Genomic DNA, 57,671 nt, shown 5'->3' with positions numbered 1-57,671 from the left:
CTACTATATCCAGGCTGTTGAAGACACGGAAGTTATCAGCATCAGCAAAAACAAACAGGAGGAGCTATTTGAAGCCGTACCTAAACTGGAGCGTTATTTTAGGATAGTACAACAACGGGCTTTTAGCGCAACCCAAACACGTATCAAATACATTTACGGCATGAGTGACGAAGAACGTTACCGCCACTTCAGCAGCCTGTTCCCGGCATTTATGCAGCGGGTACCACAATACATGCTGGCATCGTACCTGGGTTTTACGCCGCAGTTTATGAGTAAAATAAGGGCAAAAAAAGTTTAGCTATCCCTCATTTTCTTAATCTTGATTCATTTTTTCAAGCCTGTTTTGTCGCCACCTTTGGGGTATTAAAACAATACACAAAATGAAAACAAGAGTAAGTATCGGTAAAACCGACCCGGAAGCCTACAAAATATTATTAAACCTTGATCAATACGTTGCCAAAGGCATTGTAAGCAAAACCCACCGCGAACTGATCAAAATCCGCGCGTCGCAAATCAATGGCTGTGCCTTTTGTATAGATATGCACACCAAAGACGCCCGCAAAGCCGGCGAAACCGAGCAACGTATTTACGCCCTGAACGCCTGGCGCGAAACGCCATTTTTTACTGAAGAAGAACGGGCTATCCTGGCTTTAACCGAAGAGGTAACCCTGATACAACACCATGTATCTGATGCTACCTACGAAGCTGTTGCAAAGGTTTTGGATGAAGCTTATATAGCACAGGTAATCCTGGCTATCATCGCCATTAACGCATGGAACAGGTTTGCTATATCTACGGGGATGGAGCCGAGCCCCCTCTAAATCTCCCCCGGTAGGGGAGACTTGAAAACAAAACGGCGAGATTTCATAAGAAAGTCCCGCCGTTTTGTTTTGTCTTAAAAAGCCGCCTGCTAATAAAAGTCTCCCCTACCGGGGGAGATTTAGAGGGGGCTGGCTTACGCCAAATTCCTCCCCGCGTTCACTATACCGTAAACCGTGCGGATCACCAGCTTGCGGTAAATTTCTATCAGCTCTTCGTCCTTGCAGTTATTTAAGCACTGCAAGGCGTAATGCTGCATAATAACCAGCGGCAATACAATTTTTTCGCGGATGGCGATTGATTTACGTTCAACCGGGTATTCCTCCATCAGCACCGCGCTGCCGGTTAGCTCCAATAACATGGCACGGGTAAGCACAAACTCCTCCTTCAGCATTTTCCAGAACTCGCCAAACTTTTCGTCTTTTTCCAGGTAAGCGGTAACCCTGAAATCAGATTTCGACATCGACATCATACAGTTGTCAAGCATGGTTTTAAAGAAACCCGATGTTTGGTATAGTTCCTGCACTTCCAACCAGTTGCCCTCGTCCTTCATCTTTTTTAATGATGTACCTACGCCGTAAAAACCCGGAATGCTTTGTTTAAGCTGGCTCCAGGAGGTTACAAAGCTGATGGCACGCAGGTCTTCCAGTTTCATTGGGCCACCGCCGCCACGCTTGGTTGGCCTGCTGCTGATGTTTATTTTTGATAGTAATTTGAGCGGACTAAACTTTTCAAGGTATTCTAAAAACAACGGATGCTCTCGCAATGCCATAAAAAGCGAGTAACTCTCATCGGCCATTTCCGATATCAGGGTTTTGTGCCTGGTATCCAACAAATCTTTACGGTTAGGATGCAGGGCCGAGATGATACCCGCGTTAAGCAATTGCTCCATATTAAACCTCGCCGTTTCAACAGAGCCATATTGCGAACTTACCGTTTGGCCCTGAATGGTAAGCTGGATGTGCTCGTTAGCAATCTCGTTACCCATTGAGGCGTAAAACCGGTGTGTTTTGCCGCCACCACGTGCCGGTGGACCACCCCTGCCGTCAAAAAAAGCCAGGCTAATGCCGTACTTGCGGGCAATGGCCGTCATTTCAACTTTGGCTTTATAAATACTCCAGTTGGCCATCAGGTAGCCGCCATCTTTAGTTCCGTCGGAGAAGCCGAGCATTATGGTTTGCCTTTGGCCGCGTAATTTTAAATGTTCGGCGTAATATGGGTGGGTATACAGCTGCTCCATGATCTCGCCGGCATTGGCCAGGTCGTTCACGGTTTCAAACAGCGGCATAAAATCAACCTTTAACTCGTCCTTTTTCCATCCGCTCCACAAAAACAGGTCAATCAGCTGTAAAATATCAGATGCGCGCTGGCAGTTACTGATAATAAAACGCTGGCAGGCCTTTTCGCCATTGCTGTGCTGAATTTGTTTTATCAGCCTGATGGTGTCCAGCGTATCGCAGGTCATGGCATCGGCATCTTCGGCGCGATGATAATCAAGCTCATTAAACGGAAGCGCTTCAAGCTTTTCCTTTTCTTCAAAATCATGGTAACCGGCAACAACACCGGTTTCGGTTTGCGACGTTACATAGTCAAACACATTACGCAGTACGCGGCTGTCCTGCCTGATATCAAGGGTAGCAAAATAACAACCAAACAGGCGGATCTTTTGAATCAGGTTTTCTACAACATCTTTAAACAGGCCATCATGGTCTGTTATCAGGGTGTGTTTAATGGTTTGCAGCAAATCCAATAGTTCGGCCTGCAGGTCTTTGGGGTCTGCATGGTTTTCATTCGCGTTCCGGTAAATCAGTTTTTCCAGCTTGGCCATTGGTTTTTCTACCCCGCGGAAAGTGATGCGGCGCTTAAGCACCCTGTAATCCCGGTAGTAGCACCTGAACAGGCGCTGCCTTAAATACCTGGCTACCTCTTTGGTGCTTTCGGTAGTTACGTTGGGGTTGCCGTCCCTGTCGCCGCCTGGCCAAAAGCCCATTTCAAGCAATTGGTTGGTGGTGTCAATATCAAACTCCTCTTCCAGTTTTGACTGGATGCCCGATACGGCATAATAAAATATATTTTCTAAAAACCAGGTAAGGCTAATGGCCTCATCAACCGGCGTTGGCGATGTTTTGTTAAAGAAGGGGGTTTTGCCCAACTGCTGCAACAACACATCAATAGTAGGGATATCGTTAACTTTTACGGCCTCGATAAGATCTGTCATAATACCCAGCACCGTGCCCGGATAAAATTGGGTTGGGTGGGCAGTGAGTACCAGCCTTAACGAAAAATCTTTCAGTTTTTCGCTAATGTTTTTGCGGGTATCATCGCTTATGGCGGCCTGCTGCAACAGGCTTTGCAGGGTACCTGTATCGTCAAATTTACCTATTTTGTTAAATGACGAATCTTCAATGGCATCAAACAAAACCACCTGCCGTTCTATATATTGTATAAAACGGAACATGCGGTTAATTTGCTCGCGATGATCAATATCCGGTACGTACTTTTTGAAAAAACTTTCAATAATATCTGTAGGCGATGCGTTCATTGCGGCGCCCTTTTCGCAATGCGAGCTGAAAAAGGGCAGCAAAATTCCGGTATCCTTTACCTGGTAAAACGGCAGGGTTTGGAATAAACTATTATACAACTCAAAACGGGTTACAACTTCGCTGTTAAAAGTTGTTTCCCTTTGACTGAGTTTTAAATTTAACGACATAGCACAAATAAATTGAGGGTTAAAATTGATGGGTAAAGGGCGGGCCACAATACCGGGGGTGAATTTAATTCATTTTTGGCAAAAAATAGATAATTACTAACAAAAAACTGGTATTAATGCCATATTTACTAAAACCAGGTCGAAATATTTAATTATTGTAAATTTGCAGTACATTTTGAGTGTAAAAAAAGCGTAAATGAAAACATAATATCTGTTTCAACAAAAAATCAATCATAAAAGTATTCATCGTAGCTTTATTGCCGATAAAAACGGACAAAAATAATGAAAGTTAACACCCGCGAAATCAACAGCTTCTTTTACAGTCAGTACTTTTCTGATGGTTTACGCATTTCGGCGGGCATCCTGCTGCCCTCGCTGGTGTTATTGGAGTTTGGCAAATTTGATCTTGGGCTTACCTTATCATTAGGGGCGCTTTGTATTTGTGTTATTGATAACCCCGGCCCCGCAACCCATAAGCGCAACGCCATGGCTATTGGCAATTTGTGCTTATTTATTGTAGCAGTTACTACCGGTTTTGCACGCCTCAATATTTATACCCTGGGCATCGAGATTACTTTATTCTCTTTCCTGTTTAGCATGTTTACGGTTTATGGCAACAGGGCAGCATCTGTAGGTACCTGCAGTTTGCTTATTATGATATTTATGATGGATAAGGCCCTGCCCCCATCAGCTATATTGCTGTACAGCCTGCAGATACTGGCCGGCGGTGTATGGTATATGTTGTTCAGCCTCATTTTTTTCGGCATCCGCCCCTACCGGGCAGCCCAGCAAACCCTTGGCGAAAATGTGGCCGATATTGCCAAATTTTTGCGTATTAAAGCCGAATTTTACAATCCCGACAGCGACATTGACGAGAATTACCGCAAGCTGGTATCGCAACAGATACAGGTAAGCCAGCACCAGGATGCCGTACGCGAAATGCTGTTTAAAAGCAGGCTGGTGGTAAGGGAATCAACCCCATCAAGCCGCATCCTGGTTTTAACCTTTGTTGACCTGGTAGACATGTTTGAGCAAATAATGGCAACGCATTATGACTATTACCAGATGCGCGAAAGGTTTAAGAATACCGGGGTACTGAACGAGATAGCCCGCATTATTCACCACATGGCCGATGAACTGGACGATGTGGCCTACATTGTGCTATCAAACACCCGCCATCGCCATGTGATGGATTTTAACCTGGAGCTGGAAAAGCTGAAGTTGAAAATAGATGCCATAGGGAAAGACCAGCAGGAAACCAGCACCCTGGTGTTAAAAAAAGTGCTCATCAACCTGCGCAACCTTACCGAGAGTATCAACAATATTTACAACTACTACAATTCAAAAACGCTGCTAAAATCTACCGAGATAAAAGGCGAAGTGGAGTACTCGCAGTTTGTAACCCACCAGGATTACGCCCCGCATATTTTCTTTGATAACTTTACTTTGGGGTCGGGCGCGTTTAAACACGCCTTACGGGTATCATTAGTTTGTTTGGTTGGCTTTATAACTGCCAAAACCGTAGCACAGGGCCACCACAGCTATTGGGTATTGCTAACTATCATCGTGATATTAAAGCCGGGTTTCAGCCTATCCAAACAACGTAACTACCAAAGGCTTATAGGTACCATAGGCGGTGGGGCAATTGGTATACTCATCCTGAATTTTATACCCGATAGCACCGTTCAGTTTATCCTGCTAACTATATTCATGATAGGCACATACAGCTTTCAGCGGCTAAACTATGTGGTGAGCGTTATATTCATGACACCCTACGTGCTCATCTTGTTTAAATTTTTAGGCGTGGGCCTGTTAAATGTGGCCCAGGAGCGCATCCTGGATACTGTGATAGGTTCATCCATAGCTTTTATTGCCAGCTACCTCATATTCCCTACCTGGGAGTTTGAAATAATTGAAGAAACCCTGCGCGATGTTGTAACAGCCAATATTAAGTACCTGATTACCATTGCCGAAAGTTTATCTGGCAAAACTATAGGTACCACGGCCTACAAGCTGGCCCGTAAAGATATCTACGTAAAATCGGCCAACTTATCGGCCGCTTTTGAGCGTATGACATCCGAGCCCAAAAGCAAGCAGCGTAACGTTAAGGAGGTGCACAAATTTGTAGTACTTAACCATATTTTATCATCATATATTGCCGTTATACAGGCCGGCCTGGTAAAAAACGCGCAACGACCACACCCCGAAGCACTGCGCTTGCTCAAAAAAAACATATCGGTACTTAACGAAAGTAATAAAAAACTGCATGGCCAAAATATTGAGTATACTGTTGGCAAAACCCCATCACCCGAAGTTGAAAAGCCCGAGCTCACCGCCGACGAAAACCTGCTGAAAGAACAGCTGGGCTTCATCAACAAAATAAGCTATGATATTTTGAAGGTGACGGATAGCATTTTGAAGTAGTATCAAGTAGTCAGTATCAAGTAGCAAGATTTTTTTCCGCTGCTTGTGTCCTCACAAGCAGCTACTCGTAATGTCGAATTTAACAATGCAAACTCACAACTCCAGTCTTGTCTTGCTACTTGATACTTACTACTTGATACTAAAATGGGCGTTGCCTGCGGCCGGGCTCTATGCTCATACTACACAGGCCTTAGCCACATTGGCCGGTATCCGCGACGATCCCTAACGCAAAATTGTCTGAACCGGGATTCGTCGGATTAAGGGATGATCGGATTCTTAATTTAACATAATGCCCACTCACAACTCACAACTCACAACTCACAACTCACAACTCACAACTCACAACTCACAACTCACAACTCACAACTCACAACTCACAACTCACAACTCACAACTCACAACTCACAACTCACAACTCACAACTCACAACTCACAACTCACAACTCACAACTCACAACTCACTCCACCCACAAAACAGAATTTCCTGTATTATATTCGTTTTTCTCGTATAATTTATTGGCGGGGTCAAGAATCCAGTTGCCGTCAATCAAAAACTTGTACCGGTATTTGCCGGGTTTAAGGTACAGGCTTATTACCCACTCGTCGGCATTGTGCGCCATGGTGAAGCCTGATGGGTCCCAATCATTAAAATTGCCTGCCAGGTGCACGCTTCCGGCGTTGGCGTGCCCCTTGAGCCTGAACGTATAATTAGGTTTAACGGCAATAAAGGAATTGTTTACGCCGCCCTCAATGGCGTAAAGGCGATTTTTAGGGTCGGTTATCCAGTTTCCGTCAACAATAAATTTGTAGCCGTAGTTACCCGCGGGAATCATTAAAGGTGTGGCCCAGCCGGCAGCTGTTTTCCGAAGGCTTATTTCATCAGGTTTCCAGTTATTAAAGCTGCCGGCAATGTAAACGGCTTTAGCGTCTTTATATCCATCCAGTTTAAAGCTAACCGGCTCGCCCTGGTTTAACACCGAATTAATATGCCCTTCGTTATCTTTCACTTTCGCCGGGTTTGCCGGGTCGGCGTACCATTGGCCATCTACCCAAAACCGATAAGTATGGGTGCCATCGCGCAGGTAAAGTTTGGTTTCCCAGCCGCCGTCCTTTTTTTGTAGCGGGATATTATCGGTATTCCAGTTATTAAAACTACCGGCTACCATAACTTTATGGGCACCTGTAAAGCCATTAAGCCTGAAGATATGATTAACGTGGTAGTAAACCGAGTTTACATCACTAAAACCATCCGGGTGTTGCTGCAGGTTGTTTTTATCGTGCTGCCAACGGCCATTTATGATGTATTTATATTCATACACCCCGGGTGCCAGTTTTACGTCGCTTACCCAGCCGCTATCGGTTTTTGCCATTACGCCTTTTAGCGTACTCCAATTGTTAAAGTTACCAGATAATAAAACACGTTTTGCGTTTAAGTAGCCGGGCAGGTAAAAGCGTGTTAAGCCCGACGGTAATTCATATACCGTAACCTGCATAAACTTGTTTACGCCGTATAATTCATCGGCAGGATAGCCCGGTATACCTGCCGGAGCATCAATATCGCCGTCGAGGCTGGTGGTTATCTGGTAGGGTGGGTTTTGTGGGTTCAGGTTTAAATCTGCAAGCGACCTGTCAAACCTAACCATATTTTTATCGCGCCTGCCAACGTTCCATCCGTCTTTGGCCAACGACGAGAAATCGCCCTTTAAAATGGCAGCGCCGTTTGGTTTTTTTATACCGGCGATTTTTAAAATACTATCCAGTTGTGTTTTTGACGAACGCAGATCAAGCAGCATAATCAAATGATCTTTACCTAACACAAGGGAATTGCGTGTTTGCGCCCTTGCTGCAATTGAGAAGCAGGTAAACAACAAAAAAATAATTAAAACCGATCTGCACTTTTTCATACTACTGGTTAGTGTAAATGTACATTTCAAATTCTCTTTTTACAAAGTTGATGCTAAAGATACCGCGGATAAAAAAATCAAAGCCAAGTATCCCATCAACAGTGTGCCCGTAGGCTTTGCCCATTTTATCAAGGCTGGTTAACAGCACGCGGTTTTTCACAAACCGCCGGCCGCCAACCGTAAGCGTATCAAACCTGGCGTAAATCACCTCAAATGACGAGCCGCCAATGCCGGTAGTTTTTGTACGGTTGAGTACCGCCATGCCGGGCAATAGTTTGCGTACCCTGTCATAATCCATCAGGTTGGTTTCGGCGCCGGTATCAAATGCAAACCACAAGGGCGTGTTATTGGCAACGCCTTTTATAAACATGACATCATTGGAGTAATTAAACGAGGTAAACATCCACGGATCATGAAATACCTTTTCATTTACAGGTATTTCACCATCGTCATTCAGTTTGTGGATGTATAGGGTATTCCTGAACAAATCAACAGTAATGGCAAACTTCTTGAACAGCCGGGTGCCCAACAGGCCCAGTATTTTAATATTCCGCCCGTTTTCGATGGCCGAAAGATCGGTTACATCGGCCGTAAGGCGCGGGTAATGCAAATCCAGAATGCTGAAATTGCGCACCTCGGTAGTAAAAGCACCAGGCGCGTTGCCATTTAAACCTGCCGATTCCTGGTCGGCTATAACGGGCATGTATCTGAAGTAGGTGGCGTTTAAAACAAGGTAAGGCGCGCCGGTATCCAGCACAAAATTGCCTGCAACAGAGTCAATCTGGGCTTCTACCAGGATAAGGTTACCTGCCCGTTTTATGGGCACTATAAGTGTATTAAAATCGCCCGAGGGGTCAGGGTCGGGTCCGCGCTTGGCGTTTTTGAAGGTGACGCCATTGATAGCGGTGTTTGTGCTGCACTCGCCTTTTTGCCAGCAAGCAACCAAGAACAAAACTATCAAATACATATAAGGCCGGAACATTGTGGTTGTTTAGGTAATAGACAGCGCCAGTTGCTTATATGTTACATGGCGTTGTGTTTTAGTTGACGCCTCGGGTAAGCTTTGATAAGCTGATTTATGAAGTTCAATATATTTATTTTTTCTTCATCAATTCACTTACTTTTTGCTGTAGTTGCTCTTTATCAGGTAAATAAAGTTGATACTTTGATACAAAAATATTGTTAGTAACGCCACCCATTGCGTATTCAACTAATATTTCATCTTTATCAGCAGAAAGAATGATTCCTATCGGCTCACTGTCCCCCTCAACGTTTTCTTCACTTTTGAAATAATTGAGATATAAATTCATCTGGCCAATGTCATTGTGTTGTACCTTCCTTATTTTTAGATCTATCAATACGAAACACTTTAGAATCCGATGGTAGAAAACTAAGTCAACATATAGATGTGTGTTGCGTATTGATATTTTGTATTGTCTCGCAACGAATGCAAAGCCTTTGCCTAATTCCAATAAAAATAACTGCAAGTTATCTATAATCTTTTGTTCAAGATGTTTTTCAGTTACCTTATGGGCTTGTGGGATTTGCAAAAAATCGAGTATATACGGATCCTTAGTAATGTCTTTCGGAGTAAGTAAAATATGGCCTTTATTGGCAAGTTCCAATATGCTGGCTTTGTCTTTACTTAATGCAAGTCGCTCAAATAATGCGGTGTTGACCTGTCTTTCCAATTCCCTCGTCCCCCAGTTTTCTTTTAAGGATTGGGCTTCATAAAATTTGCGTGCAGTAAGGTCGGATATACCTATTAAAATAACAATATGCGTCCAGCTTAATTTGGCAGGCACTGCCTGCCAAATTTGATAGGCCAAATAAAATCGTCTCATGTCCAATACGTTACGCCTGCCAAATCCTTTCCCGTATAGCAACCTTAAATCTTTGGAAAGTCTTGATAATAAGTCGCTTCCATATTCTGCGCGTTCTTGACCATGCTGCTCATATTCAACAATGTGCCTGCCAATTTCCCAGTTACTTTTTACCAATTCGGTGTTCACAGCCTTTACGGCAAGAAAACGTGCACTTTGTATTGTATTTCCAATAGTGTCGAGCAGTTTGCTATAATTGTTTTGTTCGGGTGTCATTATAATTTTTACGATTGCAAAAATCAATCAATTGATAAATATAATAAATCAGTTACGCCGAAGGCCAATAACATTGTGGCAAGATAATAATAAGAGTTAGGTGTTGAAATTGGTAACAAAAATTAAACTAACCAATATGGTTCACATAACCATAAGTAACCAATTCATCATTATTGCGGATTGGCCTTGTATAGCCATCGGTAATCAGGATAATCCGGTCGCTTACATCCAGTATATTGTAATACTGATGATCGGTTACTATGATGCCTTTTATTTTGGCGCATTTCCTGATAATTTCTTTAAAAGCCTCGGCCTGTATGGGCGAGATGTGGGTGAAAGGCTCGTCCAGCAAAATAAAGTCGGCTTTGCTGTAAATAACCATTAATGTTTCCAGTTGCCGCAGTTCGCCGCCCGATAAGTCGGCTATGGTTTTTTCGTGGTAGTTTTCATAGATGGGGTGGGCCGAAAAATCGTCCCAAAAGCGGTCGTCGATAATGGTTGCTGCCAGCTTTTTTATTTTAATGCCTTTGGGCAGGTAGTTATGCTGGGGCAGGTACGCCACGCGCATATTTTTATAACCCTTTTTGATGTATTCACCGTTAATACTTACGTGTTTGTAGGCAGGGCTGAGGGTGCCGAATATGATCCTTAATAAAGATGACTTGCCGCAGCCGTTTCGGCCCAGGATGCCTAATACTTCGCCTTGTTTGCACTCCAGGTAAACATCCTGTAATATTTTGCGCCCGCCGAACTCCAGTTGTACGCTATCGGTTTTTAAAGTGAGTGGCTCCAAACTTAACGGATGGTTGATAAGGATAAAACAATGATGAAAGCTGCAAAATCGCAGGCAAATACCGATAAGTATAGCAAGTTGATGTTATAGCCGGCATTGCGAAAATAGAAATAGGTTTGCACAGCATTAAAATTCAGATACTGTACGCCAAGTATGGCGGCGTAACTAACCAGTTTACATAGTACAACAAACGGAACATTCAACTGGCGCGAGGTAAGGTAATATAAACAAGCCAGCGAAGCCAGTATGCACCATACCATCAACGGTTTATAAAAGTACCACCCTATTTTTATTGATTTTACCATTGAGCTAACTATGACAGGTTAGCTATGTAACGGCAATTTGAGCATTAAATTTTACGGAGACTAAATTGTTGCAGGTTTGTAATTATGGGGTGCAATTGCTGAGGGATATATGTGATTCGTTTCTCCCAAAAAAAAGCCAGGATTTGAGTAGTTAACTCAATCCTGGCCTTTTATATCTTAATTCTTGGTTCTTATTTCTTGACTCTGCTCAACTACCCCAAATACGATTTCAAAATTTTGCTCCTTGACGTATGGCGCAAACGTTGCAGGGCTTTATCCTTTATTTGGCGAACGCGTTCGCGGGTGAGGTTAAATTTTTCGCCAATTTCCTCTAATGAAAGCGGGTGATTGGTGCCTAAACCAAAGAATAGAACAATGATTTCGCGCTCGCGCTCGGTTAGGGTTGAAAGGGAACGTTTGATCTCTTCGGATAACGACTCGTTGATCAGGATCGAATCTGTGTTGGGTTCCTGGTTTTCCAGTACGTCCAACAATGTATTTTCTTCGCCCTGTACAAAGGGGGCATCCATAGATACATGGCGGCCAGAATTGCTTAGGGTATCAGATATTTTATCTACAGTGGTTTCCAAAATGTCGGCAAGCTCTTCGGGCGATGGCTCACGCTCGTACTCCTGCTCCAGTTTGGAGAATGCTTTACTTATTTTACTTAATGAGCCTACCTGGTTTAACGGCAAACGTACAATACGAGATTGCTCGGCAATAGCCTGCAAAATGGATTGACGGATCCACCAAACGGCATAGGATATGAATTTGAAACCCTTGGTTTCATCAAAACGTTTGGCGGCCTTAATCAGGCCGAGGTTACCCTCGTTAATTAAATCGCCCAGTGTAAGGCCTTGGTTTTGGTATTGTTTGGCAACAGATACAACAAAGCGCAGGTTGGTTTTGGTTAAACGCTCCAATGCCGCCTGGTCGCCCTCACGGATCTTTTGGGCTAATATTACTTCTTCTTCGGCTGTTATCAGATCAACTTTACCAATCTCGTGAAGATACTTGTCAAGCGATTGCGACTCGCGATTGGTAATGGATTGCGTTATTTTGAGTTGTCTCATCTATTTATAAACCTCTCTGTACTTTTTTATTTACTACAGAACGACCAAAGTTATAAAATTGTTGTAAAAAATTACAATTGTACAGTGTATTTTCAAAAAAAATAAGCTATAGATAATTTTTTTAATATACTGATTTACAATTGATTAAAAATTCAACAATGATGAATTATTCTGTTTTTGTATAAAAACAAAGGAAACAGGCAAGCGGTATGGTTTTTGTGGTGTTCGTAAAACACTATCTATATTTAACAGTTTTAGCGCACGTGTTTTGTGCCGATATCCCAATTTGTTTACAACCGGATATTGCGTTGGTTTGGCCTAACTGTTCATATTTCCGAGAAGCTTCTTTCGACGAAAGGTTGTAGGTTGATCCAGTTTTTGTTTTAAACATTTTTGGGGTGCCTAAATTCTTTTGACCGCTTAATGTTATCTCTTTGCCAGCTTGTTATTCGGCAATATTTGTTTTTAGCATATTCCAGATCTAAACCGCAGGGTCAGCAAACACTGATGTTAACCTGCGGGACTTCAGCAGTATGAAACTACAGACTGGCACCGATTTGATTTACCAGGACGCTCCAGAACACATGGAAGTTTTGCAACTCAATTGTAATAGATATGTTACAAAGAATTTAAAATCTGAGGGCATTAACTATAAAATATCTCAATAAAACCTAATTTCTCTTGAAAATTGCGTAAAACTACGTATGCATTTTCAGTGAAAACACCGAGTGTTTTTTAATTGTCAAGCCGTATATTTGATGTAACATTTATTTAATACCTGGTCCTGATATTAATCGCCTATCGCTATGAAACTATTTTACCATTTTTTATTCTTCGTGATTGCATCACTCGTGCTATTAGCATGTGCCAGTGTGTTTGCATCCGATCCGCAGGTTCAATCGCAAACAGACGAATTTACATCGCCAGAGCCTGGTAGTGAAAACCCGGCTCATGATTCAACAATGGCTGCCAACCAAACAGGACCATATGTACTTACAAGCGTAAAAGAAAGTGCACCTTCATATGTTTATTATGCAGTTAACGGGAATATATCCCACGCCTATAAAAAATATTCGTACCTGAGTAATTTTCAAATGGCCCTTAATCAATTTAGTCTGCCCCAAAAATTCAAATAGTTCGATTCAGTTAATTTTAGTTTAATTTAGTTAGGGAAACAGTTGCAAGCAGCCGGTACAGCAATGTACCGGCTGCCTTGTTTTTATACACTGCCGGGCAGCATATTAATACTTAAAATGGCCGAGGGTGAAAAATACGGTTAGCAACGGAATTGCCAATAAAAAATACGCTTTGGCTAATTGTACGTTATCGGCATTACCTGTTACAAATACTTTGTACATATCGGTTTTTATGGTTTCTATTCTCGCTTTCATAACTCAAAAAATTAAAGTCACAGTAAATGTGAACTGTTATAATTTTGACAGAAAGCGCACCGCTTGGTTTAATGGTTTAAAAATTATCCTTACTCATTTCGGGATGATAATGCAAACCCGGAGTTAGCCAATGCATCAACACTACCCTTGAATACCTGAAATTAAAAGGCGACAATACCACAGCCACACTTAATATAATGCCACAATATAACCATGGATTGCTGCTGCCGGTTAAAATACTGATAGCAACCGCAAGGGTAACCATCTCTGCAACATTTAAGGCGTAACTAACAAACATGGCCACATAAAAATAGCCTGGCTCACGCTCATAAACAAGGCCGCAGTGCTGACAGGTTTTGTTCATTACCTGACCTTTAAAGCCATACATACTGTTGGCAAATAAGTCGCCGCGGCGGCAACGGGGGCATTTGGCATGCACTATGGCTGGCCAGGCCGCTAATTTATATTGGGTATTTTCCATGATGTTATCAATTTTAAGATTTTAATATTTGTTTGCGAAACTCTTCGGGAGTAACGCTTTCTGTTTTTTTGAAAAATTTGGTAAAATAAGAGTTGTCGCTAAAATTCAGCCTGAGCGAGATGTCGCTGATGCTTAGCTGCGGATTGGTAAGCAAGCGTTTAGCCTCCAGCAAAGTGCGGTTACGAATCAGCTCGCCTGCCGATAAATCTAACAAGTCCTTACAAACCGCGTTAAGATGATTTGGGGTAATATACAGCAGTTCGGCATAATCTTTTGGCAGCTTGATATCGGCATAATGCTGCTCAATTAATTTTTGATAGTTTTTGAGCAGTGTTTGGTTGTAGGTTAGTTTACCCGAACCAACCGGATTGGAATTAAGCCTGTTTACATGGATGAATATCTGTAGCATCAGCAGGCGCACCATATCGCTGCCCGATGGCACAGGTTTTATTATTTCGTGAATAATGTGTTCAAACAGTTCTTTTACCGTGGCAAAACTATCGGCAGGTAAATTAACTACCGCATCCTTTAAATTGCCATTAAAAAATGAAAAGCTATCCAGGTAACCCGGTTGTAATAAAAACGACTGGATGAAAGCCTCCGAAAAATTGATAATATACCCATCGGTAAAGCCCTCAAAATGCCAGGAGTGCACCTGCCCAGGCACCATAAAGTATATTTGACCTGGCTTTACATCAAAACGCTCAAAATCGATGCTATGCGTACCGGCACCGTGGGTAAACAGTACCAGGTGATAAAAGGAGTGCCTATGCGGAAAAAACAGATTTTTATGAGTATCAAGATACGGTGCAAAACGGCTTACCAGCAAATCGTCCTGCCTTACGTCAGACAGGGAACAAATATCATAAACGGGGATGCTTTGTATCATAAATCAAAGCTACACACAATACCATCGTTTTAATGGTACTGTACCTAGTTTGAATGGTATTATTTACTGATTTTCAAATTTGGGGCTATCAAACCTTAGTCCATTTCTGTATCACGTTCTCCAGGCGCTCAAAGGTAAAGGGTTTACTTACAAAATCCTTCATTCCAGCTGTAGTGCATTCGTTTTCGTCTTCGCTTAATACATTGGCCGTCATGGCTATAATAGGCGGTGCGTTTTTTCCCTGCTTTTTAATAATGGTACGGGTGGCTTGCAGCCCATCCATTTCGGGCATCTGCACATCCATAAATATCAGGTCGTAATGCTGCTTGTCGCTCATCAGGATGGCCTCAACGCCGTTTTCGGCAATGTCGATACTATAGCCAACCTTTTTAAAAATTTTACTGGCTATCAGCTGGTTCATCTTGTTATCCTCGGCCAAAAGTATTTTAAGCGGGCGGTACCTAAAAGTCTCTTTATTATCCGTTTTCGTTTCGGCTGGCAAATCGCCGCTGGTAATTTGCAAGGGTAAATTAAAAATAAACACCGATCCTTTGGCTTCTTTACTAATGGCCCATATTTTGCCCCCCATCAGCTCCACCAGTTTTTTACAGATAGATAGGCCAAGGCCAGTACCGCCATACTTGCGCAGGGCTGTAGTATTTACCTGCGTAAACGGTTTAAATAGTTGCGTTAATGATTCCTGGCTGATGCCTATGCCATCGTCCTTTACGTGGAAACTAATATCTTGTATGCCATCTTTTATCTCGGCCCCTTTAACCGTTACGGTAACCGCTCCTTCATCGGTAAATTTAATGGCGTTGCCTATCAGGTTTACCAAAATTTGCTGCAGGCGGCCCTCATCAACCTTAACAAATGGCGATACATTATCATCTACTTGATAACTCAGGTTGATGGGTTTACGCAAATTGGTGATACCTGGCTGGCTAATATCAATGATAGTTTTAACGCAATGCCTGATGTTGGTGGCAACCGGGGTAATGGTTAGTTTATCTGCTTCGATTTTGGAGATATCTAATATATCGCTGATGATATTGATGAGGATGTGCCCGCTTGATTGCAGGGTTTGCAAAAGTTCGTGCTGCTCTGGCGTAAGCGCCGATCTGGATAATAACTGCGAAGCCCCGATGATACCATTTAACGGTGTACGTATTTCGTGGCTCATATTGGCCAAAAAGTTCGATTTGGCAAATGTAGCAGCTTCGGCCTCTTCTTTTGATGATTGCAATTCGATTTGCGATTGTTGAAGTTGCTCGCTTTTTTTAATTAAATCCCGTTTATCGCTTTCGTGGCTTTTTTTAATAAAGCCTATCAATAAGCCTACTACTACTATATTAATAACGGCAGATGCTATCAGGTCAAATTCGGCAGATGCTTTGCTGGCAGCCCCCGTTACCCATTCGGGGTGTATTTTTTCTAACTTATAACAAGTAACAAATACAGCACACAATAAAGTGATGAAAATATAGTGGTAACGCTGTTTTACCAATAAGGTTATCAATACAATTAAAAAGATGCCTATCTGGGTAGTTGATCCGCTGATACCCCCGTTGTAAAACCATCCGGGAAATATGGCGGCAATACCAAAGCCAATAAAAATGTAAACTTTTTTTTCACTATAGTGTACAAAACGGCTTTGGTAATAGGCAAATGCAGAAAAGATTAGTAAAAAAAGATTAGCCAATATCAACCCCCAGCTAAACCCCAAAAAAACATTAATAATAATTGATATAACGTTATCAAGACAAATGAGTAAGGCTATGGCGTTAAAAAGTTTATTCTCGAGCGATAAAGCTGGATCGCCATAACCAATAATTCGTTTCAGCTTTTCCATTTTAAATAAATAATAATTAAAAGGCAGTTCTACGTGATAAAGCACTAAAAAGATAGGTTAAGTAAGCGATTTTTTTTGAACAAAAAACAATTTATTTATACAAAGAGTCAAATGGACACATTGAATTGTTTAATAATTAATTTTTTTCATGGCCCTAATTATTAAGCAAGCGGAGAGCTGGTGAATTACGAATCAAAACGGGATATTATCGGGAGTTTAGTGGTCGTTCAAAATGAATGATGCTTTTTTATTGATTGTTTACGCTTTATTCTTGATTCTCATCACTATATTAGCTACACCAGAACATTTGTTATGACTATCCCATTATACCAGGCCGATGCCTTTACTGATAGATTATTTGGCGGCAACCCTGCGGCTATTTGTCCGCTTGCCGACTGGCTGCCAGATGCTACCATGCAAATGATAGCCGTTGAAAACAATTTGGCCGAAACCGCCTTCTTTGTAAAAACAGATGGTGGTTACAAACTGCGCTGGTTTACCCCCGAATATGAGATTGACCTTTGCGGGCACGCCACCCTGGCAGCCGCTCATATATTGTTTACCGAGTTGGGCTTTGAGGGCGACGAAATACATTTTGACACCGTAAAAGCAGGCACTTTGCATATTAAACGCGCTGGCGATAAATACACTATGGATTTCCCGTCAAGGCCGCCCATACCCATTGAACCACCAAACGGGTTGGCCGAGGCTTTAGGCGAGAAACAGCCGCTGGCCTTTTTCCGTTCAAGAGATTACTTCCTGGTTTATGAAAACGAACAGGATATTAAAGACATTACGCCCGATTTTTTTGCCCTGTCAAAAATGGATACTGTGGGCGTGATAGTTACAGCTCCAGGCGATAACAGCGATTTTGTATCGCGCTTCTTCGCCCCCGGTGCGGGCATCCCCGAAGACCCGGTTACCGGATCGGCACATTGTAACCTGATCCCCTACTGGGCAAAAAAATTAGGTAAAAACACATTGCACGCTTACCAGATCTCGGCCCGCCGCGGCGAACTCTGGTGCGAACTTAAAGGCGACCGAGTACTTATGAGTGGCAAAGCGGTTACTTATTTAAGGGGCCAGATTTCCATTAGTCATTAATTTTAAGGCAGCGATAATGCAAATCGCTGCCTTCTTATAGGTTTTTCAACCTGTTTTATCCCCGATTTGGAACTCCAATTCACCAATTATACTGCGCGTTGTCGAAAATGTCGACAATTAACCTAAATGATAATTTAGTAATTAATACGATTTAGTTTTCTTAAGCCGCACGCTCCATAGCACCACTTTTTCACCTCAGGAAACACCCCTTTCTTTAGGTGAAAACTACAATAACTTTATCGCAATCACTTTTGCAACTTTTTTCACAAAAACGCAATTTCTTTATCGATTTACTACCCTAATAATGCGATTATTGAAATTTTTATTAGTTTTATGCGATTAAATTTCGTTAACATTGTTTTTATATACCCCTATTTTATTAATATTTATTTGAAAACACGTATACTTTTTGGAGTTATATTATTGTTCATTGTATTATTTAGTAAACCGGTTATCGCCGATTCATACTATTGGACCGGAAACGGAGGAAACACCAATTGGAACAATTCTGCTAATTGGTATGATCTCTCAAGCCTCGGTTTTACCTCAGGTTCCCCGTCAACAAACGATGATGCTTATATTGGTGTTTCGATAATAGGCATTAACGTATTTTCCGGATCGCAGCAACCCAATGTCAATACCAGTATTGGGTGTTCTAATTTATATTTATCAAACAGCGCCACAGTGGTGCTAACAATAAATAATAATTTAACCGTATCCAGCTCCATTAACGTTTCCGGACCAGCAACCATAACCGGATCGGCCACTTTAAAAGGTGCAACATTAAATGTAGGACTTACGGGCACGCTTACCGACAATGTAAACGTAAACATTACCGGCGCGTCGGCAATAAGTAACGGTTATGCCCCAATAATAAATATAGGCTCGGGCTATACCCTTACTATGACAGGGGGCTTAACCGTTGGTTCCTTCAGTACTACCACGCTTACGCTTTCCGGTTCGGGTACTACGTCTATCAGCGGATCTTCTACTTTTAATCAATTTGCAACGTTAACCAACAGCGCAATTCTAAAGTTTAATTCAAGCGCAACAGTAACGTTTAATAACAGTTGCTCATTTACCAATTCGGGCACTGTAACAGCAGCAACTACTACTTTTACATTACAGGGCTCCACTAACTTTATCAATAACACTGGCTCATTTACCAGCACCGGCGGCAGTATTAATTTTACATCGGGCGGCACAAACGCATATATCAAAAACACAAATATTTTCACCATATCGTCATGCACGCTTACATTTGGCAATAACACCGAATACTTACAAAACACTGGTTCAGGAGTGTTTACAGCAATCAGCAGCACAATAAACTTATCCGGCGCCGGCGCTTATACTGATAATTCGGCAACTTTTAAAGCAACTGCCTGTACATTTAATTTTAATAACGGTAACTATATTAAAAACTCGGGTACGTTCACTACGCAAACTGCTTGTATATTTAATTTATCAACAACCAGTGCGTACATTCTTAATACATCTAATTATTATGATCACGGCTCTACTTATAATTTGTCGGGGTATAGTTCAAGCTTTCAAAACACGGGTTCAAGCGCTGTCGTAACCGCCAGGGGGGCAACCTTTAACGGAACCGTTAATACCATGGCAATGACAAATAGTGGTACTTTTACGGCGGATTCAACATCATATATCAACCTGGGGGTGTACCAGTCAGGCCTAACCAATACGGGTGTTTTCAATGCCGGTACCTCGGGCTCACCGTGTAAAATTACATTAAGTGCACAGGCTTGTTTTATTACCAATACAGGCAGTTCATCACAATCAGCCTATTTCAATCTTGGTTCAACCTCTATCATCAGCCTTTCGGGCGGTTACCAACCAATGGTAACCAATACCAGCAACGCTTATTCATTTTTTACTTTAATGTCTGATGATTTGGGTTCTGCGGCCTTTGACCAGGTATTGTCTACCGGGTATGGCTCAGGTACAGTGGCAATTACCGGCACCTATAATATTCAGCGTTTTGTAAGCGGCGGAAACCTTGCAACCAACCGCGGATACAGAATCTTTTCATCGCCCACCAACATTACAAACCCTTACTCTACCAACACAACTTATACCAACTACATTACTTTAAATACTTTAAAAAACAGCTATACGGTTTACAGCAGTTTATCTGCAAGTTCAAGCTATCCCGGCGCATTTACTGCAGGGCCTTCAGGCGGGACAGGATTTAGTTACATAAACCCTAATAACAACTCAATTATATATTTTTATAACGAAACCAGGGCGGTAAGCAATTCAACATTCAATTCGGGCAAGCACGTTGGGGTTACCGCTATTGCCGCCAGCACCGTTTCATTAAATGGCGTTGGAGCTGTAAGCATGCCTGTAGGCAACGGCTATTTAATGTACTATGTTGGTCCCAATACCCGTACCGACGGCGTTACAGGCAACCCGTTGGACTGTTATATCACAAATGTAGGGTACGTAAATCAGGGCGATGTTACAGTAGCGTTATGGTATACCCCTAAAAACGGTTCATCAAATGGAAGTACAGGCCAGCTCTCTTATTCATTAACTACCTTAACCGGTGGCGCCGGTTATAACATGGTAGGTAATCCTTATCCCAGTACTATCAATATAGCCACCGTACTGGGCCACAACTCCAATATAAGCACCGCTTATTTACTAAACAGAACCAATAGCCCCGGCCAGGCGTATTATGCTTACACCGCAAACGGAACATCGGCACCTGGTATTGGTTACGCCTTAAGTGGCGAAGGTTTCCTGGTGCGTACAACAAGCGGGGGCAACTCATTAACATTTAAGGAGACCGATAAAGTTGCTACACAACAGCTTACCGGCAGCAACCTACTTATGTCGTCGCCAAAAGGCCAGGCGTTAACAATTGATGGCACCGGCAAATCTTTTAAAAGTATCGGTGCGGCATTTGCTCCTCAAACAGCATCTGTTAAAGAGTTAGACGCGCAAGGTAACCCGCTTACCGGTTTATATGTAAAAATTGAAAAAGACAGCGTTACCTATGATTATTGCGGCGTTTATTTTAGAAACGACTGGCAAAGTACCTATAATGAAAACTTAGACGCGTTAGAGTTAGATGCAAGCAGTTCAAGCGTGCTGGTATCAAGCCTTTCATCCGACGGGATGAATGCATCTGTAAAGCACTTTCCTGATTATAAAAAAGGTGTAAGCGTTAAGCTTTATGCCAATGGAAAAACTGATGGATTATACAACTTAAAAGTTGAAGGTATACGTAATATTGATACCAATAATTACAAAATAACCCTGCTTGATCACTTTAAAAAAGACTCGTTGGATATTGGACGCTATAAATCTTACGCCTTCAACATCTTAAAAAGCGATACCGGCACTTATGGCGCCAACCGGTTTGAGCTTTCCGTCCATCAATTACCGGCCGGTGCCAGGTATCAGCTGGCAAGTTTCACGGCCCAAAAGGCAACAGACGGCGTGCTGCTTACGTGGCGGGCTTACAACGAGGGAGATAATTACTTTTATACCCTTGAAAAACAACAGGCAAATGGTACCGATTACACCTCTTTATATCAAATACAAAGTAATGGTGGCACCATTTATAAGTACACCGATAAAACGCCTAATACAGGCAACAATATTTACCGCCTAAAACAGGTAGACCTGTTTGGTAACATCACCTACTCGGCGCTTGTTAATATTTACTATGATAACAGCGGCAATGCAAGTATGTTTACCTTATACCCCAACCCTACCACCGAGATCATTAATGTAAATGTTACTTACGGTAAAACATCATCGACAGCAACCGGAAGCTATAAACTAAACATTTATGATGCAACTGGTTCATTGGTAGCCCAAAAAACAGCCGACAAGAGTTCATTCAGTCAAAACGTTTCGGAATTTAAACCTGGCGTATACATTGTAGAGTTAAAAGACAACCAGGGCAGTTCATTAGGAAAAACTAAGTTTTTAAAGCAATAGTAAAATCATCTCCCATAATAAAAACTCGCCGGCACCGGCTGACAATTGCTTTAAAAATTGATAAGATGTATTGCGCACCAAAGACACTACGAAGCAAAGTGATTTACTTATTTTTTCTCGGCACCTTTGCGTTTTAGCGCTAAAAACCTGTAAACGCGATTTCTCTTATGCCGCAATCCGTATAAAAAACACTTCGTGGTGGCAATTTCCTTTTAGTTTTTTTTCCTTTCAAGTAATTCAGGCACGGCAAAAAAACTATAAGGAAACTTTACTTTTTTTTATTTCCGTAAACGTTTTGTTTACAATAAGTTTAGGTATTTTTATAGTAATAAAACGTACCCGCGTAACTATTGTAAACCTTAGTTAATTAATATCCGGTTGAAAACAAGATTGTTTTTTTGTCTTTTGCTTTTCGTAATGACATTAAAAATTACGGATGTGACCGCTACGACTTACACATGGGTTGGCGGACTCTCGGGCAGTTGGACTCAAAACTCAAACTGGTCGCCGAGTACCGGGTATCCGGGAAGCAGCGGAACAACGGATGTAGCGCAAATCCAATTATTGCTGGCAAATATTACGCTTTCAAGCAGTATTACAATTTCCTCGCTTCAAACACAAAATTATGGCACATACGGAGTAACAATTACCATGTCGGGATCTCCTACGGTAAATATTAATAGCTTAACAGTGGCTCAGCCAGTTACTTCGTTAATCGGGATTACGTTTACGGGCCCTGGTACGGTTAACATAGCTACCTCACCTTCCTTTGGTTATGCGGCAGGTCTTGGTGTTGGCGCTAATGCAACGGTAAATTTTGCTTCTGGAGCTGCGGTGTCTTTTAACAATCCTCCCTCATTTGTTTGTGATGGCACCCTTAATTTAAATAACGCGACATTTACCACTACAACATCGTCAACCGTAAGCGCCACAGGTACTATAAATATTAATGGGGCAAGCGCGTCTTTTTCAACAAGTGCCGCTACCACCAATAATGGAACTATCAATTGCACAAGCGGCACGTTTTATACCACAAACGACTTAACCAATAATAATAAAATAGCTTTAACAAGTAACGCTTTATTTGATTTTTTGGGAACACCATCTATTTTTACAAATACAAATACATTAACGTTAAACTCATCAACTATAAGGTTAAACAACAATAACTGCCGCTTAATAAACTCTGGCTCGGCAACAGTCACTGGCGTTAGCAGTACATTTAATATGGCAGGTGCGGGTACTTATATTACCAACTCGGCAACGTTTAAAGCTACTGCCTGTAGCTTCCCCTTTGGTAATGGCAACAATATCCAAAATTCCGGCACGTTTACAACACAGTCTGGCTGTACGTTTGGCTTAACAACAAGCAGTTCATATTTTAGCAACACGGGCACATTCAGAGATCACGGATCTACGTTCACCCTGAGCGGGCAAAGCTGTAACATTCAAAACACGGGTTCAGGAAATTTTTATGGCAGTGGCACCACTATAACATTTGGCCCCACCAATACCAGCCATGCTATAAATAATACAAATATATTTAAGGTTGATTCGGCATCTGTTATCACAATGGGCACTTTTTCCAGTGCAATAACCAATTCGGGAACATTCTATTGCGGCACATCAAATTCGGCATGTAATATAACTTTAACCGGACAATCTGCCAATATTGCAAATACCAATATTTTCTACGTTGGCTCAACTTCTGTTATAACCATGAGCGGAATCACCGAGAATGTTACCAATACAAACCCGGGCATTTTTACATTACAATCAGACCAATACGGATCGGCAGCCTTTGGTGTTATCAATTCCGGTTGCACCGTGGTAGGCCTGTTTAATGTGGAACGTTTTTTAACCGGCGGCGGGTTATCATCCAATCGGGGGTATCGTTTACTATCCTCTCCGGTTAACCAAACCAGTGCTACCTCAAGTACATCAAATACAGTGGGGCTAAATTATCTCAATAGCCACGTGTACCGTAATGCCACGTACGCCGGTGCTTTTACAGCCGGGCCGGGTGGTACCTCAAGCGGGTTTAGTTTTGCAAATACTAACCCAACCATATACGTTTACCGCGAAAACCTGGTCAATAATAATTCCCTTTTCACATCCGGCAAAAATATCGCAGTAACAAAAATCACCACAACCAATACAACAAGTGCATCGGGCACAACCAGCACTATCGACCTTACCAATACCCAAACCGGTTCTTCGCCGGGCCAGTCATTACCGGTTGCCAACGGGTTCCTGATGTATTTTGTAGGGCCAAGCAGCCGCACCGACGGATCAACCTCGACACCTCCTGCCGATGCCACATTAACTGCCGGAGGTTACATTAACCAGGGAGATGTTACTGTAAATTTGTGGTATAGCCCTAACGGCGGAGTAGGAAAGCTTGGCAATACGGCACCGTCATCCCCGGGCTATAACATGTTGGGTAACCCTTACCCCTGTACTATAAATCTGGCCACAGTTTTATCTGACAATAACAGCAGCACCGGAATTGATAACATTTACCTGTTATCGGCCAAAAATAGTCCAAATCAGGTTTATACCGCTTACACTGCGTCCGGCACGTCGGCACCACTCGGCACCGGGGGCCGCGGTTACGCCGCAAGCGGCGAGGGATTCATGGTGCACGTAAAGTCATCAGCGGGGACTGCCGGTTCGCTTACGTTTAAAGAAAGTGAAAAAGCACCACTCATTCAGCTCACAGGAACTTCGTCGGTTTTATCGGCACCCCAAAGGCCAATTCTTACTATAAATGATATTAATACGAGCAGAAGTCTTAATGAATTATTTCCGGCCGGCGGAAACCCAACTATCCAATCGATACAGGATGGACTAACCTGTTTTTTCATGAAAATGGAAAAAGACAGTTCAACTTATGATTATTGCGGCATCTATTTCAATGATCAATGGGATACCAAATTTCATGACGGTGATGCCCTTGATCTTGACGGGGCTGGCCCAAGGGTTTATATGTCGAGTTATTCATCAGATGGTATACGCTCGGCAGTTAAACACTTTCCCGATTATAAAAAGGGCACGCTTATCCGGCTTTATGCCGATAGCAAAGCGGATGGTTTATATAACTTGAAAATTGAAGGCATCCAAAATATTGATACCATCAATTACAAAATAACCCTGCTTGATCATTTTAAGAAAGACTCGTTAGATATTGGACGCTATAAATCTTACGCTTTCAACATCTTAAAAAGCGATACCAACACCTTTGGGGCCAATCGCTTTGAGCTATCTATCAGGCAATTGCCCACATCTGCCTATCAATTGGCAAGTTTTACCGCTCAAAAAGCTACAGACGGTATTTTACTTACCTGGCGTACTTATAATGAAGGCAATAATTATTCCTTCACTCTTGAAAAACAGCTGGCCAACCACACCAACTACTCGCCAATTTACCAGTTGCAGAGCAATGGCGGCACAATTTATAAGTACACCGATAAAACACCAAACTCGGGCAATAACATTTACCGCTTAAAACAGGTTGATTTATTTGGCAACATCACCTACTCGGCCCTTGTTAACATTTACTACGACAAAAGTGGCAACGCCAATATGTTTACGCTTTACCCCAACCCCACTGCCGAAACTATCAATGTAAACCTAACCTACGGCAAAGCATCATCGGCAACAACCCGAAGCTATAAATTAAACATTTATGATGCGGCAGGAACATTGGTGACACAAAGAACATCAGCTAACAGTAGTTGGTGCGAAAACGTTTCGCAGTTTAAACCAGGTGTTTATATTGTTGAATTAACAGAAAATGGTGGAAATTCGTTGGGAAAAGCTAAGTTTGTAAAAAAATAAGTAATAGAGATATTGATGAAGATTTGCAAGAGTGGATTAAAGTGCGTTTATAGTTTATTAGCTACATTTCTTTTCATAACAGCACCCGTAATAGGCCACGCGCAAGGTGAGTTGCCCTGTAACGACGCCGATCCTTTTAATTCAGCATGCCCGCTTGACACCTGGATAATGGCACTTGTAATTGTAGCTGGTGTATATGCTGCAGTATATTTGCACCGCAAACAAAAAGCATTTTAATCTTAAATATACTTTTTACAAACGTCAGTTCTTATATCTGGCTTTTGATAGCATAATTTCCGGTTGCCCAAAAAGATGCATCCGTACTTCCGCGCCCCTGTATATTCACCTGCCAGGGCATGCACTCCCAAAAAAAACTCCTGCTAAGGCGCCTGTCCCTGCGCATTCAATTTTACATCCGGGCAGCAAACAATCAATCATCATTTTGTTTTGACAAAGGAAGTTAAATTTCCTTTAAAGACTATCGGCAGGGATAATCATGTTTCATACTGGCCTTCAGCAGCTATCACCCAATCGCCCCCCAACGGGTACCAAGAAAACAACGGAAATAAATATTATTCTACTTTCTCGATATTTTCTTCAGGATTACAAAACAAAGCGGCCTTCATTATCGTAAAAAAACACAGATTTCTTTAAAGGAAAACCTTCGCAGAGATGTTCTAAGTTAATTTTATCCCTAATAAATTGAAACGTTTATACATCTTTTTAATAGTCCTGACGTTTTTGCCGGCAATACAACTCCTGGCCCAAACCGCGCCAAGCATCACTTATTCACCGTCAACAAATGTTTATTCAGTTGGCACCGCAATTACAACCCTTTCCCCCACAAATTCCGGTGGGGCAGTATCTCCTGCCAATTACGGAGCTGTTTCTACGTTCGTAGGTATGAATACCCCTTACAGCGTTTTCATTGATGGTTCAAACAATGTTTTTACTACAGATTACAACAATGGTTATGTATATAAATATAACTCGGCAGGTACAAATACGCTTTTTATTAATACACCGTACTTTAACGCATCAGAGGTAGCGGTAGATGGATCAGGTAATATATACGTTTCATGTTTTTTAAACAATGTTGTTCTAAAATACAGCTCAACAGGAACATTGTTGAATACAATAAGTGGCTTTAGCGGTCCTTATGGAATTGCATTTGATGCATCAAACAATGCATACGTGGCCAACAGCGGTTCGGGTAACATTACTAAAATAGCTGCAGGCACAGCCACAACAAGTACTTTTTTATCTGGCTTTACATCATTGTATGGAATAATTATCGACGCATCCGGCAACACATACGTTTCGCAGCAATCTCAAAACAATATAATTAAAGTCGCCAACGGCTCAACCACCAAAACAACATTTGCAACCGGGCTTAACAGCCCCAAGCATTTAAGCGAAGATGCCTACGGCAATATCTATGTAGCAGATTACGGCAACAACGCCATCAAACGCATTAGCAGTACCGGTACCGTTACCAGTATAATATCAACAGGGTTAAGCAGCCCCCGGCAGGCTGCATTCGACTCCAATGGTAACCTGTTTGAGGCTAATTATGGTACCAACACCATAAAAGAATCGTTGGCTACCACCTATTCTATCAGCGCTACATTGCCGGCAGGTTTAAGTTTCAGCACAACAACAGGACAAATTACCGGCACCCCTACAGCCACATCAGCTTCAACCAACTATACTATTACTGCCTACAATACAGGTGGTACTGGCAGTACAGTGATAAATATAACCGTAAACTCCGGACCGCCCTCAGTTACCAATGGTTCGGCTTGCGGCGCTGGTGCGGTCACTTTAACTGCATCAGGCGGGTTCCCATCAGGCGGAACTTATAACTGGTATGCGGCATCTTCTGGCGGCACAGCCTTACAGAGCACCACATCTGCCACCTACACGCCCACTATAGCAACCACAAAAACATTTTATGTTTCATATACTTCCGGCGGTATAGAAACCTCGCGCACAGCAGTCACAGCAACTATTTATCCCGAAGTTTCGTCGCCTTACAGCGGGGCTATGCTGTCATATCCGTTTGAAGCCAACGCCAATGATGTATCCGGCAACAGCAATAACGGGACTTTGCAGGCAAGCCCAACCCTCACAACAGACAGGTATGGCGTTGCCAATACGGCTTATAACTTTAATGGCAGTACGCAATATATTTCAACCGCAAAATCATACGTAAACCCATCTACATTCACTATCAGTTTATGGTTTAACACAACCGTTGCCGGTGGAAGGCTATTTGGCTTTGGTGCTAATGCAACAGGCTTAAACCTCCAATATGACCGCCATATTTACATGAGTAGTACAGGTCAGCTATACTTTGGCCTATGGGTAGGCAGTTATGCCACTATAAATACAACTACAAGTTATAGCGATGGAAACTGGCACCATGTTATTGTTACTGTTGGTTCAGGAGGATCATTTTTATATGTAGATGGCACCCTGCAAGATTCTGATGCTGCCATGACCACACCCGAAAACACAACCGGGTATTGGCGCATAGGCTATGATAACATGGGTATTTGGCCATCTTCATCGGCTAACCCGTATTTTACCGGCAAGCTTGACGATATAGCCGTTTACGATCATGTATTAACTGCCGCAGAAATCACAGCATCTAATGACATTAACCAAATAGGCGCCTATGCGCCAGTTTGCGCAGGTAGCCCGCTTACCATTTATGCCCCTACCATCACCGGGGCAACTTACACCTGGACAGATCCTTCCGGCGCTACAAAAACAGGCCAAAACCCAACATTTACCAGCGCCATAGCCGGCACCTATTCGCTCACCGTAACCGGCGGGCCTGGCGGGTGCAGTTCGACAGCCACATATACACCAACCCTGCTTACCGGGGCGTCATCGGCATTTACAGCTACTTCGCCGGTTTTTGGATCGGGAACATCTACAGTTACCTATACTGGTACTGATCCGGCAACGTCAACCTTTACCTGGGATTTTGGCGGCGGCACACCTGCAACCGGAACCGGAAGCGGGCCTTTTTCTGTTACCTGGAGTACTACCGGTACCAAAACTATTACGCTAACGGTTACCAATACCACCGGCTGCAGCACAACATCAACCCAAACTGTTGTTTACAGCGCCGCCCTGGCCGGGTACGGTTTCAGCAAGCCACTTGTGTTAAACACATCATCAATAACCGGTGGTATATCATCAACCCTTACAAACTTCCCTGCACTGGTTTATATACAGGATGATGCACTTAAAACAGGCAACGTCTGCGGCGATAAGGTACAATATCCTACAGGAAACGGCGGCGGTCTTGCGGCAGGCACAAACTACGATTTTGCTTTTACCCTTGCAGGCAGCACTACCGAATTGAATTACCAGGTTGATACCTATGATCAGGTTAACGGTATCTTATTGGCCTGGGTACAAATAAGTTCATTAACTTCAACCAATACCAGCCTTACTTTTTATTTCGGATCGGCAACCCCTACGCATACTGCGGCTTTTGCCACATCAACATGGTCAAGCGATTACCTGGCAGTTTATCATTTTAGCGAAGGATCTGCCACGGCAACCGTTTTGGATGCCACCAGCAACAACCGGAAACTCACCCAATCAAATACAACGGTAAGCAACGATGAGATACATGTGGCGGCTGGCATGCCGGTTGTTGGCGGTGGTTATAGTTTCAATGGTACCAGCAGTAAAATCATTCAAACTTCTGGTACAAACCCCGACATAACAGGCAAATTCACACTATCAGCCTGGGTATATTATAACGGTTCATCGTCAAGCGATAACAAGATCATATCCGACGAGTTAAATTATGGACATGGCTATAAAATAAGCGTTAAATCGGGCAAAATAGAAACAGAAACAAGAACAACCGCCAATCCGGTGCCAGGTAACCTTTTACAAACGGGCACGGTAGCGTCGGCAACCTGGACATATATACAAGGGGAATTTGACGGAACCAAATTTATAAATTTTGTAAATGGAACCGCTGCGGCTACTACGGTAACCGGATACGCCCCTGAAGCAGGCAATGTAATTTCCTTGGGTGTTGATTACCTTAGTTCATCCAGTTCGACCAATTTTTATAATGGCTTTATGGATGAAGTGCGCATTTCGAATGTTGCAAAATCGGCCGATTGGATAAGGGCAGAATACTACAATCAATCAAATCCTAAAACTTTTACAAATTACAGTGGCTCGGTTTACGCTTATCCAACTAATGCTTCGGCGTTAACAGGCGCCCTGGTATACACATGGACAGGCACCGCCAATACCAATCCAACCGTTGCAGATAACTGGGATATAGGCCAGGCACCTGTATTCAATAGCAAAACATCTTTTGTAGTTCCGGTTGTTGGTACAGGCAATTATCCGGCTTTAACTGCCGACGTAGGTATTTATGGCCTTACTATTGCTGATGGCGCATCGCTTAATTTAAATGGTCACATACTAAGTGTAGGATGTAATATTTACAATAATACAACCACAGGCGGCACCGGTATACTTAATGCGAACAGTATGGCATCAGCCATTAACTGGAACGGATCATTGGCGGCACAATCATATACCGGCACCAATAATACCAACACCGCCGTACTGGGAAACATGACGGTAAATAACACTGCATCCGGCACAATTACAATCAAAAGCGGGCCGGTAGATGTATACAATTTGCTTACAATGACACAGGGCAACCTGGCTATTGATAATGCCAGCAATGGGTTATTGACGCTGAAAAGCTCAGCCTCGCAATCGGCAGCTGTCGGTGTGCTTCCGGTTGCCTGCAAAATTACCGGCCAGGTTGCGGTAGAGCGCTTTTTAACGGGCGGTAACTCCTTATCAAACAGGGGCTACCGGGTATTATCATCACCAGTTAACCAAACAAGCGCCACCATTGCATCAACAAATACTTTTAACATGAATTATATGGGTAGCCATACTTACAATGGCGTTACCTATGCAGGCGCAATGACTGCCGGATTGAATGGTGCTACCAATGGCTTCACCATTTCAAACGCCAACCCAACCATCTATTTGTACAAAGAACCTATTAAAATTGATAATAAAACGTTTACATCGGGCAAGCATATTGGCGTTACCAATATTTACACATCCGGAGGTAACGGCGTGATTGACCTTACCGATGGTACAACTACAAAAGCTGTCCCTATCGGCAATGGCTTTATCATGTATTTTGTAGGCCCAAGCAGCCGTACAAGCGGTTCTACCGCCATAACACCGGCAGATGCAACCATGAGCGCGACGGGTTATCTGAATCAGCAAGGGTTTACCGTAAATTTATGGTATACCCCTGCCGGTGGCGCAAACAAACTATCAAATTCGGCAGCGGCGTTACCGGGCTATAACCTGGTAGGTAATCCATATGCCTCAACCATCGACCTGAGTAAAGTATTAACTGATAATAACTCGGCCAGCGGAATTGATAATATTTACATACTATCGGCAAAAAACAGCCCTAATCAAACCTATACGGTGTATACCGCGGCCGGTACGTCGGCGCCTACAGGAACAGGTGGCCAGGGTTATGCCTTAAGCGGTGAAGGCTTTATAGTGCATGTTAAAAGCACAGCGGGAAATAACGGAGTACTAACTTTCAGCGAATCGGAAAAGGCGCCTACAGTACAGCTTACAGGAACCGCCCTGATCATGACCGAACGTCAGCAACAGGTATCGGCAAATGGCGCCATAAACTCTAATTTAAGTTTTAATGCCCTGCCACCAACCAGCGGTGCTGTACGGGATAGCCTTACCGGATTGTACATGAAAATGGAAAAGGACAGCCTTATCTATGATTATTGCGGCATTTATTTTGGCCAAAACTGGGGCGCAAACTTCCATGATGGCGACGCGCGGGACCTTGACGGGGCCGGACCACAGGTTTACATGTCCAGTTTATCGGCAGATGGGATCCGATCAGCAGTGAAACACTTCCCCGACTACCGGAAAGGGCTAAAAATTAAGCTGTATGCCGATGGAAAAACCAATGGTATGTATACTTTAAGAATGGAGGGCATCCGCAATATTGATACCAATAACTATAAGATAACATTGCTTGATCACTTTAAAAAGGACTCTACGGATATTGGCCGCTACAAGGCATACGCATTTAACGTGTTAAAAAGTGATACCAATACCTTTGGTGCCAACCGTTTCGAGCTTTCCATTCAGCAGCTACCGGGAGTCAGGTACCACTTGGCAACATTTACCGCTCAAAAGGCTACAGATGGCGTACTGGTAACCTGGAGAACATACAACGAAGGCGCAAACTACTCCTTCACGCTGGAAAAGCAACAAAGCAACGGAACCGACTTTTCGCCGGTTTATCAAATCCAAAGTGATGGCGGTACTATTTATAAATACACCGATAAAATGCCAAACACAGGCAATAATGTGTACCGTTTAAAACAGGTTGACCTGTTTGGTAATATCACGTATTCGGCACCGGTTAGTATTTATTACGATAATAGTGGTAATGCAAGCCTGTTTAGTTTGTACCCCAACCCTACTGTCGAAAAGATTAATGTGAATGTTACCTACGGAAAAACAAACACTACGGCATCAACGTATAAGCTAACCATATATGATGTTACAGGTATGATGGTATTGCAAAAAACGGCCGATAGCAGCACATTTAGCGAGAATGTTTCGCAATTTAAACCAGGCGTTTACATAGTTGAGCTGAAAGATAACGGCGGCAGTTCCTTAGGAAAAGCTAAGTTCATGAAAAAATAATATAATTAAAGCAGATGAAGATTTGTGCGTACAGGCTGAATATCAAAACGATAACCACCCTCCTTTTATTAACAATGCCCCTTATTAGCAATGCCCAGGGCGAATTGCCATGCAATGATGCCGACCCATTTAACTCGGCCTGCCCGTTGGATACCTGGGTAGTTGCATTAGTTATTGCGGCCGGGATTTTTACTGTTATACATTTACGCCGTAAACAAAAATCCCTTCCGGCTTAAGGCCCAAAGGGATTTTTAAATTTATTGCTTGCAGGTGAAATAAATTTTGTGTCAGGCTTTTTTAGTATCTAAAACAACCGGTGCGTGGCCGGTGTAATTAAGGTTAAGTTGCTGTAAAATACCGCTAACCACCTTTGGTAATTCTTTTAAAGTAGTTTTGGGGTTGTGCAATTCGCCAACGCCAAAGCCGCGCCACACCAGTTGCCTTGTATTACGGTCAATAATATCAATAATCAGCGTACCCTCTTTGTATGGCACACGGGCTACAACGCCGCCGCCACCGTAGTAAGGATATCCCCAACCGTAGCCAAAGCCGCCGTATCCGTAAAACGGACGGTATCCCCAGCCAAAACCACCCCAGCCCCAGCCAGAGTAAAGCGTACCATAATAAGCAGGGTAAAATTCATTTTTTACGCCCCTACCTGTTACGGTTGAATAGCTTACCAGCAAATCCGGATCGGTTTCCTGTAGTTTTAGCCCTTTGGCTGTTAATGCCTCGATGGTAGTTTCTTTAACCTTCTCGTCGGCAATTTCCTTTTTCACTACGCCACCTGCCTTATTTGGCTGCGCATCGGGCGGCAACCAGGCAAAAGTACGGTAGGCAGTAAGATTGGTTTTGTTTTTTGCTGCGGTGAAATAGTTGTAACTGCTGCAAGCAGACAGGGCAGATACCAGCAACAGTACCAGTCCTGTGTTAATAATTGTTTTCATGACAAAATGCTCCCTTATATTTATTGTTAGACAATGGAGAAACGAAAGGTTTAATTTAAATATTATTTATTTAAACCAACTAACTGAGCGTACAATTTCTCGGTAGGTAAACCAACTACATTGGTGTAAGAGCCGCTTATCTTTTCGATACCGATAAGCCCAATCCGCTCCTGTATGCCGTATGAGCCGGCTTTATCAAGCGGGTTATATTGGGCAACATAACTGCTTATTTCGTCCAAAGTAAGCTTGCGGAAAAACACTTCAGATACATCAAAAAACACATTGTATTGGTGCTTATACAGCAGGCAAACCCCGGTAACCACCTGGTGAACTTTGCCCGATAGCATTTGCAGCATCTCCACAGCATGCGCGGGAGTTTCGGGCTTACCTAATATTAACCCGTCAACACAAACAATGGTATCGGCAGTAAGTACCACCTCGTCCCCTACGGTTTCGTCAAAAGCTTCGGCTTTTTTACGGGCTATATAAACGGCAACCTCCTGCGGTGTTAAGCCCTCGGGGTAACTTTCATCTACATCCTTCAGCACTACCTCAAATTCCATATCCATCAAACGCAAAAGCTCCTGCCTGCGCGGCGATTTTGATGCAAGAATGATTTTAGGAATGGGGTTGTTGTTCATGGTTAATGGTTCATTGTTCATGGTAGAAGATTAACGGGTTGAAGCAGCCATGAACCATGAACTATGATCCATGAACTAAAAACCTACCAGCTATACGCCTCTTCGCTCATCCACCTGTCCTGTACTTTAAGTACTTTCTCAATAATATCGCGAGCACAGCCTTTACCACCGCCGTAAGGCGAAACGTAGGCACTTACGGCTTTTATTTCTTCAACCGCATCGGCAGGGCAAACGGGCAGGCCCGCAAGCTTCATTACTTCTAAATCGGGGATATCGTCGCCCATGTATAATACATTGGTAGCTATAATAGCTTTCTCTTCCAGGTAAATTTTAAAGCGCTGCGATTTGGTATGCGTACCCATATAAACATCATTGATACCCAGGCTATTTAACCGGTAAATGGCGCTTTTTGAACGGCTACCCGATATAGCGCAAACATTATACCCGCATTTTACAGCAAGCTGCAAAGCATAACCATCTTTAATATTAAAGGCACGGCTTTGCTCGCCGCTATCCGTCACAAAAACAGAGCCATCGGTAAGCACACCATCCACATCAAAAATAAACGTGGTTATATCTTTTAATTTATTCAGGAACGACTCCATATTGTTTTTATGATTTCACCGATTGTATTGGTGATTGCACTGATTTTTTGGGGATTACACCGATTTTTCAGGGTGATTGCGCTGATTAGGGTTGATATAGCAAACTGTTCACCACTCTCTACTCACCAACTTATTGGTTATCCCGCCATTCATATACCCAGGCCGATTGAATTTGTTCCAGGTGGCCTTCGTTTGATTCTTCCCGTTTACCGGCAAAATTAGGCAGGCTTAATACCCACTCCAGCAACTCGGTAAAACGGATGCGGTATATTTTCGATTCGCCAAAATCATCGCCAAACTTTTCGTAAAGCTCCATGGCAATATCTTCGTAATCGTTCCAGTGAATGGGTAAGGCAAATTTATTATCGCTCATTTTTTATATGTTGTACGTAATATTTTGTACGTTTTACGTTTTTTAATCTCGTGTTAATTATCAGCGTGCGCAATTCACGTAAAACGTAAAACGTCATACGTAAAACCTCACCAACCTGCATGGCGCTTAGTGCCCCATAAATGACGACTGATCAGGAATGGTAACTTCTATATCACCATCAATGATCACACACTGGCAGCCCAGGCGCGATGTTATACGCGGGTTTACAGCCCTGTCTATAAAATCTTCTTCCTTGTCTGATATTTCCTGGATGTTATCCATCCCTTTGTTCACGTAAACATGGCAGGTGCTGCATCCGCAAACGCCGCCACAATTGTGCTGTAGCTCAATGCCGTTCTCCAGGCATACGTCCAAAACAGATTCTCCCTCGGCTATTGGCAGCTCAACGGTGTCGTGCCCCTTTTCCTCGAAATTTATCTTTACTTTAAAAATATTCATTTAGGCAAAAGTAACAAAATTACTTATCCTCATGCCCACCATTGTTGTTTTTGATAATACCCTGACTTAATAACGTGTAAATTGCCTGCAAATGCGGTTGCCCTTCAAGCATTTGCAGGTGGGCGGCCATAGTAGTTTGGTCGTTACGTACTGCGGGCCCGGTTTGTACATTGGCCGGGAGTTGCTGTTGTACCTTTTGGGCCGTCTCTAAAATCAAGGGCCGCAGTAAATTAAAGTCAATTTCATGGCCTGCAAGCAGTTGCTGGGCCACACCGTATAGATAATTGGGGAAATTACAGGCAAATACAGCTGCAACGTGCAATATTTTGCGCCCGGCCGAGTTAATGCTATAAATGCTATTACTAACAGTGGCCGCAAGTTCCTTAATATCAGCATATATACTATCATTTGCGGCTTCAATACACAAAGGGACAGTTAAAAAATCAACTTCGCGGGTTTTGCTAAAGGTTTGCAGGGGATAAAGCACACCAGCCTTATTAGTGTAGTTTAATAAAACATCAAGGCTGGTTGAGCCCGATGTATGTACTATTAATTTTTGATGCGGGGCCAATGCTTCGGCAATTTGGGCAATAGCATCGTCCTTTACCGAAATAATAAAAATATCGGTTTCGGAAGTAATTTCAGTAAGCTGGTTTGTGGCGTCAGCGCCAACATGGTAAGCCAACAGGGCCGCGTTGTGCATATTAGGACTATAAATCTGTACAATACGGTGCCCTGCATTTTTAAATGCCGCTGCCATGTGGGTTGCAACATTGCCCGATCCGATAAATGTTAAGCGCATATAAATTTTACATTTAATGTAAAAATCGGTTAACTACCGATTAAATATTTGTGTATTTTAGTAATCATCATCCTAATACCTCATGAAAATACTCAAAGCAAGCATAATAATTGTAATATTCCTGGTCGGTGCGGCTACTTTAATACTATATGGTTTTTATAAATATAATAATAAAGAGAAAAAGATACTTACCAATACCGAACGTAAAAACATTGCCGGCAGCTTTATCAAATTAAGTCAGGGCGTTACTCATTACGAATTAAAAGGCCCCGAAAACGGCGAAGTTATTGTGCTTGTACACGGCTTTAGCGTACCATATTATATATGGGATGGAACTTATGAATATCTTATTAGCAAAGGCTATAAAGTATTACGATATGATACCTACGGCAGGGGCTATTCTGACAGGCCCGACGTTACTTATAATAAAGAACTTTACACCAATCAACTGCTGGAACTGATAAGCCAGCTAAAGTTACAGGCCGGCAAAGTAGATCTTGCAGGCGTTTCATTCGGCGGCAAAATTGTAACCGATTTTACCTGCCAGCATCCTGATATAGTGAACAAAGTTATACTTATTGACCCGGTATACGAACAGCAGAGGCCAAAAGCACCTAAATATTTAGCCATGTACAACGAAGCCGTAAACTCCGACGAGCGGGCCGCAGGGCAGGTTACCGATTTTAAGTACCCTAAACAACATCCCGGATGGGAAAAACTATACCTGCCGCAAATGCAGTACAAAGGTTTCAGGAACGCCCTGATATCAACCCTTTACGATTATGAAAAACAAGGCCGCCAAAGTTACGTTTGCCTTAATGGCGCCAATAAGCCGGTATTGCTCATATGGGGCAAAGATGATAAAACCGTACCATTCATTTACAGCGACACCATCCGCAGCATTTTGAAAGTGAACTTTTTCCCGGTAACAGATGCGGCGCATTTGCCTTTTTTAGAAAAACCCGATTTGGTAAACCCCAAAATTGTTTCGTTTTTAAAACAGGGGTAATCTTGCGTCTTTAACATTTTGGGCGTTGCCTGCGGCCCGGCTGTGCGCTTATACGCCTATAGGCCTTACCCACAGGCTTGTATCCGCTGCCATCCCTAACACTTTATGGGATTTTTTGATCTTGGTTGGTGATGGAATTGCATCGTCGTAATGTCCCCGTTAGGTTAGCGTAACCTGAAACCATGCGGATCACGGGCTGAAAGTCCGCGATAGCTTATTGGCTATCCATCAAAATCTATCTTCTCTCCCCAGCACAATCCACCATCCAATTCTTCCCTGCTAAATTCAATATGTATCACCCTCCTCTTTTTACTATTGGTTGTACGGTTTGATGCATGGAGCAGCAGGGGGCGCATAATCATTACGCCGCCGGCGTTTATATTACAAGTGGTTTCAGTTTCCAGGTCCCAATTGATGGTTTCGGGGCGATACACGCCTTTTTGATGCGATCCGGGTACAGCCTTCAGCGCGCCGTTGTCGCCGTTGGTGTCGTCGAGATGAATGCGGATGGTGAAGTTATTTTGCAGGATGTTTAAAGGCGGCTGTACGCCAAACTGATTTTGTTTTACCGTCCAGGGGCCGTAGCCGGGAGCATCGGTCCTCTTATCAACCACAATGGTTAAATCCTGGTGCCAGGCTACAAACCAGTTGCTTAATTCGGGCTTATCAAAGTAGATGGATTTGGTAACAAAATATCCTTCGCCGAATAACGCCCTGATAAGTTCCCTTAGCTTTTCGTTAAAAATTAAAGGAACCACCAGCGGCAGTTCCTTTAAAAATTGCCTGATGGCAAACAGATCGTCGGTTTTACGGAAGGCAGGGTTTGACTGATCGGCCGCTTCAATCGCAGTTATAATGCTGTTAACCTCTGCCTGGGTGTAAATATCATTTACAATGGCAAAACCATCGTTTAAAATATTATCCTGTTGTGTTGTTACCACAGCCGGCCTGGTTTAAACCGTTTTTAATTCACTTTTACGGCGCAGTATCGACATAAAGAAACCAATCACCATAATGATAGTTCCTGCCCAAAAGAAATTGATAAAAGGAAACTGGATCGCTTTCATTACCACGAATTTCTTTTTGCTTTCGGGCTGCTGATAAACCACAATCTCTACCGTTTTATGCTCAGGTATCACCTTGCTGAAACGCAGTTTTAAACCGGCATCATCAACCTTGCGGGCAAAATCATATACGTTGCCGTTTCTAATCATGTAAACCGGGGTAGCGCTGTATTTATTACCGTTAGATACAATTTCCAGCTGTGCACCAATAGCTACGTCGCTATCGGTAAGCGGGATATTTTCTACTTTAGCTTCCTTATTTAATCCCGTTAATACAATATATCCATCGCGATACCTGATAGTGTCGCCGGTTTTTACTTCGTGGCTCACCGGTGCATCGTAATTTTTATCGTCGTTATCGGCTTCGTGGGCAGTCTCGGCGCTTTCGGTACCTGCTTCGGTAGGTGTTATAGCGTTAGTTAGGGTAATGTGTGTGTAGATATCGCTAAACAGGTAATGGCGCGTATCCGGCGAGGCCGACATGGTGCCCTTGCTTACCTGTACCTTAGGTTTCAATGTAAACTCCTCGGTAATTTTACCGCTGGCATCTATCTTTTTGTAGTTGATTTTAAACCAGTGATTTGGAGATGATATCGAGTCGCCGATGTAGGTAACCGTATAATCGCCCAGTTTTGTTGGCTGATTGCGGTATACAGTAACGTTTTCGCGTGGGTTTTCTTCTTTGGCAAATTCGGCGTTATATGCTTCGCCGGTGTTGTTTATAGATATTACTTTGCTGGTACCTGCCGAAATAAGCGCCCCAATCATCAACAAACCAAAACCAATATGCGCCACTGCCGAACCGGCCAGTTTAAACTTGCCTTTGAAAGCATCGGCCAAAACTTTACCGTTAACCAATACCGAATAAACCGAACCCCACATAGCCAGCACAAACACAAAATTGAGCTTGTACACACCCGATGTATAGGCAATAAGCGCCGTAAGCGCGGCGGCGATAAGCAGGTATGAAGCAGTTATTACAAAAAATTTGGTGACATCTGTTTTTTTGTATTTTAAAAACTGGCTGAAACCGGTTACTAAAACGATAACAAACACAAACGACGACTGGATAACGTTGTAATGCTTAATAATATCAGATGGCGGCGCCATTTTGGTATGGAAAATAGCATTCCAAACCGGTACCGAAGTAACCACCAGCAAATGGAAGCACGACAGGCCCATAAATACGGCCCCAACAAACATCCAAAATTCGCGGCTGTAAGTATCTTCGTCTTTTTTGGTGATAGGCAGCTCTTTCCAGCGGGATACCAATAACCATACAGATATCGCCAGGAATATAAAAATACTAATCACCAATTGCCAAAACATGCCCAGATCGGTAAAGGAGTGTACCGATGTATCGCCCAAAATACCGCTCCTGTTCAGGAACGATGAGTACCAGGTGAGCACATTGCTTAACAGCACCAAAAATGTTGCTGTAAAATACGAATGGCCGGTGTTTTTAAATACGATTAATACGTGCAGACCTGCTACAAGTACAATCCATGGGAAGATAGAGGCATTCTCTACCGGGTCCCAGGCCCAGAAGCCGCCAAAGTTAAGCGACTCATACGCCCAGAAAGATCCCATAACCACACCGGTGCCCAATATCATACAGGCAAACAGGGCGTAAGGAATTGCTGGGGCTACCCACTCTTTATATTTTTTTTGCCAAAGCCCGGCCACCGCATAAGCAAATGGCACTACCATTGATGCAAAGCCCAGGAACAAGGTTGGCGGGTGAATAATCATCCAGTAATTTTGCAGCGATGGCACCATGCCCTGCCCGTCTTTAATAAACTCCAGGTAATTGGGGTTGGAGAAGATGGGCGCTTCCATTGATTGTCTTAACAGCAAAAACGGCGAACTGCCTATCCGCTGACCAAAAACTTCGACACCTAAAACCATAGCTGCCAATACCACCTGCGACATGGCGACAACCGTCATCACCGGGCGTTCCCATGATTTGGAGCGGAAGATAAGGAAGGTACCTAAAACAGCCTGCCAGAATAACCAAAGCAAAAAGCCGCCCTCTTGTCCGTTCCAAAAGGCCGAAAGGATATAGTAAATAGGCAACGAGCGCGAGGTATAAGCCCAGGCATAATGATATTCGAAATAATGCTTATAAATGAGTGTAAACAGGCATACGCCTATACCGATGATAGAAGCTAAGTTTACCAGGAAGCCCGCGCGGCCCAGTTTTTGCCAAAGGCTGTTTTGCTTGCCGGCATCGTCGGTAGTGGCAAAATAATAACTGATAAACGATAAAAGCGCGGCACCGAACGAAAGGACGATAAAGAACTGGCCTATCTGGCCCGGTAAAAGGTGTTCACCTTTAAATTGAATATCCATTAAAACGGTTTTATATGCTGGCCGACGTGGCCTTAACTTCTTTGGTTTCTAACTTATCCTGCGTGTATTTGGATGGGCATTTCATCAGGATACTTGATGCGTGGAACTCGCTGCCAACCATTTTACCGGTAAGCACTAATTGCTCGCTGCGCTCAAAATCCTCAGGCTTGGGGCCTTTCAATATTACCTTGCACTCCTCGCCGTTATTGTCCTTCGCGTAAAAAGAAAAGTAGTTGGCATCCTTAGTGGCATCAAAATATAACTCTTTTGCTTTATTAAGGTGGCCAACAATATGCAGCTCGCTGTTGGTTTTTTCAGCATCGCCAAAAGAACCATATGTGCTTGTGTTAGCGTATACACTTATGATAACCGCTATAGCTATAGCTATAACAACAAGACCAAAAATTGAACTTTTTTTCATCTGCGGTTTATAAAATAAAAATCGTTTTGCAAAAATACAAAACCTACAGCTAATAATGTTTATTAAGGGTTGTTTGTGTTATTTAGAATTATTCTTAAGAAGAATCAAGAGTCTTCCCCGATGACGGTGTTCTCACAGGCATCTTCCCGATAAGCCATCGATTTGTCGCACTCGGAGGTACTGCATAAATAACTGCGATCTGCGAATACGCCGATACGATTAAATAATCTTGCTGTTTACAGCATAAGAAAGCGCCTCTATTACATTAGTTACATTCAAACGCTCAAAAATTCGCCTCCCGTGGTACTTAACTGTATCAGGAGCAACAAATATTTTTTCTGCAATTTGATTAATCGTTAACCCTTGTGCATACAGCTGTAGTATTTCTATTTCCCTTTCGGTGAGTTTTGGTTTATCTGATTTGCGCCAAACATTATTTTTCAGATCCAGTTTCCACATTTCATCAGTGCCTTGTTTGTATATAAAAACATTGCCGGCATTTTTATGATGCGAAATAGAAACAATACACATTGCTTTCCACATCTTTTTCTCGCTTGTTAAAAACAATGGTGTAAGTTTATGATTAATAAGAATATGCTTACCATCTTTATTTACCAAATGGAAATCATAACTTATGCTATACTTTTTTTTCTCATCACCTGGCAATTTATTAAAAAAATCAAATCCTGCTTCATTTATCAGGTTCAACATTTCCAAATCACTTTCAGGAACATTTTTAAAATAAAAATCATAGCCTAAATTAAGCACTTCCCCGGGTGAATATCCACACAGAAATAATGGATTTTCTGAAACGTACTCAAAAGACATATTTTCATAGTTAATTATGTACACGCTTTCGTACGTTAATCTTGCAAAGGATTTTACGGCTTCAAGGTAATCGTTTTGTTCAAAGCGGTCCTCTTCCGGTATTGTACCTAAGTTATTCTTGGTAAGCAGGCTCGAATTATTGTAATTTTTCATTTGCGCGACACTGGGAGTAAATTTACACTATAGTGTAGTTTTTAAAAATGTTTTTGTACTCACTTTTGGAGAAAACAATTTTTGTTTGATTTTCAAAAAAACGGTAATAGTAAATAACCCTCGTATCCTAATAATCTATAACCTTTATGCTTACCAATCTCATTAATTGCAGAAACTGCAATAATACAGTCGACAACAATTTTTGTGGCAATTGTGGCCAGGCTGTACAAATTAAAAGAGTTGACAAACATTATTTTTTTCACGAAATATGGCATGTTTTACATTTTGAAAAGGGCATCTTTTATACCATAAAAGAATTGCTGATCAGACCCGGGCAAAATGTACGGAAATTTATCACAGAGGACAGAAGCAGGCTTGTAAAACCGCTAATATTTGTCATAGTAACCTCATTAATATATACAGTAATAAATAGTTCATTTCACGTTGAAGAAGGATATGTTAATTTTCATGATACAGAACAGTCTGCGACAAAACTAATTTTCAATTGGGTTCAAAATCATTATGGCTATGCAAATATTATAATGGGGGTATTTATTGCCTTTTGGATCAAGGTTTTTTACAGAAAGTATGATTATAATTTTTTTGAAATATTAATTCTGCTATGCTTCGTGATGGGAATGGGAATGCTGATATTTTCTGTTTTTGCACTTTTTGAAGGATTAACAAAACTAAGCCTGATGGAAGTTTCCGGGATGATAGGTTTATCATATTGCACCTGGGCAATTGGACAATTTTTCAATCAAAACAAAGTGATGAATTACCTTAAAGCACTTGCTTCATATATATTAGGAATGCTTACATTTTTTATTTCGGCGAAGCTTTTAGGCGTTTTTATTGACATTTTTATAAAACACTAAATACAAACCAGGGAGTAAATTAAACACTGATATCCGAACAACAGAGCTGGCCAGGGGGCGAACCATTCCTGCGCAGGTTGTACGCGGACATCGGATCCTAAAAATATTCCAGATGACAATGTCCTCGCAGCATCTTCCCTATAAGCCATCTATTTGCCGCCCATGAAGGTACCACATAAAGAATTGCGATCTGGGAGGATACAGATCGCCGGGGAGCAACAAAATATCGATTACTCTTTCACCAACTTTTTATCTCTTATCACATAGTACCCAAACAATCCCTTGTTTACCGTGAGCACTCCGTATGACATGCTATCTACCTCGGCGTCAGTTGAGGCTGATATACTGCGCTCAAAGTCTCGGAATTTTATTGTAGCATAGGGGCTATTACGCCGGTATTGGTGATGCTTTTCTATAATTATCTCCTTCAGCATCACATCTTTTTTATCGGCAAAGAAGCTATTGACCGAGAGCACTATCGTGGTAAAGATGCCCATCAGCGGTATAACCGGAGCGAAGTAATAGCGGTAGTCCTTATTAAAGATAAAGGATACCAGCAGGCCGAATATCAGCCCGCCGCCAAGCGGTAGCTGATAACCGATAAATGTATCGCGGTACAGGCTAAAGCTTTTAAAAAAAGCGTAAACTCCAATTCCGTAAAGTAACAGTAACCACCGGCCTTTTATCCGGGCAACGTGTTCTCGCTTCTTTCGTTCGGATATCCTTTGTTCACGTTTATTCACAGTACGTTATTGCTTCATTTCGCTCTGAAGTTGCTTATACAGCGCTTCCAAATCTATTTTGAAATTATTAAGACTTAAAGTTTTGGCGGCATTTAATAAAAGATCGCTATTGGTTTCCAAGGTTTCGCCCTGGGTAACCGGATTATTTAAGTTCAACACATGAGCGAAGCAAAGGGTACTTAAGTTTAGCTGTTGTAAAACCGACTTATTGTCGGGAGGCATATTATAGGTCCAAAACAAAAACAGTTTATTATTTATGGTTATCCATTTTTCAGTAACGCCGGAAATTTTCATCTTAACCTCCTTTTTTACATAATCAAGTTCGTAATCAGCATAGCCAAGCAATTCCGCCTTTTGTCTTGCCAATGTTGTGTCGGTTGTACTTAAAGCACTGTTGGGTATCAAAATAAACTGTAAGGGTTTATTATCGACATTAATAAGATTAGGATTATCTGTTGGTGCAATCTTTTTTGATACCACATCAAAAGTAATGGAATGCTTGTCGCTGGTATAAACCACTTTGGCGCCTGATTTTGTTTCCATTAAAGCAGGGGTAAATTGTTCGGTGGTTTGTGCAAATAGCTTACCGCTGCACAACAGGAGCAAAAGGATTAAGGTTCGGGTTTGCATTGATGTTGATTTGGGGGACAAGATATAAAAATGCGGGAAATGTTTACAAATTATGTTGATGTCAGTTAGGCAAGAGCGAACAGCCCGCATTAGCGATAGTAGCGGATACCGGCCCGAGCCTAATGCCCGGTGCGCGTATAAGCGGATAGCGCGGGCCGCAGGCAATGCCATAATAAACTTTATTGTATGTATTGCTCTTTTGTAAAAGTATCGGAATAACTTATTGAGCAAAAAGAGGCAGGTTTTAGACTTGTGTTCTTGCAATCGTTTCATATCGCACCATAGGTGCTACCTGTTTGTAGCAAAAAGCCCTACCCCACTTTTTGCCTCGCAGAGGCTACCCATTGCGCTTGCACGGTGTTAACCATACCCGGTTCGGGGTAGCACCTACCGCGCAAATATTTGTGGCGTTTACTCTCTACAAACGGGTAGCCCCTAAACTGGGGCAGGGTTAATGAAAACAAAAAGAGGCAAGTTGTTAAACCTGCCTCTTTCTTAATATAGCATCGCACCTGCACTGTTCGCGATTGCTTAGTTCCTCGCAATAACATGGTTATTAGCACGTTGCACCAATGACCAATGACAGCGCAGCGAATGACCAATGACCAAATATTTACGGCCAGATACCTAAATTTTGGTAGCTCACTGCTATTTTATTAATTGCACCAACCATGGCAGCGCTACGCAGGGTATCAATTGCCGGGTTGTTTTTGTAAATCTCCCTGATCTCGTGGTACGAACGGATCATGGTATCTTCTAAACCGGAGTTTACCAATTCCAATTCAGACGCACCTTTGATGATGGTTGACCTTTGCATCGGGGTTAGTGATGTACCGGTAATGCCCTCTACCATATTTACCAGGTTAAGGTTGGAGTTTTCTTCGAACCGGCGGTTCATGCGGCCAAAGGCTACGTGGCTCAGGTTTTTTAACCATTCAAAGTATGATACCGTTACACCGCCGGCATTGGCATACATATCCGGGATAATGATACCGCCATTGGCGTAAAATATAGCTTCGGCCTCGGGCGATGTTGGGCCGTTTGCGCCTTCGGCAATAATTTTTGCCTGTATGTTGCGGATGTTGGCTTCGGTTATCTGGTTTTCTAAAGCCGCCGGTACCAGGATATCGCATGACTGCTCCAGGCCTTCCATGGTATTCTTAAATTCTTGTGCTGCGCCTGCGTAACCTAAAATAGATCCGCTTGCTTTACGGTGCTGGAAAACAGCTTCAACATCCAACCCGTTTTCGTTGTAGATAGCGCCTTCAAATTCGCAAAGGCCTACAATGATGGCACCAAACTCGGCCAGGAACTTGGCAGAATAGTAACCAACGTTACCTAAACCCTGTACAATGATCCTTTTGCCTGATAAACCAGGCAGCAAGCCAATTTTTTGCATATCATCGCCAAAACTCACACACTCGCGGATAGCAATAGCCACACCGCGGCCTGTTGCCTCCCTCCTGCCTGCAATACCGTGTAAGGCAATTGGCTTGCCGGTAACAGCGCCCATGGCATCCAGCTGACCGGGGTTCATGGTGGCATAGGTATCGGCAATCCAGCTCATTTCGCGTTCGCCGCTGCCGTAATCCGGTGCGGGTACATCAATGCTTGGGCCAATAAAATTTTTCTTAATCAGCTCTACAGTATAGCGACGGGTAATGTTTTCCAGTTCGCTTACGGTGTATTTTTTAGGATCTATTTTAATGCCGCCTTTTGCGCCGCCAAAGGGCACGTTTACGATAGCACATTTGTAGGTCATTAAAGCAGCCAGGGCCATTACCTCATCCTCGTTCACCATTTCGCTGTAGCGGATACCGCCTTTGGTTGGCGATTGGTGGTGCGAGTGCTCAACGCGCCAAGCATCAATTACTTCGAAACCATTGCCCCTGCGGATGGGGAAACGGAAACGGTAAACGCTGTTACACGACTTAATCTGATCGAGCAAACCAGCGTCGTGTTTGGTAAACTGTGCTGCGTAATCAAAGTTTTTACATACGTCGCCAAAAAAGTGGGTTTCCTGGTCGGCAACTAAAATATTGGTATCCATAATTATTGTATAAATATTAAACTCTTAAAAAAGTGTGCAAATTTGGTACAATTTTTATCAATATTGCAAATATATTATAGTTAGTGTTTCAGGTACACACTATGCATGCATAGTAAAATCAGCGTTTAAACGGAATAGGGCTATCTTTTTTATTATTGGTTTTTTTCTATTTTTCTCAGCCTGCGGTCGATAGAAAACAGATAAATGGCCAGTCCTAAAAAAACGATCACGATAGTACACACTACAACGTATATTTTCCCCGAACTGCGCAACACGTCGGCCATTTCAACCGGACCATTTTGTTGTGCAAAAGCAGTAGCAAAGCTCAGCAACAACATTAACATTAATGTTAACTTTTTCATTAATTTATTTGGTTCTTTTTATATTCAATTAAACGGATGCGGTAACGTACCGATGCTATCCAAACGCCCATAGCGCTCCAGGCAATAAAGGCCGGGTACAATACCATGCGCATGCGGTTATCCATATCCAGCTTGCCAAAAGCAGGGTTACCGCCATTTCCAGGGTGCAATGAATCTGTCATTCGGGGCAGCACCATAATGAGCACAATCATGATGGGGAACGCGAAAATGTTATAAATGGCCGAAATTTTTGCCCGCTTTTGCTCCTCATCAATAGAGTTACGTAATACCGAGTAAGCACAGTACAACAGGAACGCAATGGCTGCGCTGTTTTGCTTAGGATCGTTACTCCAGAAAGCGCCCCAGGTGTACCTGGCCCATAGCATGCCGGTTATAAGCCCTATAACAAAAAAGAAAAGCCCCGTGTTAGCGCTTTCGACGGCTATCAGGTCATACTCTTCTTTACCTGTTTGCAGGTATTTGATGCTGTAGTAAACCGATATGGTAAACACGGTAAACATGGCCATCCACATAGGTACGTGGAAATAAGTATTACGGATAGTTTCGTGCAGGATGGGCATGGTTGGCACGCCAAGTAATAAGCCCGCAATAAGTGTGTAAACAATCACAATTACGGTTACTACCTTCCACCAGGTTTGATAAATAAACTTCATATTATTCGGATGGGCAAAGGTAATTAATTAGTTTATTAGTTCATCGGTTCATTTGTTCATTGGTTCATTGGTTCATTGGTGGCATAGTTGGTTACCGGAATAGCTGGAGATAAATAGCCCCAAATAAAACACATCACCACTCTTATCAAACAAGCTAATTAACCGCCAATCACCAATAAACTAATGAACCAGTGAACCAATGAACGAAAAAGGCAACACCAATGAACTAATAAACCAGTGAACCAATGAACGACGCAGATTTGATTTTGGTAAACTTCGGATTGAATTGCGCAAACCGGCAACAATTTGGCGCGTTACCTTTGTGCTGTTAAATTAAAACACACAAATGGAACCAATAAATAAAATAGCCCTTATTACCGGCGGCAGCCGTGGCTTGGGTAAAAACATGGCTTTTGCTCTGGCCAAAAAAGGCATCAACGTAATAATTACCTATCATAGCAAACAAGATGAAGCAGAGGCCGTAGTAGCCGGGGCCGAAAACCTGGGCGTTAAAGCCGCCGCCCTGCAATTAGATGCCGGCAATGTTAAAAGCTTCGATAGCTTTTTTAATCAATTAAAAACGGTTTTGAAGGAAAAGTTTGATACCGCCAGCTTCGATTTCCTGGTTAACAATGCAGGAATCGGCATTCACGCCCAATTTGCCGATACCAATGAGGAAGACTTTGATTTGCTGGTTAACGTACACTTAAAAGGTGTTTTCTTTTTAACCCAAAAAGCGTTGCCATTAATTAACGATGGTGGCCGTATCATTAACCTATCAAGCGGGTTGGCGCGTTTCAGTAACCCTGGTTATGCAGCTTACGCGGCCATGAAGGGCGCTATTGAGGTATTAACGCGTTACCAGGCCAAAGAACTGGGTGCCCGCGGCATAGCAGTAAATACCGTGGCCCCCGGCGCTATTGAAACTGATTTTGGCGGCGGCGTGGTGCGCGATAATGAGCAGGTAAACAAAATGATTGCCGGTGTAACAGCCCTTGGCCGTGTTGGCGTGCCCGATGATATTGGCGGCGTGGTAGCGTTTTTATGCACAGAAGATGCGCGTTGGATAAATGCCCAACGCATCGAGGTATCGGGTGGCATGAACGTTTAATACGGTTTCGCCATCACAAAAAAAACTCCCGGTTGGCAGCCGGGAGTTTCTAAACAAAAATTCAAACCAATAAATAACTAACCTTTTACATCTTTTTGTACGTGAACCAAAACGTAATGGTTACGTTAAAAAATAGTTTTTTTATATATTTAAACAACTCAATACAAATTGATTACCACCCGCCTTTGATTTAGCCGCCGAACGCTTATTTTAAACTTTAGAAGGCGCTACGCCAAAGGCTTTTTTAAACGCGAAAGAGAAGTGCGAGAGATCTTCAAAACCCAGTTCAAGGTAAACCTCAGATGGGGCCTGTTTTTTTTGCTTAATCAGGTAGTGGGCCTGTTGCAGCCTGCGCTGTTGTAACCATTTGCCGGGGGTAGTATGAAAGGTTTTTTCAAAATCTCGTTTAAACGTGGCCAAACTACGCCCTGTTAGGTAGGCAAAGCGCTTTAACTCCACATTAAACTGGTAATTTTTGTTCATAAAGCCTTCCAGGTCTATTTTACCGGGCTCGCTAAAATCAAACAGCACATCTTTAAGTTCGGGATTACCCTGCAATAATATCAATATGGCTTCGCGTAGTTTTAACCGTTGTAACTCGTTGCTAATGGTATGTCCGCTCTGCTGGTAAGGTAACAGCGACTCCATAAAGCTTTTATATAAAGCATTGGTTTTTAAAGCGATAAAAGGCCCATCGGTATCATGATTTTCTGATTTCAGGCCGTACTCCATACTAAAGTTACGCAAGGTTTGCTGGTCGAGATAGATGGATAAAGCCCTGTACTCGCCGTTGGGCGGCGGCGATTTTATAAATTTGATAAGGTGATTGCGTTTGCTTAATCTAAAATCCCCTTCTTTAACATGATAAGTATGCTCTCCGTCGGTTATCTGGATTGAGCCGGCTATCTGGTAGCTAAAAACATGCTCGGGCACAAACTGCTCACCCTCCCTGCTTCTTGTAATGTAGCAGGAGTGCTTTATTTGCTGTAAAATGGGTTCCTTATCCTGTTTAAGCATATCATTCAAATTTACAATAATAGCCGCGCATGTAAAATAAACCGGCGTGGCTATTATTCCTGATGATTATTTTTTGAGCGTGAGGTATGCTTTGCCCTGCGCCGATTCAAAAAAGTTCTCCGATTCATCGTGATCGGTTGAAATACTTAAGGGGGCCCATTTTTCAAGCTCGGCCATTTTTGCGGTGTCGGATGCTTTTACAATAGCCAAACCTTCGCTGCCCAATATTAAATGTAGTGGCGGCTGCGGATGGTCAACAATTTCAAGCATTACTTTTGCTGCCTTATCGGGGTCGCCAACCGGTTTAAAATTGCCGCTTTTGAAAAAGCTGGCCCTTTTCTCAACTGTAGCCTCGTATCCTTCAATTGATTTTGCGTAAGTCATCGAGTCGCCGGCCCAATCTGTGCGGAAACCACCCGGTTCAATCACAATTACTTTGATACCCAATGGGGCCACTTCCTGTGCAAGGCCTTCGCTAAAGCCGCTCAAGCCAAACTTTGCTGCCTGGTAAATGCTTACACCACCGCTGCCTACCCTACCGCCAATGGAGCTGATTTGCAAAATATGCCCCGACCGTTGTTTACGCATATGAGGCAAGGCCGCGCGGGTAATTGCTATGGGTGCCCAAAGGTTAGTATCCAACTGACTGTGTACTTGCTCATCCGTATAAGCTTCGGCAGCACCGGTAATACCGAAGCCGGCATTGTTCACCAATACATCTATGCGGCCAAAATGCTGTATAGTACTTTCAATAGCCGCGTTTATTTGTTGCTGGCTTGTTACATCCAGTTGAATGGGCAGCACCTGGCCTGGGTATTTATCTATAAAATCCTGTAACTGTTCGGGGTTACGGGCTGTAGCGGCTACTTTATCGCCTTTGGCTAATACTGCTGCTGCGAGGCTGCGTCCCAATCCGCGGGAGCTGCCTGTTATAAACCATATTTTTTCCATGTCTCTTTTTATTTGTTTGTTAATACAAATATCGGGAGAACCCATGGGCTACGTTTTGTTGTAAAGCTCAAACTACTTTGTTGAAAGGTGCAGTCGTCCGGCGTATCGAGCGGGCAAAAAATTGTCGGTTGATCAATTACTGCTGCTTTACCTGTTGAATGAAGTTTGTAACCCTATTTTTTCAAACAGGCCACTACACCCTCAATCACTCTTTTTGTTTCCTGCGGATCGCGCACCTGGATACAATCGGCGCCTGTGGTACGGGCGGGGTAATCGTTACCACCATCAAACAGGGCATCACCCATAAACAGCATTTGGCTAATAGGTATCTTGAGTATATCGCGCAGCTTGTGCATTCCGTAGGCTTTATCTATTCCGGGCTTGGTAATATCAATGGAGGTGGCGCCACCCAGGTTCACGGCAAAATCCGGGATCAGTTTATCCAGTATTATCTTAATTTTTTTGCGCTTCTTAAAATCGGGGTCCCAGGCTTTTTTAGGTTCGAGCGGGGCTTTTTGGCCCAGGGCCGAGAAAGTGATCTGGCTATCGCGGTCTTCTACCTGATCGCCCCAAATCTTTTCGGCCTTAAAACCAGATTTTCCAACAGCTTGATTTAGCGAACTGATGATCTTTTTCTTTTCGGCGGCAGTAAAATCCTCTGAATATATCTTTTTCCATCCAACGGACTTGTATTGATAAAACTTGGTACCACAGGTAGGCAGGATGGAAAGTTTTGCCAGCTTTGTACCTTTAGGCAGGTGGGCAATTACCTGTTTTTCAAACTGGGGCCAGTCGCCGCCAGATATAATGGCAACTTTGGCTACATCCAGCAGTGCCGAAAACAATTTGGCCATTTCGGCATCTATCGCTGCCTTACTTTCGGCAAGAGTTCCATCCAGGTCAAAAACTATTAGTTTTTTCATGATGGCTAAGCAACAGGCAGAATGTTGTTTAGTTTGTGACGATTTTAGGTGTTGTTTAACTCTTATACCAGCATAAAGAGATCGCCATTGCGTTATACTTCAATGGCGATTTCTTTTTTTGGTGATGACTACTCAACTGCATCCACTAATGGCAACAATTCCAATAAATTATCAATAATACCCTCAGGGTCGGCAGATTGCAGTTGCTCTAAAGTATGCGCGCCCGTAGTAATACCTACATTCAATAAGCAGCCAGCATTACGGCCTTCTTCAATATCAATGATCGAATCGCCGACTTTCGCTACTTCTGCGCCATCAGTTATGCCAAAATGCTTCATGGCAAACAGGATCATATCCGGGTTGGGGCGATTTTTATCTACATCGGTAGCTGTAACCAGCAGATCAAACTCTACACCTTCTTCCCAGCCTAATTTATTAACCAATGATTCTGCAGTTTCACGGTTGTAACCTGTATTTAAAACCACAATAATGTCCCTTTCTGCCAAAGCGCCAAATAAATCTGTAGCATTGGGTTGCGGCAATACTTCAAGCGTGGCATAGGCATCGGCCAGTTGTACAATAAAGTTGGCGTAGATGCTATCGGCAAGGGTATCATCGTTAATGCCGGCATAAGCCCGTAATATGCTTTTTATTGCCTGCAATTTTTCTTTACCTGCACCCTGGGCCAACACCTCATCAAGGCTAAAGTTATAACCGGCCTCATTTATAGCTGTCCGAAGCGTTTTGTATACCACGTTATTCTCATCAACAGTAGTACCGGCCATATCAAAAACAACCATTTTTATCATATCATTCTATTTTTTATCTGTTAGTAAATTATCTTTTCCAATTCTCCCGTATGCACATATCCTCTCCCATTTCCTTTGACGGCTGTTAATCGCCAATCTTTATCCCCACGCGTACCGGTTTATTGTCGCTGGCAAATGTAAAGGCTTCTGATACCTCGTCCAAAGTATATTCCTTTTCAATCAGCGCCTCAAAAGGGTATTTGAGGTAATTGTTTTCAATAAACACCGTCGCGTTTACAAAATCCTCATAATTGTAATTATGCAGCCCCCTTATTTGTAAAACCTTGCGTACAACCTTTTGCGCATCTACCTGCACCGGCTTAGCGGGAAACACGGCCCCTATCCATACAGCTATACCGCCCAATGCCAGCGAATCAACGCCTGCCAGCATAGCCTGCGGGCTGCCTGTCATATCAAAAACAACATCAGCCTCGGGCCATGGCAGGGCTATGGCATCGTCGGCCGACGAAATGTAGTTTTCATCCGCGCCGAATTTTTTGCCCCAATGCAGGCGCGATTCGTCGTTATCTATTAAACCAATCCACGATGCCGCTGCTTCTTTACACATAGCAACACATGACAGGCCTAACAACCCCGCACCAAAAACCAACACCCTTTTACCGGCAATATCCCCGGCAATCCTAAGTGCTCCTGTAACCGTTGCATGGGCGCAACTAATAGTAGCAGCCACCTGCACAGGAATGCCGGCCGAAATTTTGATAAGCGCGGTATTGGCATGCAGTACACAATAATCCGCAAGGCCGCCGTTAAACACATCGTTACCGTTGGCAAGTGCATGGCCGTATTTAAACAACTGGTTGCTTTTTTGGGGCATATCTGGTCTTGGCGCGGTTACATCAGCTGGTACCGAAAATATAGACCAGGTAACCCTGTCCCCCACTTTAATAGCATCACCCCTGAAATCTTTTGCCGGATGAGCCGGGTCGATATAAAGGATATCGCCCACAATTTCGTGCCCCAAAACTACCTGAGCCGGCTCAATACGGCGGCCACAATAGGTGTGTATATCGCTGCCACAAAGCGTAGTATAAATGTTTTTTACCAATATTTCGCCGGGCTTAATAGCCGGCAACTCCCTGTTTATAAATTCAAATGGCAGGCCGGCGCCGTTAAATACCGCCGCCTTGCCAGCCGGGAATTGGGGCAATTTGTTGTTCATTCCTTTTTAACTTTATTTTAAAATACCAATGGCAAAACAATACAATGAGCGCCCCGGCGATACCCAGGGCAATACATATTTTCAAAAAAATGAATAATATCGAATCAGTCGAAGGCGTGAAATATCTTAAAAACATAAGCACGATATAACCTGTATACCCAACCGAATCAACAATATACATCAGGAAGCCAACATTTGCACGCTCTTTGGTAACGGCTATCAGGCGCTCAAATACGATGGAATGGATGGCCACATAAGGCATATAAACGCCCAGGCCCAACAGCACCATAAAGTTGAAGGTACCCAAGCCGCGATTTAAGCCCCAAACCGCAGCCAGTAAAATAATAAACCCCGCAAGGCAAATAAAGAGCGAAAACCGGAACGCCTTATAATGATTGCTAATAAAAACCGCGAAACTGATGATGACAATAACCCCGAAGGAAACCAACAACTCTGATTGGGTGAAGGTAGCCGGCGTTTGATGGAAGCCCAGCCCGGCCCATAACTCGGGCGCAAAATCGGCACGTATGCTGCGTAGTAAGGTCACAAATAAATAAACCGTTATTATGCCGATAAGCCCTGGCGCGTATTTTATAAAAAAGTCGCGCCTGTCCTTACTGCACATCGGCTCCCTTGCCGATCGGGCGGCCACATCAGCGGCAGATGGCAGGGGCACAAATGCCAGCATGCCTATAAAAACAAGAGTAGGCCCAGCAAACAGCAGGCCCGCAAAAAAAGGCATCCAGCTTTCGGTAACCCCATAGTTCAACAGCATAGTACCCACCGATTTGGATACCCCATCAGATACGATGAAGCTGGCGCACAGCCCAGCAATTAAAAACTCGGTATGCTTGCGGCCTTCTAAAAAGCCCAGCACCAGGCCAAATATCACCCCAAGGGATAAACCATTCAGCAACAGGCAAATTATATTCCAGGGACGTGGCACAAAGCCAAAAAGCAGCAACATCAGTTCGGCAAAGGCTATAAAGCCCAAAATGGCACGGATACGCTGATGTGGCTTTATTTCGGATACTACTTTTATTCCTACCCATTTGGCAATAACATAACCAATGGTTTGTGCAATAATGAGCAGAAATTTATAGTTAATACCCCAAAACATCGCATCGGCATAGGTAGCAGCGGTATAGGGCTTCCGGAACCCGTACATACAAAAGTAAGTACCAAATGCTGCCACCAGCGCCCATGCGGGATGCGAAACTATTTTTTGCACGCGATTTGGGTACTTAAGTGGATACATAACTGGTTGCAGGAATTGCTTTTGCATCTGGTTATTGCACACCAGGTATAAACCGACTTGCTTACAGACATTTATAAAACAATATAGCGATTAATTAAACGCCAAATATAGGGCGGCCAGACGCGCAGTCGGCGTGTACTGTTTTATCAAATTGTTATTTTATTGTTAGCACCGGCGATAGGAAATGTATATTACCCTAAGCTAAATCGGCGTAAAGAGGCTAAAGAGGAGCTTTTACTAATCTTTACTTTATATAGCGTGGCCCGCAAGGCCTGTGCTTCGTTACTTATACCTTATAAATTTAACCCGACATGCTCTTTTCCAAAAACAATTCAGGCTTTTATCTGTACTATTGCATTGATCCGGTTTTTTTTAGTTTAGCAACTCAAAATCAGCTTACTATATTTTACAAATATCTACCTGTCCGGACGGCGATGGTATCTCATTTTAATAATGGTATTGTCGCCCCTGTGTTATGGAAATAAGTAAGTTATCGGAACAACTAAATATTGCCAACAAGGAATTGGTAACCCAACATCAGAAGAACGAAAAACTTGCTGCAGATTTAAACCAGGCCCTTATAGAACTTGAACTGCAAAACCAGGAAAAAGGAAAGCGGGCTGCCGAATTGATGATTGCAAACATCGAGCTTGATTTTCAAAATGTTGAAAAACGAAAACGCGCCGAAGAGTTGCTTATTGCCAACAAAGAACTTGATTTTCAGAACGAAGAAAAGGAAAAACGGGCAGCGGAGCTTGTACTTGCTTATGCCCAGTTGAGTTTTCAAAACGCGGAAAAAGAGAAACGGGCCGCCGAATTGATTTTGGCCAATACCGAACTGATTTTTCAAAACCAGGAAAAGGAAAAACGGGCCGCCGAGTTAATTATAGCCAACACCGAACTTATTTTTCAGAACCAGGAAAAGGAAAAACGGGCAAATGAATTAATAATTGCCAACAAAGAGCTTGTTTTTCAGAACCAGGAAAAGGAAAAACGAGCCGAGGAACTAATTATAGCCAATAAAGAACTTGTTTACCAAAACAAAGAAAAAGACAAACGCGCCGCCGAACTGATTATAGCCAATATTGAACTTGATTTACAGGATGAAGAAAAAGAAAAGCGGGCCGCAGAGTTGCTTGCAGCCCTTAAGGAGCTTGATTTCCAGGACGAAGAAAAGGGTAAACGTGCTGCGGAATTAATTATTGCCAACCGGGAGATACAAGCGCAAAAGCAGGAAAAAGTGCGGCGTGCTGCTGCCGAGGCCAAAAAAGATGAGTTTTTTAACATGGTAAGCCATGAATTTAAAACCCCGCTAACCAACATTAAAGCCATTAACCAATTACTGGAAAAAACAGCCGATAAAGCCGATAAAACCTACGCGTTTATTTTAAATGCCAACCACAGCATTAAACGCCTTGAGCGGTTAATTGAAGATTTATTAGACGTTACCCGTATAAATGCCGGATTGATAGATTTAAATATTGAGGAGTTTAATTTTACAGACGCCCTTACCCATAGCATTGCTAATGTTCAGCTAACAGCTGATAGGCACCGGATTTCGTTGGAAAACTCCATCGACATCAGATACCTGGGAGATCAGTTCCGGATAGAACAGGTAATGGTAAACCTGTTGAATAATGCAATCAAATATTCGCCCAAGGCTGACAAAATATTGGTTGAAGCCAAAATAGCTGATGGTAGGATAATGGTAATTGTGGAAGATTTTGGAATTGGGATTGCCAAAGAAGATATAGACCAATTATTTCAGCGATTTTACAGGGTGAGTAAAACCGCAATGCTTTACCAGGGTGTAGGCTTGGGCCTTTATATCGCAGCCGAAATTATCAAAAAACACAATGGCATTTTCAGTATTGAAAGCGAACTTGGAAAGGGTAGTCGTTTTTGCTTTAGCTTGCCGTTAAACACAGTTGCATAAGCAAGTCGCCTTAAATATACTATCGCTTTACTTTTTGGACTGATTAAACACGAGTCCCGAAGAAGTTGATGATATTGCTCCGCTCATCGCCCAATCAAAATTTATTTCTATTTTAGTGGTTCACCATTCCTAATAAGATGAGAAGATATTGCTTATCCCTGTTATTTGCTGCTACTTTTGTTTGCGGATATGCGCAGCAACCGGTAACCATTAAAAAAATCACTGCGGGTACCGTAAAATACCAGGGCGGCACTAATACCTGCTGGTCGTTTTCAACTACCTCGCTTGTTGAATCGGCAACGATAGCTAATGATAAAAAAGACATCGACATTTCGGAGTTATATACATCGCGCAACCTGTTCATTGAAAAAGCAAAGCGTTATATCCTGTCAAACGGCACAAGTTTATTTGAGGCCGGCGGCCTGGCCCATGATGCCATGTACGGGATAGAAAAATACGGCGCTATACCCAACGAGTTTTACGCACGCAAAAAAGGTGTCGAATTTTCAGATAAAAGCAACAGGCAAACCGACGAAATCCTGAAAAGCTACCTGGATTCGGTGCTTAAAACAAAACCCATTGATGCCAACTGGCTGGCCGGTTTTATTAAAAAGCATGACGATATTGTGGGCAGCCCGCCGGCCAAATTTACCTGGGAGGGTAAGGAATACACCCCACTTAGCTTTGCAAAGGAGGTTTTAAAGTTTAACAGGCAGGAGTATGCCACTATAACCTCATTTACGCACCATCCATTTTATGAAAACTTTCCGTTGGAAATTCCGGATAACTTTTTGCTGCGCGAAAATTACCTGAATGTGCCCTTGGATGAGTTGATAGCCATTGCCAAAACAACCATTGAAAAAGGGCAGTCGCTGGTGGTTGATATGGATGTAAGCAATAACGGCTGGAACTGTGGTAAAGCAGGTTACGCCCTGTTTGAAGACAAACGCTTTTACCGGGTGGGCAACGCTGATACAGCAGAAATGGCGTATAGCGTTCCGCTAAGGCAACAGTTATTTGAAACCCTGGTAACCCAGGACGATCACCTTATCCATATTG

46 protein-coding genes (2 of these 46 cut by a window edge) are annotated in these 57,671 nt (G+C 42.9%); 14 read left to right on the top strand and 32 right to left on the bottom strand.

Annotated features, from left to right (window positions below; translation table 11 throughout):
- A protein-coding gene (locus tag AC1RM2_RS26300) for a Crp/Fnr family transcriptional regulator (RefSeq protein ID WP_492988078.1) crosses the window boundary here: on the top strand, positions 1–298 show its 3' portion. The gene continues 275 nt to the left of window position 1, outside the view; only the last 298 of its 573 coding nucleotides appear in the window; its start codon lies beyond the left edge, outside the window; it ends in the stop codon at positions 296–298.
- A gap of 82 nt (positions 299–380) precedes the next feature.
- Complete coding sequence (locus AC1RM2_RS26295; RefSeq protein WP_492988077.1) at positions 381–821, top strand: carboxymuconolactone decarboxylase family protein; 441 nt, start codon at positions 381–383, stop codon at positions 819–821.
- 134 nt (positions 822–955) lie between these two features.
- Here the strand turns inward: AC1RM2_RS26295 and AC1RM2_RS26290 are convergent, their stop codons facing one another.
- Positions 956–3,529 (bottom strand): phosphoenolpyruvate carboxylase, encoded by a 2,574-nt coding sequence (locus AC1RM2_RS26290; protein ID WP_492988076.1) that lies wholly within the window; start codon positions 3,527–3,529, stop codon positions 956–958.
- A gap of 282 nt (positions 3,530–3,811) precedes the next feature.
- On the opposite strand from AC1RM2_RS26290, the gene AC1RM2_RS26285 reads away from it, so the two are divergent.
- Positions 3,812–5,953 carry an FUSC family membrane protein gene (locus AC1RM2_RS26285; RefSeq protein WP_492988075.1) on the top strand — a complete coding sequence of 714 codons (2,142 nt, stop codon included), beginning with the start codon at positions 3,812–3,814 and terminating at the stop codon, positions 5,951–5,953.
- Between the two features lie 458 nt (positions 5,954–6,411).
- Here the strand turns inward: AC1RM2_RS26285 and AC1RM2_RS26280 are convergent, their stop codons facing one another.
- From AC1RM2_RS26280 to AC1RM2_RS26255, 6 genes are all read right to left on the bottom strand, one after another.
- Positions 6,412–7,857, bottom strand: coding sequence for a hypothetical protein (locus tag AC1RM2_RS26280; RefSeq protein WP_492988074.1), 1,446 nt, complete (start codon positions 7,855–7,857; stop codon positions 6,412–6,414).
- A 1-nt stretch (position 7,858) separates the two neighbouring features.
- Complete coding sequence (locus tag AC1RM2_RS26275; protein WP_492988073.1) at positions 7,859–8,839, bottom strand: aspartyl protease family protein; 981 nt, start codon at positions 8,837–8,839, stop codon at positions 7,859–7,861.
- A 112-nt stretch (positions 8,840–8,951) separates the two neighbouring features.
- A complete protein-coding gene (locus AC1RM2_RS26270) occupies positions 8,952–9,956 on the bottom strand; it encodes a PDDEXK nuclease domain-containing protein (RefSeq protein WP_492988072.1) in 1,005 nt (334 codons plus the stop codon).
- Positions 9,957–10,083: 127 nt separating this feature from the next.
- Positions 10,084–10,749 (bottom strand): ATP-binding cassette domain-containing protein, encoded by a 666-nt coding sequence (locus AC1RM2_RS26265; RefSeq protein ID WP_492988071.1) that lies wholly within the window; start codon positions 10,747–10,749, stop codon positions 10,084–10,086.
- A 2-nt stretch (positions 10,750–10,751) separates the two neighbouring features.
- Positions 10,752–11,054 (bottom strand): hypothetical protein, encoded by a 303-nt coding sequence (locus AC1RM2_RS26260; RefSeq protein WP_492988070.1) that lies wholly within the window; start codon positions 11,052–11,054, stop codon positions 10,752–10,754.
- Between the two features lie 212 nt (positions 11,055–11,266).
- Positions 11,267–12,127 (bottom strand): sigma-70 family RNA polymerase sigma factor, encoded by an 861-nt coding sequence (locus AC1RM2_RS26255; protein ID WP_090466905.1) that lies wholly within the window; start codon positions 12,125–12,127, stop codon positions 11,267–11,269.
- An 806-nt stretch (positions 12,128–12,933) separates the two neighbouring features.
- Between AC1RM2_RS26255 and AC1RM2_RS26250 the strand changes: the two genes are divergently transcribed.
- Complete coding sequence (locus AC1RM2_RS26250; RefSeq protein WP_492988069.1) at positions 12,934–13,263, top strand: hypothetical protein; 330 nt, start codon at positions 12,934–12,936, stop codon at positions 13,261–13,263.
- A 105-nt stretch (positions 13,264–13,368) separates the two neighbouring features.
- On the opposite strand, the gene AC1RM2_RS26245 is transcribed toward AC1RM2_RS26250, so the two are convergent.
- From AC1RM2_RS26245 to AC1RM2_RS26230, 4 genes are all read right to left on the bottom strand, one after another.
- Positions 13,369–13,518 (bottom strand): hypothetical protein, encoded by a 150-nt coding sequence (locus AC1RM2_RS26245; RefSeq protein ID WP_477357019.1) that lies wholly within the window; start codon positions 13,516–13,518, stop codon positions 13,369–13,371.
- 76 nt (positions 13,519–13,594) lie between these two features.
- On the bottom strand, positions 13,595–13,999 hold the full coding sequence (locus tag AC1RM2_RS26240; RefSeq protein ID WP_492988068.1) for a DUF983 domain-containing protein: 405 nt from the start codon (positions 13,997–13,999) through the stop codon (positions 13,595–13,597).
- A gap of 13 nt (positions 14,000–14,012) precedes the next feature.
- On the bottom strand, positions 14,013–14,888 hold the full coding sequence (locus AC1RM2_RS26235; RefSeq protein ID WP_492988067.1) for an AraC family transcriptional regulator: 876 nt from the start codon (positions 14,886–14,888) through the stop codon (positions 14,013–14,015).
- 88 nt (positions 14,889–14,976) lie between these two features.
- Positions 14,977–16,740 (bottom strand): ATP-binding protein, encoded by a 1,764-nt coding sequence (locus AC1RM2_RS26230; protein WP_492988066.1) that lies wholly within the window; start codon positions 16,738–16,740, stop codon positions 14,977–14,979.
- Between the two features lie 312 nt (positions 16,741–17,052).
- On the opposite strand from AC1RM2_RS26230, the gene AC1RM2_RS26225 reads away from it, so the two are divergent.
- The 5 genes from AC1RM2_RS26225 to AC1RM2_RS26205 all read left to right on the top strand — a co-directional run bounded on the left by AC1RM2_RS26225 (position 17,053) and on the right by AC1RM2_RS26205 (position 32,672).
- On the top strand, positions 17,053–17,844 hold the full coding sequence (locus AC1RM2_RS26225; RefSeq protein ID WP_492988065.1) for a PhzF family phenazine biosynthesis protein: 792 nt from the start codon (positions 17,053–17,055) through the stop codon (positions 17,842–17,844).
- Between the two features lie 390 nt (positions 17,845–18,234).
- Complete coding sequence (locus AC1RM2_RS26220; protein ID WP_492988064.1) at positions 18,235–21,822, top strand: T9SS type A sorting domain-containing protein; 3,588 nt, start codon at positions 18,235–18,237, stop codon at positions 21,820–21,822.
- A gap of 438 nt (positions 21,823–22,260) precedes the next feature.
- The gene (locus AC1RM2_RS26215) at positions 22,261–25,662 is read left to right on the top strand and encodes a T9SS type A sorting domain-containing protein (protein ID WP_492988063.1); all 3,402 of its coding nucleotides are present in this window, start codon (positions 22,261–22,263) and stop codon (positions 25,660–25,662) included.
- Between the two features lie 702 nt (positions 25,663–26,364).
- Positions 26,365–32,436: a LamG-like jellyroll fold domain-containing protein gene (locus AC1RM2_RS26210; RefSeq protein ID WP_492988062.1), complete on the top strand. Its 6,072-nt coding sequence runs from the start codon at positions 26,365–26,367 to the stop codon at positions 32,434–32,436.
- Positions 32,437–32,510: 74 nt separating this feature from the next.
- On the top strand, positions 32,511–32,672 hold the full coding sequence (locus AC1RM2_RS26205; RefSeq protein WP_492988061.1) for a hypothetical protein: 162 nt from the start codon (positions 32,511–32,513) through the stop codon (positions 32,670–32,672).
- 51 nt (positions 32,673–32,723) lie between these two features.
- Here the strand turns inward: AC1RM2_RS26205 and AC1RM2_RS26200 are convergent, their stop codons facing one another.
- The 6 genes from AC1RM2_RS26200 to AC1RM2_RS26175 all read right to left on the bottom strand — a co-directional run bounded on the left by AC1RM2_RS26200 (position 32,724) and on the right by AC1RM2_RS26175 (position 36,263).
- On the bottom strand, positions 32,724–33,383 hold the full coding sequence (locus AC1RM2_RS26200) for a DUF4136 domain-containing protein (RefSeq protein ID WP_492988060.1): 660 nt from the start codon (positions 33,381–33,383) through the stop codon (positions 32,724–32,726).
- A gap of 62 nt (positions 33,384–33,445) precedes the next feature.
- Entirely contained in the window at positions 33,446–34,045 is a 600-nt protein-coding gene (locus AC1RM2_RS26195) for a Maf family protein (protein WP_492988059.1), read from the bottom strand.
- A 62-nt stretch (positions 34,046–34,107) separates the two neighbouring features.
- Entirely contained in the window at positions 34,108–34,629 is a 522-nt protein-coding gene (locus AC1RM2_RS26190) for a KdsC family phosphatase (protein WP_147052511.1), read from the bottom strand.
- Positions 34,630–34,759: 130 nt separating this feature from the next.
- Positions 34,760–35,002, bottom strand: coding sequence for a Fe-S cluster assembly protein IscX (gene iscX / locus AC1RM2_RS26185; protein WP_090648366.1), 243 nt, complete (start codon positions 35,000–35,002; stop codon positions 34,760–34,762).
- Positions 35,003–35,128: 126 nt separating this feature from the next.
- Complete coding sequence (locus tag AC1RM2_RS26180; RefSeq protein ID WP_492988058.1) at positions 35,129–35,461, bottom strand: 2Fe-2S iron-sulfur cluster-binding protein; 333 nt, start codon at positions 35,459–35,461, stop codon at positions 35,129–35,131.
- 19 nt (positions 35,462–35,480) lie between these two features.
- Entirely contained in the window at positions 35,481–36,263 is a 783-nt protein-coding gene (locus tag AC1RM2_RS26175) for a Rossmann-like and DUF2520 domain-containing protein (protein WP_492988057.1), read from the bottom strand.
- Positions 36,264–36,345: 82 nt separating this feature from the next.
- Here AC1RM2_RS26175 and AC1RM2_RS26170 point away from each other — a divergent pair, with 82 nt between their 5' ends.
- The gene (locus tag AC1RM2_RS26170) at positions 36,346–37,272 is read left to right on the top strand and encodes an alpha/beta fold hydrolase (protein ID WP_492988056.1); all 927 of its coding nucleotides are present in this window, start codon (positions 36,346–36,348) and stop codon (positions 37,270–37,272) included.
- Between the two features lie 221 nt (positions 37,273–37,493).
- Here the strand turns inward: AC1RM2_RS26170 and AC1RM2_RS26165 are convergent, their stop codons facing one another.
- From AC1RM2_RS26165 to AC1RM2_RS26150, 4 genes are all read right to left on the bottom strand, one after another.
- On the bottom strand, positions 37,494–38,213 hold the full coding sequence (locus AC1RM2_RS26165; RefSeq protein ID WP_492988055.1) for a phytanoyl-CoA dioxygenase family protein: 720 nt from the start codon (positions 38,211–38,213) through the stop codon (positions 37,494–37,496).
- Positions 38,214–38,225: 12 nt separating this feature from the next.
- On the bottom strand, positions 38,226–40,688 hold the full coding sequence (gene ccsA, locus AC1RM2_RS26160) for a cytochrome c biogenesis protein CcsA (RefSeq protein WP_492988054.1): 2,463 nt from the start codon (positions 40,686–40,688) through the stop codon (positions 38,226–38,228).
- A gap of 10 nt (positions 40,689–40,698) precedes the next feature.
- Positions 40,699–41,109: a cytochrome c maturation protein CcmE domain-containing protein gene (locus AC1RM2_RS26155; protein ID WP_090648327.1), complete on the bottom strand. Its 411-nt coding sequence runs from the start codon at positions 41,107–41,109 to the stop codon at positions 40,699–40,701.
- 219 nt (positions 41,110–41,328) lie between these two features.
- Positions 41,329–42,090, bottom strand: coding sequence for a response regulator transcription factor (locus tag AC1RM2_RS26150; protein WP_492988053.1), 762 nt, complete (start codon positions 42,088–42,090; stop codon positions 41,329–41,331).
- A 146-nt stretch (positions 42,091–42,236) separates the two neighbouring features.
- Between AC1RM2_RS26150 and AC1RM2_RS26145 the strand changes: the two genes are divergently transcribed.
- Positions 42,237–42,968, top strand: a complete 732-nt coding sequence (locus tag AC1RM2_RS26145; protein WP_492988052.1) for a DUF3667 domain-containing protein — start codon at positions 42,237–42,239, stop codon at positions 42,966–42,968.
- A 230-nt stretch (positions 42,969–43,198) separates the two neighbouring features.
- On the opposite strand, the gene AC1RM2_RS26140 is transcribed toward AC1RM2_RS26145, so the two are convergent.
- The 5 genes from AC1RM2_RS26140 to ccsA (AC1RM2_RS26120) all read right to left on the bottom strand — a co-directional run bounded on the left by AC1RM2_RS26140 (position 43,199) and on the right by ccsA (AC1RM2_RS26120) (position 47,451).
- Positions 43,199–43,711 (bottom strand): hypothetical protein, encoded by a 513-nt coding sequence (locus tag AC1RM2_RS26140; protein WP_492988051.1) that lies wholly within the window; start codon positions 43,709–43,711, stop codon positions 43,199–43,201.
- A 6-nt stretch (positions 43,712–43,717) separates the two neighbouring features.
- Positions 43,718–44,254 (bottom strand): hypothetical protein, encoded by a 537-nt coding sequence (locus tag AC1RM2_RS26135; RefSeq protein WP_492988050.1) that lies wholly within the window; start codon positions 44,252–44,254, stop codon positions 43,718–43,720.
- A gap of 700 nt (positions 44,255–44,954) precedes the next feature.
- Positions 44,955–46,391, bottom strand: coding sequence for a Glu/Leu/Phe/Val family dehydrogenase (locus AC1RM2_RS26130; RefSeq protein ID WP_492988049.1), 1,437 nt, complete (start codon positions 46,389–46,391; stop codon positions 44,955–44,957).
- A gap of 152 nt (positions 46,392–46,543) precedes the next feature.
- On the bottom strand, positions 46,544–46,753 hold the full coding sequence (locus tag AC1RM2_RS26125; protein WP_090644910.1) for a CcmD family protein: 210 nt from the start codon (positions 46,751–46,753) through the stop codon (positions 46,544–46,546).
- Positions 46,753–47,451, bottom strand: coding sequence for a cytochrome c biogenesis protein CcsA (ccsA, locus tag AC1RM2_RS26120; protein ID WP_492988275.1), 699 nt, complete (start codon positions 47,449–47,451; stop codon positions 46,753–46,755). The genes AC1RM2_RS26125 and ccsA (AC1RM2_RS26120) overlap by 1 nt, the downstream gene beginning before the upstream one ends.
- Before the next feature lie 322 nt (positions 47,452–47,773).
- Between ccsA (AC1RM2_RS26120) and AC1RM2_RS26115 the strand changes: the two genes are divergently transcribed.
- Positions 47,774–48,538 (top strand): SDR family NAD(P)-dependent oxidoreductase, encoded by a 765-nt coding sequence (locus tag AC1RM2_RS26115; protein ID WP_492988048.1) that lies wholly within the window; start codon positions 47,774–47,776, stop codon positions 48,536–48,538.
- 210 nt (positions 48,539–48,748) lie between these two features.
- Here the strand turns inward: AC1RM2_RS26115 and AC1RM2_RS26110 are convergent, their stop codons facing one another.
- The 6 genes from AC1RM2_RS26110 to AC1RM2_RS26085 all read right to left on the bottom strand — a co-directional run bounded on the left by AC1RM2_RS26110 (position 48,749) and on the right by AC1RM2_RS26085 (position 54,649).
- Positions 48,749–49,555 (bottom strand): helix-turn-helix domain-containing protein, encoded by an 807-nt coding sequence (locus AC1RM2_RS26110; RefSeq protein WP_492988047.1) that lies wholly within the window; start codon positions 49,553–49,555, stop codon positions 48,749–48,751.
- Between the two features lie 66 nt (positions 49,556–49,621).
- Positions 49,622–50,506 (bottom strand): oxidoreductase, encoded by an 885-nt coding sequence (locus AC1RM2_RS26105; protein WP_492988046.1) that lies wholly within the window; start codon positions 50,504–50,506, stop codon positions 49,622–49,624.
- A gap of 173 nt (positions 50,507–50,679) precedes the next feature.
- Positions 50,680–51,429: an HAD-IIB family hydrolase gene (locus AC1RM2_RS26100; RefSeq protein WP_492988045.1), complete on the bottom strand. Its 750-nt coding sequence runs from the start codon at positions 51,427–51,429 to the stop codon at positions 50,680–50,682.
- 128 nt (positions 51,430–51,557) lie between these two features.
- Entirely contained in the window at positions 51,558–52,238 is a 681-nt protein-coding gene (locus AC1RM2_RS26095; RefSeq protein ID WP_492988044.1) for a phosphonatase-like hydrolase, read from the bottom strand.
- Between the two features lie 85 nt (positions 52,239–52,323).
- Positions 52,324–53,418, bottom strand: coding sequence for a zinc-binding dehydrogenase (locus AC1RM2_RS26090; RefSeq protein WP_492988043.1), 1,095 nt, complete (start codon positions 53,416–53,418; stop codon positions 52,324–52,326).
- Positions 53,369–54,649, bottom strand: coding sequence for a DUF5690 family protein (locus AC1RM2_RS26085; RefSeq protein WP_492988042.1), 1,281 nt, complete (start codon positions 54,647–54,649; stop codon positions 53,369–53,371). The genes AC1RM2_RS26090 and AC1RM2_RS26085 overlap by 50 nt, the downstream gene beginning before the upstream one ends.
- Positions 54,650–55,151: 502 nt before the next feature.
- Here AC1RM2_RS26085 and AC1RM2_RS26080 point away from each other — a divergent pair.
- Positions 55,152–56,612 carry a sensor histidine kinase gene (locus AC1RM2_RS26080; protein WP_492988041.1) on the top strand — a complete coding sequence of 487 codons (1,461 nt, stop codon included), beginning with the start codon at positions 55,152–55,154 and terminating at the stop codon, positions 56,610–56,612.
- 137 nt (positions 56,613–56,749) lie between these two features.
- Positions 56,750–57,671 carry the 5' portion of a C1 family peptidase gene (locus AC1RM2_RS26075; RefSeq protein ID WP_492988040.1) on the top strand. 203 nt of this gene lie beyond the right edge of the window, so the window shows 922 of its 1,125 coding nt (coding positions 1–922); it begins with the start codon at positions 56,750–56,752; its stop codon lies off the right edge, out of view.

Source organism: Mucilaginibacter sp. GW822-FHT03E02 (genome assembly GCF_058801545.1).
This window is presented reverse-complemented; position numbering and strand designations above follow the sequence as displayed.

Coding starts and splice junctions, on each gene's coding strand:
- AC1RM2_RS26295 (WP_492988077.1), top strand. CDS start 381: ATGAAAACAAGAGTAAGTATCGGTAAAACCGACCCGGAAGCCTACAAA.
- AC1RM2_RS26290 (WP_492988076.1), bottom strand. CDS start 3,529: ATGTCGTTAAATTTAAAACTCAGTCAAAGGGAAACAACTTTTAACAGC.
- AC1RM2_RS26285 (WP_492988075.1), top strand. CDS start 3,812: ATGAAAGTTAACACCCGCGAAATCAACAGCTTCTTTTACAGTCAGTAC.
- AC1RM2_RS26280 (WP_492988074.1), bottom strand. CDS start 7,857: ATGAAAAAGTGCAGATCGGTTTTAATTATTTTTTTGTTGTTTACCTGC.
- AC1RM2_RS26275 (WP_492988073.1), bottom strand. CDS start 8,839: ATGTTCCGGCCTTATATGTATTTGATAGTTTTGTTCTTGGTTGCTTGC.
- AC1RM2_RS26270 (WP_492988072.1), bottom strand. CDS start 9,956: ATGACACCCGAACAAAACAATTATAGCAAACTGCTCGACACTATTGGA.
- AC1RM2_RS26260 (WP_492988070.1), bottom strand. CDS start 11,054: ATGGTAAAATCAATAAAAATAGGGTGGTACTTTTATAAACCGTTGATG.
- AC1RM2_RS26255 (WP_090466905.1), bottom strand. CDS start 12,127: ATGAGACAACTCAAAATAACGCAATCCATTACCAATCGCGAGTCGCAA.
- AC1RM2_RS26250 (WP_492988069.1), top strand. CDS start 12,934: ATGAAACTATTTTACCATTTTTTATTCTTCGTGATTGCATCACTCGTG.
- AC1RM2_RS26245 (WP_477357019.1), bottom strand. CDS start 13,518: ATGAAAGCGAGAATAGAAACCATAAAAACCGATATGTACAAAGTATTT.
- AC1RM2_RS26240 (WP_492988068.1), bottom strand. CDS start 13,999: ATGGAAAATACCCAATATAAATTAGCGGCCTGGCCAGCCATAGTGCAT.
- AC1RM2_RS26235 (WP_492988067.1), bottom strand. CDS start 14,888: ATGATACAAAGCATCCCCGTTTATGATATTTGTTCCCTGTCTGACGTA.
- AC1RM2_RS26230 (WP_492988066.1), bottom strand. CDS start 16,740: ATGGAAAAGCTGAAACGAATTATTGGTTATGGCGATCCAGCTTTATCG.
- AC1RM2_RS26225 (WP_492988065.1), top strand. CDS start 17,053: ATGACTATCCCATTATACCAGGCCGATGCCTTTACTGATAGATTATTT.
- AC1RM2_RS26205 (WP_492988061.1), top strand. CDS start 32,511: ATGCCCCTTATTAGCAATGCCCAGGGCGAATTGCCATGCAATGATGCC.
- AC1RM2_RS26200 (WP_492988060.1), bottom strand. CDS start 33,383: ATGAAAACAATTATTAACACAGGACTGGTACTGTTGCTGGTATCTGCC.
- AC1RM2_RS26195 (WP_492988059.1), bottom strand. CDS start 34,045: ATGAACAATGAACCATTAACCATGAACAACAACCCCATTCCTAAAATC.
- AC1RM2_RS26190 (WP_147052511.1), bottom strand. CDS start 34,629: ATGGAGTCGTTCCTGAATAAATTAAAAGATATAACCACGTTTATTTTT.
- iscX (WP_090648366.1), bottom strand. CDS start 35,002: ATGAGCGATAATAAATTTGCCTTACCCATTCACTGGAACGATTACGAA.
- AC1RM2_RS26180 (WP_492988058.1), bottom strand. CDS start 35,461: ATGAATATTTTTAAAGTAAAGATAAATTTCGAGGAAAAGGGGCACGAC.
- AC1RM2_RS26175 (WP_492988057.1), bottom strand. CDS start 36,263: ATGCGCTTAACATTTATCGGATCGGGCAATGTTGCAACCCACATGGCA.
- AC1RM2_RS26170 (WP_492988056.1), top strand. CDS start 36,346: ATGAAAATACTCAAAGCAAGCATAATAATTGTAATATTCCTGGTCGGT.
- ccsA (WP_492988054.1), bottom strand. CDS start 40,688: ATGGATATTCAATTTAAAGGTGAACACCTTTTACCGGGCCAGATAGGC.
- AC1RM2_RS26155 (WP_090648327.1), bottom strand. CDS start 41,109: ATGAAAAAAAGTTCAATTTTTGGTCTTGTTGTTATAGCTATAGCTATA.
- AC1RM2_RS26150 (WP_492988053.1), bottom strand. CDS start 42,090: ATGAAAAATTACAATAATTCGAGCCTGCTTACCAAGAATAACTTAGGT.
- AC1RM2_RS26145 (WP_492988052.1), top strand. CDS start 42,237: ATGCTTACCAATCTCATTAATTGCAGAAACTGCAATAATACAGTCGAC.
- AC1RM2_RS26135 (WP_492988050.1), bottom strand. CDS start 44,254: ATGGAAACAAAATCAGGCGCCAAAGTGGTTTATACCAGCGACAAGCAT.
- AC1RM2_RS26130 (WP_492988049.1), bottom strand. CDS start 46,391: ATGGATACCAATATTTTAGTTGCCGACCAGGAAACCCACTTTTTTGGC.
- AC1RM2_RS26125 (WP_090644910.1), bottom strand. CDS start 46,753: ATGAAAAAGTTAACATTAATGTTAATGTTGTTGCTGAGCTTTGCTACT.
- AC1RM2_RS26115 (WP_492988048.1), top strand. CDS start 47,774: ATGGAACCAATAAATAAAATAGCCCTTATTACCGGCGGCAGCCGTGGC.
- AC1RM2_RS26110 (WP_492988047.1), bottom strand. CDS start 49,555: ATGCTTAAACAGGATAAGGAACCCATTTTACAGCAAATAAAGCACTCC.
- AC1RM2_RS26105 (WP_492988046.1), bottom strand. CDS start 50,506: ATGGAAAAAATATGGTTTATAACAGGCAGCTCCCGCGGATTGGGACGC.
- AC1RM2_RS26100 (WP_492988045.1), bottom strand. CDS start 51,429: ATGAAAAAACTAATAGTTTTTGACCTGGATGGAACTCTTGCCGAAAGT.
- AC1RM2_RS26095 (WP_492988044.1), bottom strand. CDS start 52,238: ATGATAAAAATGGTTGTTTTTGATATGGCCGGTACTACTGTTGATGAG.
- AC1RM2_RS26090 (WP_492988043.1), bottom strand. CDS start 53,418: ATGAACAACAAATTGCCCCAATTCCCGGCTGGCAAGGCGGCGGTATTT.
- AC1RM2_RS26080 (WP_492988041.1), top strand. CDS start 55,152: ATGGAAATAAGTAAGTTATCGGAACAACTAAATATTGCCAACAAGGAA.